The 57,671-nt window shown below is 41.8% G+C and carries 57 protein-coding genes (2 of these 57 running past the window's edge); 39 read left to right on the forward strand and 18 right to left on the reverse strand.

The window, feature by feature from the left end; translation table 11 throughout:
* From sufB to argJ, 12 genes are all read left to right on the forward strand, one after another.
* Positions 1-1,307 carry the 3' portion of a Fe-S cluster assembly protein SufB gene (sufB, locus tag P8629_RS02250; RefSeq protein WP_278164064.1) on the forward strand. It extends 184 nt beyond the left edge of the window, so only the last 1,307 of its 1,491 coding nucleotides appear in the window; its start codon lies off the left edge, out of view; it ends in the stop codon at positions 1,305-1,307.
* Positions 1,308-1,379: 72 nt separating this feature from the next.
* Positions 1,380-2,162 carry a Fe-S cluster assembly ATPase SufC gene (gene sufC, locus P8629_RS02255; RefSeq protein WP_278164066.1) on the forward strand — a complete coding sequence of 261 codons (783 nt, stop codon included), beginning with the start codon at positions 1,380-1,382 and terminating at the stop codon, positions 2,160-2,162.
* Between the two features lie 8 nt (positions 2,163-2,170).
* Positions 2,171-3,475 (forward strand): Fe-S cluster assembly protein SufD, encoded by a 1,305-nt coding sequence (gene sufD / locus P8629_RS02260; RefSeq protein WP_278164068.1) that lies wholly within the window; start codon positions 2,171-2,173, stop codon positions 3,473-3,475.
* Positions 3,476-3,513: 38 nt separating this feature from the next.
* On the forward strand, positions 3,514-4,728 hold the full coding sequence (locus P8629_RS02265; protein WP_278164069.1) for a cysteine desulfurase: 1,215 nt from the start codon (positions 3,514-3,516) through the stop codon (positions 4,726-4,728).
* A gap of 28 nt (positions 4,729-4,756) precedes the next feature.
* Positions 4,757-5,092 (forward strand): hypothetical protein, encoded by a 336-nt coding sequence (locus P8629_RS02270; RefSeq protein ID WP_278164070.1) that lies wholly within the window; start codon positions 4,757-4,759, stop codon positions 5,090-5,092.
* Positions 5,093-5,284: 192 nt separating this feature from the next.
* On the forward strand, positions 5,285-6,670 hold the full coding sequence (gene murC / locus P8629_RS02275) for a UDP-N-acetylmuramate--L-alanine ligase (RefSeq protein ID WP_278164071.1): 1,386 nt from the start codon (positions 5,285-5,287) through the stop codon (positions 6,668-6,670).
* A gap of 29 nt (positions 6,671-6,699) precedes the next feature.
* Positions 6,700-7,641 (forward strand): D-alanine--D-alanine ligase, encoded by a 942-nt coding sequence (locus P8629_RS02280; RefSeq protein WP_278164072.1) that lies wholly within the window; start codon positions 6,700-6,702, stop codon positions 7,639-7,641.
* Between the two features lie 21 nt (positions 7,642-7,662).
* On the forward strand, positions 7,663-8,349 hold the full coding sequence (locus P8629_RS02285; protein ID WP_278164073.1) for a cell division protein FtsQ/DivIB: 687 nt from the start codon (positions 7,663-7,665) through the stop codon (positions 8,347-8,349).
* A 75-nt stretch (positions 8,350-8,424) separates the two neighbouring features.
* A complete protein-coding gene (gene ftsA / locus P8629_RS02290; protein WP_278164074.1) occupies positions 8,425-9,678 on the forward strand; it encodes a cell division protein FtsA in 1,254 nt (417 codons plus the stop codon).
* A gap of 71 nt (positions 9,679-9,749) precedes the next feature.
* A complete protein-coding gene (gene lpxC, locus P8629_RS02295; protein ID WP_278164076.1) occupies positions 9,750-10,670 on the forward strand; it encodes a UDP-3-O-acyl-N-acetylglucosamine deacetylase in 921 nt (306 codons plus the stop codon).
* Between the two features lie 330 nt (positions 10,671-11,000).
* Positions 11,001-13,724 (forward strand): preprotein translocase subunit SecA, encoded by a 2,724-nt coding sequence (gene secA, locus P8629_RS02300; RefSeq protein WP_278164077.1) that lies wholly within the window; start codon positions 11,001-11,003, stop codon positions 13,722-13,724.
* A 109-nt stretch (positions 13,725-13,833) separates the two neighbouring features.
* On the forward strand, positions 13,834-15,042 hold the full coding sequence (gene argJ, locus P8629_RS02305; RefSeq protein WP_278164080.1) for a bifunctional glutamate N-acetyltransferase/amino-acid acetyltransferase ArgJ: 1,209 nt from the start codon (positions 13,834-13,836) through the stop codon (positions 15,040-15,042).
* Positions 15,043-15,118: 76 nt separating this feature from the next.
* Here argJ and hisC read toward each other — a convergent pair whose 3' ends face one another.
* Positions 15,119-16,189, reverse strand: coding sequence for a histidinol-phosphate transaminase (gene hisC / locus P8629_RS02310; RefSeq protein ID WP_278164082.1), 1,071 nt, complete (start codon positions 16,187-16,189; stop codon positions 15,119-15,121).
* A gap of 138 nt (positions 16,190-16,327) precedes the next feature.
* Between hisC and P8629_RS02315 the strand changes: the two genes are divergently transcribed.
* Complete coding sequence (locus tag P8629_RS02315) at positions 16,328-17,278, forward strand: Nudix family hydrolase (protein WP_278164083.1); 951 nt, start codon at positions 16,328-16,330, stop codon at positions 17,276-17,278.
* Here P8629_RS02315 and P8629_RS02320 read toward each other — a convergent pair.
* Positions 17,271-17,678, reverse strand: a complete 408-nt coding sequence (locus P8629_RS02320; RefSeq protein WP_278164085.1) for a hypothetical protein — start codon at positions 17,676-17,678, stop codon at positions 17,271-17,273. The genes P8629_RS02315 and P8629_RS02320 overlap by 8 nt on opposite strands.
* Before the next feature lie 98 nt (positions 17,679-17,776).
* Positions 17,777-18,358, reverse strand: coding sequence for a dephospho-CoA kinase (coaE, locus tag P8629_RS02325; protein WP_278164086.1), 582 nt, complete (start codon positions 18,356-18,358; stop codon positions 17,777-17,779).
* Between the two features lie 145 nt (positions 18,359-18,503).
* Here coaE and P8629_RS02330 point away from each other — a divergent pair, with 145 nt between their 5' ends.
* Positions 18,504-20,312, forward strand: a complete 1,809-nt coding sequence (locus tag P8629_RS02330) for an N-acetylglutaminylglutamine amidotransferase (protein ID WP_278164088.1) — start codon at positions 18,504-18,506, stop codon at positions 20,310-20,312.
* A gap of 126 nt (positions 20,313-20,438) precedes the next feature.
* Positions 20,439-20,786, forward strand: a complete 348-nt coding sequence (gene grxD, locus P8629_RS02335; RefSeq protein ID WP_278164090.1) for a Grx4 family monothiol glutaredoxin — start codon at positions 20,439-20,441, stop codon at positions 20,784-20,786.
* A gap of 41 nt (positions 20,787-20,827) precedes the next feature.
* On the opposite strand, the gene rnt is transcribed toward grxD, so the two are convergent.
* Positions 20,828-21,451, reverse strand: a complete 624-nt coding sequence (gene rnt / locus P8629_RS02340; protein WP_278164092.1) for a ribonuclease T — start codon at positions 21,449-21,451, stop codon at positions 20,828-20,830.
* Positions 21,452-22,738, reverse strand: coding sequence for an amino-acid N-acetyltransferase (argA, locus tag P8629_RS02345; protein WP_278164093.1), 1,287 nt, complete (start codon positions 22,736-22,738; stop codon positions 21,452-21,454).
* Between the two features lie 101 nt (positions 22,739-22,839).
* On the opposite strand from argA, the gene ilvD reads away from it, so the two are divergent.
* Positions 22,840-24,693, forward strand: a complete 1,854-nt coding sequence (gene ilvD / locus P8629_RS02350) for a dihydroxy-acid dehydratase (RefSeq protein WP_278164095.1) — start codon at positions 22,840-22,842, stop codon at positions 24,691-24,693.
* 26 nt (positions 24,694-24,719) lie between these two features.
* Positions 24,720-25,118 carry a TerB family tellurite resistance protein gene (locus P8629_RS02355; protein WP_278164097.1) on the forward strand — a complete coding sequence of 133 codons (399 nt, stop codon included), beginning with the start codon at positions 24,720-24,722 and terminating at the stop codon, positions 25,116-25,118.
* Positions 25,119-25,353: 235 nt separating this feature from the next.
* Here the strand turns inward: P8629_RS02355 and soxA are convergent, their stop codons facing one another.
* The 5 genes from soxA to P8629_RS02380 form a co-directional block, all read right to left on the reverse strand.
* Positions 25,354-26,184, reverse strand: coding sequence for a sulfur oxidation c-type cytochrome SoxA (gene soxA / locus P8629_RS02360; protein WP_278164098.1), 831 nt, complete (start codon positions 26,182-26,184; stop codon positions 25,354-25,356).
* Between the two features lie 106 nt (positions 26,185-26,290).
* Complete coding sequence (gene soxZ / locus P8629_RS02365) at positions 26,291-26,602, reverse strand: thiosulfate oxidation carrier complex protein SoxZ (protein WP_278164099.1); 312 nt, start codon at positions 26,600-26,602, stop codon at positions 26,291-26,293.
* 60 nt (positions 26,603-26,662) lie between these two features.
* On the reverse strand, positions 26,663-27,130 hold the full coding sequence (gene soxY / locus P8629_RS02370; RefSeq protein WP_278164100.1) for a thiosulfate oxidation carrier protein SoxY: 468 nt from the start codon (positions 27,128-27,130) through the stop codon (positions 26,663-26,665).
* 45 nt (positions 27,131-27,175) lie between these two features.
* A complete protein-coding gene (gene soxX, locus P8629_RS02375) occupies positions 27,176-27,550 on the reverse strand; it encodes a sulfur oxidation c-type cytochrome SoxX (RefSeq protein WP_278164102.1) in 375 nt (124 codons plus the stop codon).
* 180 nt (positions 27,551-27,730) lie between these two features.
* Complete coding sequence (locus P8629_RS02380) at positions 27,731-29,107, reverse strand: M48 family metalloprotease (RefSeq protein WP_278164104.1); 1,377 nt, start codon at positions 29,105-29,107, stop codon at positions 27,731-27,733.
* A 125-nt stretch (positions 29,108-29,232) separates the two neighbouring features.
* On the opposite strand from P8629_RS02380, the gene P8629_RS02385 reads away from it, so the two are divergent.
* The 8 genes from P8629_RS02385 to rimI all read left to right on the forward strand — a co-directional run bounded on the left by P8629_RS02385 (position 29,233) and on the right by rimI (position 37,014).
* On the forward strand, positions 29,233-29,466 hold the full coding sequence (locus P8629_RS02385) for a sulfurtransferase TusA family protein (RefSeq protein ID WP_278164106.1): 234 nt from the start codon (positions 29,233-29,235) through the stop codon (positions 29,464-29,466).
* A gap of 107 nt (positions 29,467-29,573) precedes the next feature.
* A complete protein-coding gene (gene galU, locus P8629_RS02390) occupies positions 29,574-30,452 on the forward strand; it encodes a UTP--glucose-1-phosphate uridylyltransferase GalU (RefSeq protein ID WP_278164107.1) in 879 nt (292 codons plus the stop codon).
* Between the two features lie 54 nt (positions 30,453-30,506).
* Complete coding sequence (pgi, locus tag P8629_RS02395) at positions 30,507-32,138, forward strand: glucose-6-phosphate isomerase (protein WP_278164109.1); 1,632 nt, start codon at positions 30,507-30,509, stop codon at positions 32,136-32,138.
* Positions 32,135-33,445: a UDP-glucose dehydrogenase family protein gene (locus P8629_RS02400; RefSeq protein WP_278164111.1), complete on the forward strand. Its 1,311-nt coding sequence runs from the start codon at positions 32,135-32,137 to the stop codon at positions 33,443-33,445. The genes pgi and P8629_RS02400 overlap by 4 nt, the downstream gene beginning before the upstream one ends.
* A 129-nt stretch (positions 33,446-33,574) precedes the next feature.
* Entirely contained in the window at positions 33,575-34,378 is an 804-nt protein-coding gene (pssA, locus tag P8629_RS02405; RefSeq protein WP_278164114.1) for a CDP-diacylglycerol--serine O-phosphatidyltransferase, read from the forward strand.
* 5 nt (positions 34,379-34,383) lie between these two features.
* Positions 34,384-35,928: a 2-isopropylmalate synthase gene (locus tag P8629_RS02410; RefSeq protein WP_278164115.1), complete on the forward strand. Its 1,545-nt coding sequence runs from the start codon at positions 34,384-34,386 to the stop codon at positions 35,926-35,928.
* Between the two features lie 35 nt (positions 35,929-35,963).
* Positions 35,964-36,524: a hypothetical protein gene (locus P8629_RS02415; RefSeq protein ID WP_278164116.1), complete on the forward strand. Its 561-nt coding sequence runs from the start codon at positions 35,964-35,966 to the stop codon at positions 36,522-36,524.
* A 13-nt stretch (positions 36,525-36,537) separates the two neighbouring features.
* A complete protein-coding gene (rimI, locus tag P8629_RS02420) occupies positions 36,538-37,014 on the forward strand; it encodes a ribosomal protein S18-alanine N-acetyltransferase (protein WP_278164117.1) in 477 nt (158 codons plus the stop codon).
* A gap of 49 nt (positions 37,015-37,063) precedes the next feature.
* Here the strand turns inward: rimI and P8629_RS02425 are convergent, their stop codons facing one another.
* On the reverse strand, positions 37,064-37,864 hold the full coding sequence (locus P8629_RS02425; RefSeq protein ID WP_278164119.1) for an inositol monophosphatase family protein: 801 nt from the start codon (positions 37,862-37,864) through the stop codon (positions 37,064-37,066).
* Positions 37,865-37,928: 64 nt separating this feature from the next.
* On the opposite strand from P8629_RS02425, the gene P8629_RS02430 reads away from it, so the two are divergent.
* From P8629_RS02430 to der, 11 genes are all read left to right on the forward strand, one after another.
* Positions 37,929-38,735, forward strand: a complete 807-nt coding sequence (locus tag P8629_RS02430) for an RNA methyltransferase (RefSeq protein ID WP_278164121.1) — start codon at positions 37,929-37,931, stop codon at positions 38,733-38,735.
* Positions 38,736-38,773: 38 nt separating this feature from the next.
* Entirely contained in the window at positions 38,774-39,556 is a 783-nt protein-coding gene (gene cysE, locus P8629_RS02435) for a serine O-acetyltransferase (RefSeq protein ID WP_278164123.1), read from the forward strand.
* A 159-nt stretch (positions 39,557-39,715) separates the two neighbouring features.
* The gene (locus P8629_RS02440) at positions 39,716-40,144 is read left to right on the forward strand and encodes an Rrf2 family transcriptional regulator (RefSeq protein WP_278164125.1); all 429 of its coding nucleotides are present in this window, start codon (positions 39,716-39,718) and stop codon (positions 40,142-40,144) included.
* Positions 40,145-40,181: 37 nt separating this feature from the next.
* Positions 40,182-40,508, forward strand: a complete 327-nt coding sequence (locus P8629_RS02445; RefSeq protein ID WP_278164127.1) for a HesB/IscA family protein — start codon at positions 40,182-40,184, stop codon at positions 40,506-40,508.
* A gap of 154 nt (positions 40,509-40,662) precedes the next feature.
* Positions 40,663-41,094, forward strand: coding sequence for a nucleoside-diphosphate kinase (ndk, locus tag P8629_RS02450; protein WP_278164129.1), 432 nt, complete (start codon positions 40,663-40,665; stop codon positions 41,092-41,094).
* A gap of 36 nt (positions 41,095-41,130) precedes the next feature.
* A complete protein-coding gene (gene rlmN / locus P8629_RS02455) occupies positions 41,131-42,243 on the forward strand; it encodes a 23S rRNA (adenine(2503)-C(2))-methyltransferase RlmN (RefSeq protein WP_278164130.1) in 1,113 nt (370 codons plus the stop codon).
* Positions 42,236-42,649 carry a helix-turn-helix domain-containing protein gene (locus P8629_RS02460; RefSeq protein ID WP_278164132.1) on the forward strand — a complete coding sequence of 138 codons (414 nt, stop codon included), beginning with the start codon at positions 42,236-42,238 and terminating at the stop codon, positions 42,647-42,649. The genes rlmN and P8629_RS02460 overlap by 8 nt, the downstream gene beginning before the upstream one ends.
* Positions 42,650-42,683: 34 nt before the next feature.
* A complete protein-coding gene (gene hisS / locus P8629_RS02465) occupies positions 42,684-43,964 on the forward strand; it encodes a histidine--tRNA ligase (protein WP_278164134.1) in 1,281 nt (426 codons plus the stop codon).
* Positions 43,965-43,998: 34 nt separating this feature from the next.
* On the forward strand, positions 43,999-44,640 hold the full coding sequence (locus P8629_RS02470; RefSeq protein WP_278164136.1) for a YfgM family protein: 642 nt from the start codon (positions 43,999-44,001) through the stop codon (positions 44,638-44,640).
* 9 nt (positions 44,641-44,649) lie between these two features.
* Positions 44,650-45,903, forward strand: a complete 1,254-nt coding sequence (gene bamB / locus P8629_RS02475) for an outer membrane protein assembly factor BamB (protein ID WP_278164137.1) — start codon at positions 44,650-44,652, stop codon at positions 45,901-45,903.
* Positions 45,900-47,342 carry a ribosome biogenesis GTPase Der gene (der, locus tag P8629_RS02480; protein ID WP_278164138.1) on the forward strand — a complete coding sequence of 481 codons (1,443 nt, stop codon included), beginning with the start codon at positions 45,900-45,902 and terminating at the stop codon, positions 47,340-47,342. The genes bamB and der overlap by 4 nt, the downstream gene beginning before the upstream one ends.
* A 55-nt stretch (positions 47,343-47,397) precedes the next feature.
* Here the strand turns inward: der and P8629_RS02485 are convergent, their stop codons facing one another.
* The 4 genes from P8629_RS02485 to P8629_RS02500 all read right to left on the reverse strand — a co-directional run bounded on the left by P8629_RS02485 (position 47,398) and on the right by P8629_RS02500 (position 52,538).
* A complete protein-coding gene (locus P8629_RS02485) occupies positions 47,398-50,190 on the reverse strand; it encodes an FAD-linked oxidase C-terminal domain-containing protein (RefSeq protein WP_278164139.1) in 2,793 nt (930 codons plus the stop codon).
* Positions 50,191-50,367: 177 nt separating this feature from the next.
* The gene (gene serA, locus P8629_RS02490) at positions 50,368-51,597 is read right to left on the reverse strand and encodes a phosphoglycerate dehydrogenase (protein ID WP_278164140.1); all 1,230 of its coding nucleotides are present in this window, start codon (positions 51,595-51,597) and stop codon (positions 50,368-50,370) included.
* 178 nt (positions 51,598-51,775) lie between these two features.
* The gene (locus tag P8629_RS02495; protein ID WP_278164142.1) at positions 51,776-52,075 is read right to left on the reverse strand and encodes a c-type cytochrome; all 300 of its coding nucleotides are present in this window, start codon (positions 52,073-52,075) and stop codon (positions 51,776-51,778) included.
* A gap of 154 nt (positions 52,076-52,229) precedes the next feature.
* A complete protein-coding gene (locus tag P8629_RS02500; protein WP_278164144.1) occupies positions 52,230-52,538 on the reverse strand; it encodes a c-type cytochrome in 309 nt (102 codons plus the stop codon).
* Between the two features lie 328 nt (positions 52,539-52,866).
* Here P8629_RS02500 and P8629_RS02505 point away from each other — a divergent pair, with 328 nt between their 5' ends.
* Complete coding sequence (locus P8629_RS02505; RefSeq protein ID WP_278164146.1) at positions 52,867-53,043, forward strand: hypothetical protein; 177 nt, start codon at positions 52,867-52,869, stop codon at positions 53,041-53,043.
* 54 nt (positions 53,044-53,097) lie between these two features.
* Here P8629_RS02505 and rsgA read toward each other — a convergent pair whose 3' ends face one another.
* The 3 genes from rsgA to P8629_RS02520 all read right to left on the reverse strand — a co-directional run bounded on the left by rsgA (position 53,098) and on the right by P8629_RS02520 (position 55,808).
* Entirely contained in the window at positions 53,098-54,120 is a 1,023-nt protein-coding gene (gene rsgA, locus P8629_RS02510; RefSeq protein WP_278164148.1) for a ribosome small subunit-dependent GTPase A, read from the reverse strand.
* A 28-nt stretch (positions 54,121-54,148) separates the two neighbouring features.
* Positions 54,149-54,490 (reverse strand): 4a-hydroxytetrahydrobiopterin dehydratase, encoded by a 342-nt coding sequence (locus P8629_RS02515; protein WP_278164149.1) that lies wholly within the window; start codon positions 54,488-54,490, stop codon positions 54,149-54,151.
* 70 nt (positions 54,491-54,560) lie between these two features.
* Positions 54,561-55,808, reverse strand: a complete 1,248-nt coding sequence (locus P8629_RS02520; RefSeq protein WP_278164151.1) for a M48 family metallopeptidase — start codon at positions 55,806-55,808, stop codon at positions 54,561-54,563.
* Between the two features lie 211 nt (positions 55,809-56,019).
* On the opposite strand from P8629_RS02520, the gene orn reads away from it, so the two are divergent.
* Both orn and P8629_RS02530 read left to right on the forward strand, forming a co-directional pair.
* Positions 56,020-56,571 carry an oligoribonuclease gene (gene orn, locus P8629_RS02525; RefSeq protein ID WP_278164153.1) on the forward strand — a complete coding sequence of 184 codons (552 nt, stop codon included), beginning with the start codon at positions 56,020-56,022 and terminating at the stop codon, positions 56,569-56,571.
* Between the two features lie 219 nt (positions 56,572-56,790).
* Positions 56,791-57,671, forward strand: partial view of an acetolactate synthase 3 large subunit gene (locus tag P8629_RS02530; RefSeq protein ID WP_278164155.1) — the 5' portion only. 823 nt of this gene lie beyond the right edge of the window; only the first 881 of its 1,704 coding nucleotides appear in the window; the start codon lies at positions 56,791-56,793; its stop codon lies off the right edge, out of view.

The following is a 57,671-nucleotide window of genomic DNA, read 5'->3' on the forward strand; positions in this document are numbered from 1 at the left end:
CCTTTGAACATTGGAAAACCATGAAAGAGCCGCACTGGGCGAAAGCTGAATACGAGCCTTTAGATTATCAGGACTACAGTTATTATTCTGCACCTGATTGTTCTGCTTGTGGTGATCATTGTCAAACGGATGGGGCAGATGCAGCAGAACCTGAAATGGACCCTGAAGTAGCAAAAGCGTTTGCTGCGCTAGGGGTGCCTGTTTATGGCGATGAGACGTCAGAAAAAACCAATATTGCGGTTGATGCGATTTTTGATTCGGTCTCAGTCTCGACAACCAAGCGAGAAGACCTTGCTAAACTAGGCATTATCTTTTGCTCGTTTTCAGAAGCGGTCCAAGATTATCCTGAATTGGTTCAAAAGTATTTAGGGTCGGTTGTTCCTTATCATGATAACTATTTTGCTGCCTTGAATTCCGCAGTCGCCTCCGATGGTACCTTTGTTTATATTCCAGAAGGGGTTCGGTCTCCAATCGATCTTTCAACTTATTTCCGTATCAATGAAGCCAAAACGGGACAGTTTGAAAGAACGATTCTGATTGCTGAAAAAGACAGTTATGTCAGTTATTTAGAAGGCTGTTCAGCGCCGGTTCGTGATACCTATCAATTACATGCTGCGGTGGTAGAGGTAATTGTGCATGAAAATGCAGAAGTGAAATACTCAACCGTTCAGAACTGGTATCCAGGGGATGAAGATTGTGAAGGGGGGATTTTGAATTTCGTGACCAAGCGAGGTGTTTGTGAAGGTGCAAATTCAAAACTATCCTGGACGCAAGCAGAAACAGGGTCAGCCATTACGTGGAAGTATCCAAGTTGTGTCTTAAAAGGCGATAACTCAATTGGCGAGTTTTATTCTGTGGCATTGACAAACCGACGTCAGCAAGCTGATACCGGAACAAAGATGATTCATATTGGTAAAAACACGCGTAGCACGATTATTTCAAAAGGCCTGTCTGCGGGTAAATCTGATAATACCTACCGTGGGTTGGTTAAAATCTTACCAACCGCGGAAGGGGCAAGAAATTTTACCCAGTGTGATTCCATGTTGATTGGTAATCAGTGTGGGGCGCATACCTTTCCGTATATCGAAGTTGAAAATCCAACTGCGAAGATGGAGCATGAGGCGACCACTTCTCGAATTGGTGAAGATCAGCTTTTTTATTGTCAGCAACGTGGTATCAGTGAGCAAGATGCGATTTCCATGATTGTAAACGGCTTCTGTAAAGAAGTCTTCAGTGAATTGCCATTGGAATTTGCGCAAGAAGCAGAAGAATTATTAGCCGTTAGTCTAGAAGGGTCAGTTGGATAAGACATTTATCCAAAAGGCCTATTTCCCCTTATTTTAGAAACGCAAACCTCTTAACGTTTAGAGAGAGAAAAAATGTTATTAAAAGTTGAAAATTTACACGCACAAGTTGCTGAAGATGAAAGTAAGCAGATTCTGAAAGGGCTAAATCTTGAAGTTAAGCCTGGTGAAGTGCATGCCATTATGGGACCCAATGGTGCGGGTAAAAGTACGTTATCCAGTGTTTTGGCAGGTCGAGAAGACTATGAAGTGACTGAAGGCCATGCAACTTTTGACGGTGAAGATTTGTTAGAGCTTGATCCGGAAGATCGTGCTCGTAAAGGGGTTTTCTTGGCGTTTCAGTATCCTGTTGAAATCCCGGGTGTAAGTAATAAATTATTTATGCAAACTGCAGTAAATGCGATTCGTGAAGAAAAAGGTCTGCCTGCACTTGATATGTTTGATTTTGATGAATATGCGCAATCAAAAATCGAGTTGCTGAACATGCGCAAAGATTTGTTGGACCGTTCTGTGAATGTTGGTTTTTCCGGTGGTGAAAAGAAGCGTAATGATATTTTTCAAATGGCATTATTAGAGCCGAAGTTATGTATTTTGGATGAAACTGACTCCGGGCTGGATATTGATGCTATGAAAGTTGTCGCCAATGGGGTGAACTCTCTGAGATCTGAGGATAGAAGCTTTATTGTAGTGACACATTACCAACGCCTTTTAAATTATATCAAGCCAGATCATGTCCATGTTTTATATGATGGAAAAATTATAAAGTCAGGCGGTTTTGAACTGGTTCATGAGCTTGAAGAGAAAGGATATGACGATATTATTCAAGCGCATAACGCAATCCAAACAAATTCTAAATAGGGTGGAACATGACTTTAGCTGCGACGCCTAAAATGAGCCCTGCGGCTCGCCAGTTGCTAGATCAGCTGGTAGCCGAATCTCAAAAGTTGAATGAACAAACCGAAGCGGAAGCGCTGATAGAGAAAAGACAAGCTGCTCAAGAAAAAATTTTGAGCCAAGGGTTGCCAACTCGAAAAGATGAAGATTGGCAGTACACTGCTTTAATGCCACTTTTTAAGCATACTTTTGAGGTTAAATCAGCCAAATCCGTTACGTTGACTGAAATTCAACCCTTTTTGCCAGAACTCGATGCGATTCGTTTGACGTTTATTGACGGTGTTTTTTCAGAAGAGCTTTCTGCTGGTTTTGATTTTATTCCGGAAGCATTGTCGATTGAAATGGCTGATGCCGATGCGATTCAATCCATTAACTTAGCAGAACAAGCAGATGCTTTTCAGTTAATGAATGAAATGCTGTTAGATCAGGGGTTGACGCTTTCTCTAGAAAAAGGACAAGCGTTACAAGTACCGCTCCATATCTTGCATGTGCAAACACAGTCAGAGCAATTGATTAATCTGCGAACACAGATTGATCTGGCGGAAAATTCTGAGATGATGTTGATTCAGCAGTTTGTTTCGTTAGACGATGGGCAAAGTGCTTTGGTTAATGATTTGGTAAAAGTAACCGTCGCAGACAATGCACGGTTTAAACAAATTGTGTTGCAAGATATGAACGCTGATAGTTTTTATTTTGCGAATCAGTTTTTTGAACAAGCCGCTTCTTCCGTGATTGAAACTAACTATGTCGGGTTAGGCTGTGAGATTTCGCGTCATCAAAACTACTTGATGATGTTAGGTGAACATGCTGAAAGTATGCAGAATTCGATTGGCTTAGGCACTGGAAAGCAGGTTATTGATTCTCGTACTTCAACAACGCATCAAGCAGCGCACTGTGACAGTCGTCAGTTGCATAAATTGGTTTTGGATGACCAGTCAAGAGGGGTGTTCAACGGCATGATTCATGTTGTGAAAGGGGCGCAGAAAACTGACGGTCAAATGGATAATAAAAACTTATTGTTATCAAAAACTGCAAAAGTCGACGCTAAGCCACAATTGGAAATTTATGCAGATGATGTGAAGTGTTCACATGGGTGTGCTTCAGGTCAGATTGATGAGCAGCAAGTATTTTATGCGCAAGCTCGAGGGATTCGTAAAGCGGATGCCTTGCAGTTGATTACGCGCGCGTTTTTGTTGGAACCGTTAGAAAGTGTTTCTAATTTAGCTTTACGTAATTGGTTAACAGAAATTATTAGTCGTAAATTGGCAAAGCAATAATACGATTATTTTATCCACCTACTTTAAGATATTAATACATGAAATTTTCTGATATTAGAGATGCTTTTCCCATTCTGAAATTACAGGAAAATGGCCAACCATTAGTCTATTTGGATAGCGGTGCGACCTCTCAGAAGCCTTTAAAAGTTATTGAAGCGCTTGATCATTATTACCGTGAAGAAAATGCCAATGTGCATCGCGGTGTCTATGGATTAAGTGAACGCGCCACAGAAGCTTATGAAGGCGCTCGTAAAAAAGTTCAGCACTTCTTAAATGCTCAGTCGACTAAAGAAATCGTCTTTGTTCGAGGCACGACAGAAGCGATTAACCTTGTGGCTCAGACTTGGGGGCGAGAAAATTTAGCTGCGGGTGATGAAGTTTTAATTACCGAAATGGAGCATCACTCCAATATTGTTCCGTGGCAGTTGTTAAGAGACCAAATTGGCATTAAGTTAGTGATCGTGCCAATCAATGACCAAGGGGAAATGAGTCTGACGGATTATAAAGCTTTGTTGTCAGAGAAGACAAAGCTGGTTTCTGTCGTTCATATGTCAAATGCGCTTGGTACGATTAACCCAGTTAAAGAAATGACAGCGCTAGCCCATGACGCTGGTGCTAAAGTGTTACTGGATGGTGCGCAAGCCGTTCCCCATATGGCAGTAGATGTTCAGTCGTTAGATTGTGATTTTTATGCCTTCTCCGCTCATAAAATGTATGGTCCGACCGGTATTGGTGTGCTCTATGGTAAAGAAGCGTTATTAGATGAAATGCCTCCTTATCAGGGAGGTGGCGACATGATTTACTCAGTGACCTTTGATAAAACTGAATACAATGAATTGCCATATAAATTCGAAGCCGGTACGCCTCATATTGCAGGTGGGATTGGTTTGGGTGCTGCTGTCGATTTTATGCTGGAGATCGGTTTGGAAAAAATTGCTGAGTATGAAAATCAGCTATTGATTGAAGCAACCGAAAAATTACAACAAATCGACGGCTTGAAAATTATTGGTCAGGCAGCCAACAAGGGAGGGGTTATCTCTTTTGTGATTGATGGGGTTCACCCACATGATATGGCGACGTTGATGGATCAGGATGGTATCGCTGTTCGAGCCAGTCACCATTGCGCCATGCCTGTTATGCAGCACTTTGACGTGCCGGCTACCATTCGAGCTTCTTTTGGTGTCTATAACAACTCTGAAGATATTGATCGTTTGATTGGCTCTATTAAAGAAGCGGTTGATATGCTAGTATAACTACGTAGTAAATGGCGGGAGTTGAGACGTGCAATCAGAACCCTATCACTGGATACGATTAGAACTTGTACCTCTACCAGGTTTGGACGATCAAACTATAAAAGTAGTCTACTGGAATCCGGATGCAGCTGAGCTGGTTGGTGAAGGTTCTGAAGAAGTTATTGGTATGGTGCAAGCTGCTCAAGAAACAGGGTTTGTTAATGGTTCATCTCTCTCTCACTTTGAAATTACCGCCCCTTTGAACAAGCCTTCTGAATTAGCTGCAATTTTAGCGCAATCTTATTGGGTTGTTCCTGAGCCTGTCATTGAACCTGTTGTTGAGTCTAATCTTCAACCAGGCCTGGCTAAAATATCCCTTCATTGATGCAAATTCATCCTATCTCTAGAAACTCAAAATAGTATTTTAACGGCTAGAAAATGAAACTAGATGAAGTTTGTTTTTATTTTGTCACACGCCTTGTTAAGTACAATAGGGGGTAAAAAATATACGTATTTTTTAACCTGAAATCTTATAAATCGGTATGATATGACTTATTAGAAAGGTGTCCTTTATAGAATGAAAGATCAAGTTAAACAAATTCATTTCGTCGGAATTGGTGGCGTGGGTATGGCAGGTATTGCTGAAGTCTGCCTGAGTTTAGGCTTTACTGTTTCCGGTTCTGATTTAAAAGAAAACCCGACCATTCGTCATTTAATCTCTTTAGGCGCGCTGATTCAGTTCAATCATGATGCTTTGCATGTCAAAAACAGCGATGTTGTTGTCGTTTCAACCGCGATAGCCAAAGATAACCCAGAGGTCTGTTTTGCCAAAGAAAGTCGAATCCCTGTTATTCCAAGAGCAGCGATGTTGGCTGAACTCATGCGGATGCGATTTGGAATAGCCATCGCTGGAACACATGGTAAAACCACCACGACGTCTTTGGCGTCCGCTATTTTGACAGAAGGAGGGTTAGATCCCACTTTTGTGATTGGTGGTAAGTTAAATCAATTTGATTCAAATGCACGCTTAGGCAGTAGTCAATACTTGGTTGCGGAAGCGGATGAATCTGATGCTTCTTTTTTACATTTATCTCCTATGATGTCCGTGATCACTAATATTGATGAAGATCACATGGAAACGTATCAGGGCGATTATCTTAATCTCGAACAAACGTTTATTGAATTTATTCATCGCCTCCCTTTTTATGGCGTTGCGATTGTCTGTATTGATGATCAAAATATTCAGAATATGTTGCCTAAATTGTCTCGTAAAATTCGAACTTATGGGTTTTCGGAGTCCGCAGATATTCAAGCGGTCGAGGTTACTCATCAGGGCCTCAGTATGCACTTCAAGGTTAAAGTTAAAGACCTTCCTGAGTTTGATGTGGTGTTGAACCAGCCTGGAAAACATAATGTTTTAAATGCTCTTGCCGCTATTACGGTAGCGTTGGAATTGGATGTTACTGTTGAGTCGATTCAAAAAGCCTTGGCTAGTTTCGGAGGTGTTGGGCGTCGCTTTGAAGTATATCCGAATCGTATTATAGGTCATAAAAATGTCACGTTGGTTGATGATTATGGTCATCATCCAACTGAGCTGGAAGCGACCTTGTCGACTGCTCGGATGGCTTTTCCCGAAAAAAGATTGGTGTTGGTTTTTCAACCACATCGTTATAGTCGCACGCGCGATTTATTTGATGAGTTTGTTCAAGCATTACAACATGCCGATTTATTAGTGTTGTTGGATGTTTACCCTGCTGGAGAAACGCCGATTGCAGCCTTTGACTCTAAAGCGTTGCTGCAGGCGATGCGTTTGCGTGGACATAAAGAAAACCTTCATGTAGAAGGGCAACAGCAATTGAATGAGTTAATGGAAACCCTCTTGTTAGAAGAGGATGTTGTTCTGGTCATGGGGGCCGGAGATGTTGGTCAGCTTGCACGTGATTGGAAGCAAGAAGCCCATTGATATAGTATTTTGGACGTTAAAGTGAATTTATGAAGCAATCAAGCGATCAAGAAAAAGATCTTATAAAGCGCCTAGGAAAAGTTGCGGTTTTAATGGGGGGCGTTGCCGCAGAAAGAGAGGTTTCTCTTCGAAGCGGGGCCGAGGTCGTCAGAGCATTGAAAGATGAAGGTGTGGACGCGACTGGCTGTGATGTGACCTCTGTGGCGCAGCTAATTGAGATTGCGCAACAATATGACCGAGCTTTTATCGCTTTGCACGGACGCTGGGGAGAAGATGGTGGCGTTCAAGCTGTGTTAGATGCATTGAAATTACCTTACACCGGAAGTGGTATGACAGCTTCTGCGCTTGCCATGGACAAACTTAGGACTAAGTGGCTGTGGAAAGGTGTTGGATTGCCTACGCCAGCCTTTAAGGTCGTCTCTCCCTCGCAGCCTTTGGAGATTGAAGGGTTTGATTTAACTTTTCCGGTCATTGTTAAACCAAGTCATGAGGGGTCAAGTATTGGAATGCGCAAGGTGGATACGCTTGATGCTTTACAAGAAGCGGTCGATTTTGCGCAGCAATATGATTCAGAAATTTTAATTGAGCAATGGGTTACTGGCAGAGAATTTACTTGTGCGGTGCTGGATGGGGAGGCTCTGCCGATGATCCAATTAAAAACCGACCATGATTTCTATGATTTTGATGCGAAATATCAATCGACCAGTACGGAATACTTATGTCCTTGTGGCCTTGATACTAACCAAGAAATAGCGATTCAAAAGCAAGTATTACAGGCCTTTGATGCGACTGGTGCGCGTCATTGGGGTCGAGTAGATTTAATGTTAGACAATCAAGATCAACCTTGGTTGATTGAAATTAATACTGTTCCTGGTATGACTGATCACAGTTTGGTGCCAATGGCGGCGAAGGCAGTTGATTTAAGTTTTTCAAAACTGGTGTTAAAGTTGATTTCGTTAACACTGCCTTAAACGAACGAGGCTTATTTTACGGTGAAAAAGAAAATATCTTTAGCGTTGATTTTAAGTTTATTTATCTTGGTTGCGGTTTGGATTTTCTTTTCACCTGCACGAGTGTTGACTGAAGCACAATTGAATGGTGAGTTAGAAAGAGTTTCCCCTGAAACCGTACAGGCGATTGTTCAGCCTTATATTGGAGAATCGTTTTGGCGTGTTGATTTAGAAAAGCTACATGCTGATTTACTACATTTAGAATGGGTTTATAAGGCGACAGTGAAACGACGCTGGCCGAATAAAGTTATTATTACGTTAGAAGAGCAAAAGCCCGTTGCCCGTTGGAGCGAGGATGGTTTATTAAACCAATCCGGTGACATCTTTTATCCGCATGACATTGCACCATTCAAGGATTGGGTTGCATTAGAGGGGAACCCTTTGCAATCTAGACAGATATTGCACGATTTGGTAACGTTTCAAGATGCGTTTAAACCGCTTGATTGGACGATTGATGCGTTAAAGCAACAACCTGATGGGAGTTGGAATATCCATTTTATATCAGGGGTAACGGTGTTGTTAGACAACGAAGATTGGCAAGCCAAGTTAAGTCGGTTTACGCGGGCACTTCCAAAGACCAAGCAAGCATTAAGAAAATTCGCACAAGTATTTGATTTACGATATAGTAATGGCTTTGTTATCAAGCAGAAAACAAGGCCAGAAGAGTAGACTAGAGGATACTCAGAAGTAAGAAAATGGTAAATCGCTTGTATTAGCATTATCCAATTTAAAGGTGAAAAACGAATGGCAAGAAAGCAACAAAACCCCAGCGCCAATGTTGTGATCGGTTTAGATATTGGTACTTCAAAAATTGCGGCAATCATCGGCAAAGTGAAAGAAGATGGTGGTATTGAAGTGGTTGGCATGGGAACTCATCCATCCAAAGGGTTAAAAAAGGGAGTTGTTGTTAATATTGACTCAACCGTCGAATCGATTCAGCGAGCGATCGATGAAGCGGAAAGAATGTCTGGCATAAAAGCAGAATCGGTTTCAGTCGGTATTGCGGGAAGTCATATCGGTAGTTTTAACTCAAACGGAATGGTTGCAATCAGTAATCAAGAAGTTCAAGAGGAAGATGTTCAACGAGTCATTGATGCGGCGCAAACCATTGCGATCCCAGGTGACCAAGAAGTTCTTCATATTCTGCCACAGGAGTTTATGATTGATAACCAAGGCGGCATTCGTGAACCTATTGGGATGTCTGGAGTTCGTCTAGAAGCAAAAGTCCATATGGTGACGGAGTCGGTGAGTGCTGCACAGAATATTACCAAATGTGTTGAGCGGTGTTCTCTGAAGGTAGATAACCTGATTTTAGAACAATTGGCTTCATCAGAAGCGGTGTTGTCTGAAGACGAAAAAGAATTGGGTGTTTGTCTTGTCGACATTGGCGGGGGAACCACGGATATCGCGATTTTTCAAAATGGTGCGATTCGACATTCAGCAGTTATTCCGGTTGCTGGAGACCAAGTCACGAATGATATCGCAATGGCGCTGAGAACCCCAAAGCAGGCTGCAGAAGACATCAAGAAAAAATATGCTTGTGCTTTACCGCAACTGATTTCCCAAGATGAAGAAATTGAAGTGCCTAGTGTAGGAGATCGTCCAGCGAGATGCTTGTCGCGCCACACCTTGGTGGAAGTGATAGAGCCGCGCTATGAAGAGCTTTTTCAGTTAATTCAAGCAGAACTGCGTCGTACAGACTTTGAAAATAAAATTGCTGCCGGTATCGTGTTGACAGGGGGGAGTTCTTTGGTGGAAGGTGCTGTAGAACTTGCTGAAGAGGTGTTTCATATGCCTGTTCGTTTGGGCATGCCTCATGATGTCTCAGGGCTTAAAGAAGAGGTGTGTAATCCTTCCTTTGCGACGACGGTCGGTTTGTTAATGTATGCAAAAGAACATCAGGGAACGCGTTTTTCCATAGAAAAATCAAGTGAATTATCCTTAGATAAAGAATCTATTCTTGAAAAAATGAAAAGCTGGTTTAGTAAGAATTTTTAGAATGAGCAGTTTGTTATCTGTGTTAAAATTCACCGATTATAGTTTGCTTAAATAAAGTAGAAGACAATCGCGTGAAACAAAGAACTCTTGCCAATCCGATCAAAGCTAAAGGTGTTGGGCTTCATACCGGTCATAAATCAATTATGACGTTGAGTCCAGCTCCGGTGAATACGGGAATCGTGTTCCGTCGAATTGATCATACCCCTATTATTGAATTTCCAGTCTCCCCTGAGTTGGTCAAAGAAACGACTCTTTGTACAACAATTGTGCAAATGCATGATGGGCAAAAAGTCAAAATCGCCACCATTGAGCATCTGATGTCAGCATTGGCTGGCGTCGGCATTGATAATTTGTATATTGATATTACGGCTGATGAAGTTCCGATTATGGATGGAAGTGCTTCGCATTTTATCTTTTTACTGCAATCGGCTGGTATTCAATTACAAGAAGCGCCGAAAAAATTTATACGCATCAAAAAACAAGTCAAGGTTCAGAACGATAAAGGTGGTGTGGCAGAGTTTAATCCCTATGAAGGCTTTCGGCTGAATTTTTCAATCGAGTTTGATCATCCTGCTTTTGATCAAACCGCTGAAAAAATGACGCTTAGCTTTTCTTCAACGTCTTACTTTAAGGAAGTGAGTCGTGCCCGAACGTTTGGTTTTATGAAAGACATGGAAAAGCTTAGAGCTCAAAACCTTGGTTTGGGGGCCGGATTACATAACGCGATTGGGTTGGATGAGAATGGGGTTGTGAATCAGGAAGGCCTGAGAGATAAAGATGAGTTTGTGCGTCATAAGATTCTGGATGCCGTAGGAGATTTATATATGGCGGGTCATCCTATTATCGGTGAATTCACAGCGCATAAGTCTGGTCATGCTTTAAATAACCAACTATTGAGAGCTTTAATTGCAGATCCAGCTGCGTATGAATTGGTTACTTATGATGATGAAGAGCCACCTGTTCAGTATGGAAGCAGTAAAATTCTTGTCTAACACGCACTTTAGAGGGTGCGTTTTATAAAGCCTAAAGAGTCATCATTCTTTTTTAAAGGAGTGATCCGTTCGTTGTCTATTTATTGAACCTTCTATATTACATCGCTGATTCAAATTCTCCGTGATTCTCCTTACTTTTTCATCCTCTTAAATGTGTTAGAATAATCAGCATTTACTAAAATAGCAGTAGTGCTTTACAAGTGATCGATAACTCGTAAAATGATGTTTTATTATATCGGTTCGGCATTGTTCAGCCTTTTCTATCAATCCCTGTGTAACCCTGTGAAATAAGGTTTATGCAACTAAACTCTTTATTGGATTCAAGCGCTAATGGCACTTAATATTTTCAAAAAATTATTTGGTAGTCGTAATGAACGACTGCTTAAACAATACCGCAAAAAAGTTCAACAGATTAATGATTTTGAAGAAGCTTTTTCTAAGCTCTCAGATGATGAACTTAAAGCGAAGACCGATTATTTTAAAAGCCAGCTTGCCGAAGGCATGTCGTTAGATCAGATTCTACCTGAAGCATTTGCCGTTGTGAGAGAGGCTGGTAAAAGAGTCATGGGAATGCGCCATTATGACACTCAGTTAATTGGGGGAATGGTTCTGCATGATGGTAATATTTCTGAAATGCGTACAGGGGAAGGGAAAACACTTGTTGCTACCCTTGCTGCTTATTTAAATGCTTTATCTGGTGACGGCGTTCACGTCATTACCGTTAATGATTATTTAGCCTCTCGTGATGCTGACTGGATGGGGCAAATATATGGTTTTCTTGGACTCACAACAGGGGTTGTTTTGTCAGGCCAAACCAGTGCAGAAAAGCAAGAAGCCTATAATGCAGATATTACCTACGGAACCAATAATGAATTTGGGTTTGACTACTTGCGTGACAACATGGCAATCTTCGCGGAAGAGCGTGTTATGCGTGGGCAAAACTTCGCAATTGTCGATGAAGTCGATTCCATTTTAATCGATGAGGCGAGAACACCTCTTATAATTTCTGGGCCAGCTGAAGATAAGTCGGATTTGTATCAAAAAATGAATCCTTTAGTCACTGGATTGGAAAGAGGGGAAGAAGACCTTGAAACTAAAACATCAAGCGGTGACTACACCATTGATGAAAAGTCGAAACAAATTCACTTAACCGATGAAGGTCACTCAAAAGTTGAAGCAATGTTGGTAGAAGTGGGGTTACTCGAGGAAGGTGATTCTCTCTATGATGCCGAGCATATCAGTTTAATGAAATATGTGAATGCCTCTTTAAGAGCGCATTTGCTGTTTGAAAAGAATACAGATTACATCGTTCAAGATAACGAAGTGGTTATCATCGATGAATTTACAGGGCGTAAAATGTCTGGCCGCCGTTGGGGCGATGGATTACATCAAGCGGTTGAAGCAAAAGAAGGTGTCCCAATTCAGGCTGAAAGCCAAACCTATGCTTCGATTACATTCCAGAATTACTTTAGACAATACGCTAAATTGTCAGGGATGACGGGGACTGCAGATACGGAAGCGGGTGAGTTCCTTTCAACCTATCAGTTGGAAGTCGTCGTGGTTCCGACTAATAAAGAGCCCCAGAGAAAAGACTTGCCAGACTTAGTGTTTTTAGATATCGAAGGCAAATTGGCAGCTATTGTTCGAGAAGTGAAAGAGGTGGTCAAGACAGGGCAGCCAATTCTAGTGGGGACGGCTTCCATTGAAATGTCTGAAGTATTGGCTTCTTTATTTGAAAAAGAAAAGATTCCGCATAGTGTCTTGAATGCGAAGCAACATGAAAAAGAAGCTACCATTATTGCACAAGCAGGTCGTCCAGGAGCGGTGACGATTGCAACGAACATGGCGGGGCGAGGAACCGATATCGTGTTAGGGGGTAACCTAGACATGGAAATCGAGTCTTTGGATAATCCAACGCAAGAGCAAATCGCAGAAGTTAAGGCGGCATGGCAAGTTAGACATGACGAAGTGCTGAAAAATGGTGGCTTGATGGTGATCGGTTCTGAAAGGCACGAATCACGTCGCATTGATAACCAATTACGTGGTCGTTCTGGGCGTCAAGGTGATCCAGGGGTAACGCGCTTTTATCTGTCTTTAGATGATGAATTGATGCGTCGATTCGCTTCTGAAAAAGTGAAGGGTATGATGCGTCGCCTAGGGATGAAATCAGACGAAGCCATTGAGCACAATATGGTAACGAAATCGATTGAGCGCGCACAGAAACAAGTCGAAAGAATGCATCAGGATGAGCGTGCTAACTTATTGAAATTTGACAATATTTCAAATGAACAGCGTAAGGTGGTTTATGCTCAACGTAATGAGCTGATGGAAGAAGAAAATGTGTCTGACATTATTGATTCTTTACGTGAAAACGTCATTGAAACGCTGATGGCAAGCTTTATTCAGCCAGGCAGTATTGAAGAACAATGGGATATCCCTGGACTGGAAAAACAACTGCAAGAAGACTTAGGGTTAACTTTTCCAATTTCTGATTGGTTGAAAGAAGATAAAGGATTATTCGAAGAAAAATTGCGTGAAAAAATCATTGCGGAAGCCAAAGCTCTTTACCAAAGTAAAATGGCCGTGATTGATGAAAAAACACGCCATCATTTTGAAAAAGAAGTCTTATTGAGAACGATAGATAAACAATGGCGTGAACATTTAAATGAAATGGATTATTTACGTCGCTGGATTCATTTGAAAGGCTTTGCCCAAAAAGATCCTTTCCAAGAATACCGTGCATCGTCAGCCGAAATGTTTGAAGCCTTTTTGGATGAGGTTATGTTTGAAACCGTTCAAACACTTTCAATGGTTCAAATTCAAGGCTCAGATGATGTAGATGCTTATGAACAACAGCAAATTGACGAGCGTCCTCAAGAGTTGGAAGCTAATCATCCTGAAGCACAAGGTATTGCAAGTACGATGACAGATGTTTCAGAAGAAGATCAGTCCGATTCAACTTATCGTCGTGAAGCACCGAAAGTAGGACGAAATGATCCTTGCCCTTGTGGTTCAGGTAAAAAATATAAACAATGTTGTGGTAAATTAAATTAAAATTTAAACAAGCGTTATCGAAGTCCACCCTGGTGCATATGAAGTGAATCATATGCAAATGAGTTTTTAATTCATGACCAGTGTGGACTTTTTTATTTTGGAGAATTGTATGGCGCAAGTATCGAGTATTCATCCTGTTTCTGGCGTTTATTTAGGAACGACACAAGCGAAAATCAAAAAATCAGGTCTGGAAGACTTCCTTGTTATGTCTTTTGTAGAAGGTAGTCGTACAGCTGCAACATTTACCACCAACGCATTTTGTGCCGCGCCGGTTACTTTGGCAAAACAGAATTTAAAAGCTATACCGACTCGTGCTTTGGTGATTAATAGTGGCAATGCCAATGCAGGAACTGGGCAACAAGGCATGTTGGATGCACAACAAACTTGTCGTTGGGTTGCACAAGAACTCGGTATTTCTGAGCAAGCTGTTTTACCGTTTTCCACTGGGGTGATTGGGCAGAACTTACCGATGCCAAAAATTGAATCCGCTGTGCCTGCAGCGATTGCAAATCAATCTATTGATGGCTGGGAAATGGCCGCCAAAAGTATTATGACGACGGACACACATGAAAAAATAGTCAGTCGTCAATTTGATATTGATGGACATACGATTACCTTGACGGGCTTTTCTAAAGGCTCCGGTATGATTCACCCAAATATGGCGACCATGCTTGGGTTTGCGGCAACAGATGCCAAAATCTCCCAGGCCTGCCTGGATAAAGCCTTGCGTGACTCGGTTTCAGTCTCTTTTAACCGCATCACGGTTGATGGCGATACCTCAACGAATGACGCTTGCACCTTGACGGCTACTCAGCAGGCTGATATGCCTGAAATCACGGAGCCTGATTCATCTACTTATAAGGCATTTGTAAGCGTTTTGAATGAAGTCATGACTGAGCTGGCTCAAATGATTATTAGAGATGGTGAGGGTGCCACCAAGTTTGTAACGGTTAAAGTGGAAGCGGGAAATTCTATTGAGGAGTGTTTGAAAGTTGCTCATGCCGTCGCACTCTCACCATTGGTTAAAACCGCTTTATTTGCATCTGATCCTAACTGGGGTAGAATTCTGGCCGCGGTCGGGCGCGCCGGCTTGGTAGATTTGGATATTAATGCGTTGCAGATTTATCTGGGCGATGTTTTGTTGGTAGAAAACGGCGGACGTGCAGATTCTTATACCGAAGAAGCGGGTCAAGCAGTTATGAACGAAACGGATATTGAAATTCGAATTATATTGAATCGTGGAAGCGTTTCAGAAACGGTCTGGACGACAGATTTTTCATACGATTATGTCAAAATCAATGCAGAATATCGCACTTAGTCGATAGCCTGTTCACAGGTTGATTTAGTCAGACATAAAAAACGCCACAGAGTTGGCGTTTTTTTATGGAATTTATTTATGAATGGTTGGTTTTCAGGATGTCCGACAACGCCTGGCAGAGTTGAGTATTTTCTGCCTCTGTGCCAATCGTAATGCGTAAAAATTGATCAATGCGAGGTTTGTTAAAATAGCGCACAATTATCGCCTGCTCTCTCAGTTGCTGAGCAATGTCTTCTGCATGCATTTGTGTATGCCGAGCAAACACGAAGTTTGCGGCTGAAGGAATGACTTCAAAGTTATTCTCTTTTAAAAACCGTGTCAGCTTATCTCGAGTTGACATGATCTTTTCACAACTCTGCTGAAAGTAAGCTTCATCCTCAATCGCTGCAATTGCACCAACGGTGGCCAAACGATCAAGAGGATAAGAGTTAAAACTATTTTTAACACGTTCCAACCCTTCAATAAGCGCCGGATTTCCCAAAGCAAACCCGACTCTTAACCCTGCCAAAGCGCGAGATTTTGAAAATGTTTGAACAACCAATAGGTTTGGATAGCGGTGAACCAGTTTAGCGGCCGATTCGCCACCAAAATCAATATAAGCTTCATCCACAACGACGACCGAAGTGGTGTTGTGCTGTAAGATTTGTTCTATGGCTTGAAGTGGCAACAATCTGCCTGTCGGGGCATTCGGATTGGGAAAAATGATACCACCATTTTCAACTTGATAATCTGACTGATCGATTTCGAAATCGTCCGTTAGGGGAATGGTTTGGTGTTCAATGTCGTATAAGCCACAATAAACAGGATAAAAACTGTAACTGATATCTGGAAACAGAATAGGTTTATCTTGTTTTAGCAGCGCCATAAAGGTATGGGCTAAAACTTCATCCGACCCATTTCCCACAAAAACTTGGTTAGTTTTCACGCCATAATAAGTCGCTAAGCTTTGTTTCAGCTCTTCAGAGCTTGGGTCTGGATAGAGTCTCAATTTATCATTTAACTGGGTTGATAACGCTTTTAATACCAATGGTGAAGGAGGGTAAGGGCTTTCATTGGTATTTAGTTTAATCAAGTTGTCGACTTTAGGTTGTTCACCCGGAACATAAGGGGTAAGGTTGTGAACAAGTTGACTCCAGAACTGACTCATAATTTTTTCCAAATTCGGTTTACAATGCGCTTATTTTAACGTTAAACGAAAAAAATTGGCTTAATTTAAACTGAAAAACTGCCAGGCCTGGTGATTTTTTTGACAAAATATCTTTAAGAAGGTTAAAAGAGAAATTAAATGAGTCAAAGAATTGATATTGCAGTCGGTGTTTTAAGACAAGGTGATCGTATTTTGCTGGCACAAAGACAGGCGAAACAGAGCCATGCACTCAAGTGGGAGTTCCCTGGTGGTAAAGTGGAAGCAGTAGAGTCTATTGAAGCGGCCTTGGTACGAGAGTTTCAAGAGGAGGTTGGTGTTGAAACATCCGATTGGAAACCCTTGATTCAAATCCCTTGGGATTACGATACGGTTTCGGTTCATTTGCATGTGTATGAATCGGACCAGTTTCAAGGAGCGCCTCATGGAAAAGAGGGCCAGCCTGTTCAATGGACAGTGATTTCCGAACTGCATAATTATGAGTTTCCAGAAGCCAATAGAGGCATTCTTAGCGCATTGAAGCTGCCTGATGTGTTTATGATATCAGGAAATTTTCATGATGAATATGATGCATTGGGTCGATTAGAAGCCGCTTTGGATGAAGGCGTTCGCTTGGTGCAGTTACGTGCCAAGCAAATGGAGGAAACCGACTTTATAGCCTTGGCTAAAAAAGCCATTGCGCTGACACATCGCTATAATGAGGCTAAGATTTTAATTAATGGCAAGCCTGATTGGTTGGATGTTTTGCCAGAAGCAGATGGTCTGCAGTTGGCGTCAACCGCAATTATGGACTTGACGGATAGACCTATTTCAAAAGATAAAATTTTAAGTATCTCGACGCATACTAAAACGGAAATTGCCAAAGCATTAGAGCTGAAGGCTGACCTGTTATTGTTATCGCCGGTGAAGAAAACCAGTTCTCACCCAGATATGGATGGAATGGGTTGGGAAACCTTTTCAGAGATGGTTGCTGATATTCCCATTCCGGTGTTTGCATTAGGTGGGATGAAGCAATCAGATGTCGAACAGGCTACAAGCCAGGGTGCTCAAGGAATTGCAGCGATTTCAGGGCTTTGGCCTGATCCTATTTAGTTTGCGCAGCCTTTTGTTGTGCTCGGATATAAGCCGGTAAATCTGGGGTCTTGAGTGTGGTGACTTCTAAATCGTACTTTTGCAGTTCTTGGTTTAAAAGCTGCCAGTTGGTATTGCCCACCGTCCAGTTAGTGTGAAAGTACATTCGTTGATTGTTTTTGAGCTGGATACCTTCATAGATTAAACTCATCTCAGGATGTTGGTCGGCTAACACTCTAAAATCTTCTTCACTCAAAATATGGGCTGAATTTAACCCACTGGTTTTTACCAATTCTTTGAAGCTATCTAAGGTCAGACCCAGCTTCACTAGGTATTTGATAATGGTATAAGCTAACTCTCCACGAGGCACTACCGAGGTATAAGTATAGTTGTTCTGAATAGACGTTACTTGGTAGGGCATTATGACACTCTCAGTAAAGGGTTATTGAGTAATTTTCATTATCAATGACAGCATAACATTTTTGATAAATAGATAAAATATTCCAGTTATGAGCTATTTTAGCTATTGATAAGAGAGTGTACCTTTTTACGTAACTCATCAAGTGGTTGTTCGGTGTTTAAAATAATGTCAGCAATGGCCAATCTCTCTGCTCTGGAAGCCTGTTGTTGAATGATTTTTTGGATATCTTTTTCTGGAAGTTGGTCTCTTATCATCGCTCTTTCAAGTTGGGTTTCAGGTGCAAGATCCAACACGATGACGTCATCAATATAGTCCGGTTTTCCTGTCTCGGTTAGCAGCGGAATCTCAATGACAATTGCTGGCGGGTGTTGCTTTTTCAGTTCCTGGATAAGTTCTGCAGTGCGTTGACGAATGAGTGGGTGAAGAATCGCTTCCAATCTTTGTTTTGATGAAGCATCATTGAAAATCAATTCACGTAATTTAGCGCGATTTAGTTCATCGTTTACTAAGTATTCGGAGCCAAATGCGCGTTCAATTTCAGCCAGGCCTGGCTGATTTTTGCCAACCACTTCCCGTGCAATTTTGTCGGCATCTAGTGTGGGCACGTCTTCTTCTTCGAATAGCTGGCGAACCGTTGTCTTGCCACTGCCTATCCCGCCTGTGAGTCCATAAACTTTCATGCCCGTCCCTTTTGATTGTTGAAACAGAGTTGTTGTGGGCTTTTGACTTTAATGACTCCCGTATAAAGAGTCAATAAATTTGCATAATATTCGTTAAAATAGGCGCTATTCATATAGCGACAGCTTGAACGAAAGGTATCAAACGATGTGTGGAATTTGCGGAGAAATTTATTGGGATGGTCAGATGGCCTCGGAAACCAAACTGGTTCCAATGTTGGCGGAACTGGAGAAAAGAGGTCCAGATGATGGTGGCACTTGGGTACAAAACCATGTGGGTTTAGGGCATCGTCGATTATCCATTATTGATTTATCTGAGGCGGGGCATCAGCCGATGTTGGATGATGAGATCAGCTTGGTGTTTAATGGGTGTATTTATAATTATGAAGCGCTCCGTGCCGAGTTAATTGAGTTGGGCCATGAATTTCGTTCGCACTCGGATACTGAGGTCATTATAAAAGCTTATCGCCAGTGGGGAATGGAGTGTGTCACTCGTTTCGAAGGGATGTTTGCTTTTGCTATCTGGGACGACCACCAGCATCAGTTGTTACTGGCGCGAGATCGTTTTGGGATTAAACCGCTTTATTATGCGCCAGTGGAAGGCGGAGTACGGTTTGCATCAAATACCCAAGCCTTATTGGCTTCGGGGGGCATTGATACCAATATTGATCCTGTTGGGTTGCATCACCAATTTACCTTACATGCCGTTGTCCCCGCGCCACATACGATTTTAAAAGGTATTCGCAAGCTAGAACCGGGGCACTGGATGATCGTGAATCCAGACGGACAAATGTATAAAAAAGCCTATTGGCATTTAGAGGCTAAGCGTCCGACGGCTGATGAGGCACCTCAGACAGAACAAGAATGGATTGATACGATTCACGAGTCTTTAAAACAATCTGTGCATAAGCGTTTGACGGCAGCAGATGTACCTGTTGGAGTGTTGTTGTCTGGCGGTTTAGATTCCAGTTTAATTGTTGCTTTATTGGCCGAAGCAGGTGTTAAGGATATTCGTACCTTTTCAATTGGCTTTGAAGATGTGCCGGAAGAAAAAGGCAGTGAATTTGAATATTCTGATTTAGTGGTTGAGCAATATCAGACAAACCATCAAAAGTATTTGATTCCCAATGAAACGGTCCTTCCACGATTAACCGAAGCGGTCGATGCGATGGCCGAACCGATGTTCGGGCAGGATGCGATTGCATTTTATTTGCTATCTGAAAAAGTGTCTGAAGACGTCAAGGTCGTGATGTCTGGGCAGGGAGCTGATGAAGTATTTGCAGGTTATTTCTGGTATCCAATGATGGCAAAAGCCGCGGCCTCTTTAAATGATACTTCTCGACCAGTGGACGCTTTTGCTCCCTATTACTTTGATCGTTCCCATGCGGAATGGTTGGAAATGATTGAGGACGATTATCATGTCTATGACGTGACCAGTGAGTTGATTAACGATCGTCTGTCGGACGAAGGCGCTGATAGTTACTTGGACCAGGTATTACGGCTAGATACAACCACATTGATTGTGGATGATCCGGTTAAGCGGGTTGATAACATGACCATGGCTTGGGGGCTGGAAGCCCGGGTACCGTTTTTAGATCATCATTTAGTGGAGCTGGCGATGTCAGCGCCAACCGATCTAAAATTGAAAGATTTTAAATATATTCTGAAAAAGATTGCCCGAGGTATTGTGCCGGATGAGGTGATTGATCGTCCTAAGGGGTATTTCCCTATGCCGGCCTTAAAGTATGTCCGAGGCCCTTTTTACGAAATGATGAAGTCGATTTTAACCAGTCCTCAAGCAAAAGCCAGAGGGCTTTTCAAGCCCGCGTATATTCAAAAGCTGTTAGATCACCCAGAAGCGGATGAAAGCTTTACCGCTATCAAAGGCAGTAAACTGTGGCATGCGGCGTTATTAGAGCTCTGGTTGCAGCGTCATGTTGATCCATATGTTCAATAATTAAAGATTATCTTGAGCGTTACGTAAAAGTTCACCTAGGATTTTTGTTATGATTTGGTACAATAACCTTGTTTACAACTCAGGTATTTGAAAAAATGTGCCTTTACCTGATCATAGGAGAATAAAATGGATAATCAAGAAAAAGAAACTTTAGACAGAATTCATGAGCAGGTAACTAACAACCCGGTCGTGATTTATATGAAAGGAACGCCGCAAATGCCTTCTTGTGGGTTTTCAAGCCGCACAGCACAAGCAATGGTTGAAACCACTGAAAAGTTTGCGTTTGTGAATGTCTTAGCCGATCCTTTGATTTTTGAATATTTACCGAAGTATCAAGACTGGCCTACTTTTCCACAGGTCTATATTGGTGGAGAGTTGCAAGGTGGTTGTGACATCACGTTGGAATTAGCCGAATCAGGTGAGCTGAAAACCTTGATGGCAAAAGCAAATGAAGCTGTTTCTGAAGATGCTTAAAATTGGTTAAAAACCACCAGGCCTGGTGGTTTTTAATTTTATTAAAGCATTGTTTGTGCTTTTTCGAGCGGCCATTGGTTGACGATTTTACAGAATAAATCTGCCGTTTTAATGGTGTCGTACTCAGCCGAGTGTGCTTTGCTATTGTCCCATTCAATTTCAGCTAATTGAACTGCTTTGGCTAAGACAGTTTGACCATAGGCCAAGCCAGCAAGAGAGACAGTATCAAACGTACTGAACTCATGAAAAGGCGATTTGACTTTACACCGGTCTGCAGCGGCTTTTACAAAGCTTAAATCAAAAAATGCATTATGACCGACTAGGATGGCTCGACTACAGTCAGTCTCCTTGAGAAGTTGTCTAATTGGTGTGAAGCATTTTTCTAATGCTTCTTTTTCAGAAACCGCCATTCTAAAAGGGTGAGTAGGATCTTCTACGCCAATAAATTTTAATGCGCTCTTATCCAGTTGTGAGCCTTTAAAAGGTAGGACGTTGGCTTGAACGGTTTGATCTCGTTCTACGCTACCGTCGGCATTCATTTTTAACGTTACGATGGCAATTTCGATTAATGCATTGGTTTGAGGGTCAAATCCTGCTGTCTCGACATCGACAACAACAGGTAGAAAACCGCGGAATCTTTCTTTGATATGGGTGATTTTATTCATTTATAGCTTTTTAAGTAACACTTTTGATTGTCTTTGATTGTTGTAGAATGATTGTCTGCTTTCAGGTAATTGAGTAGGAGATGATTCAATAAAACCATGCTCGATAAACCAGTGATGAGTGTGAGTCGTCAGTAAGTAGAGGGTCGAAATATTTTGGTTTTGTGCTTTTTTCTGGATTTCACAGAGCAACTCTTCACCCAATGCCTGTCCTTGATATGTTTTATCAACAGCAAGACAAGCCAATTCAGCATTTTTGTTGTCGATCGGGTAGAGCGCAGCACAACCAATGATTTTTTGATCAATTTCGATGACCAAGAAATTATGAACTTCCAGCTCTAGGGTTTCTCTGGAACGCTTGGTTAAAATACCTTCTTGTTCCAAAGGCGTAATGAGGTTAATAATGCCAGCGACATCATCGCTTTGTGCTGGTCGCAGTTCATGGTAACGGTCATTATAGATTAAGGTGCCATGGCCATCGCGACTGAAGAGCTCCAGCAACATAGCGCTCGGGTTTTCTTGCGGCATTAAGTGAATTCGACGAATATGCTCGTTTGCTTCGGTCGCCAGTTTGAGTAATCTTTTTTGGCTATCGTTTTGAGTGGACTCCAGATGATTTTTGACATCTTTACGAGACAAGGCTTGAGGCAGTTCTTTTAAGGTTGTTTGATCTGTAAAAACCAATAGCTTATCGGCATCCAGATTTGTTGCAATCGCAAAAGCCTGGTCTAGGGTGTTTAAGTTAAATACTTCACCCGTTAGAGAATAGGCTAATGGTGTTAATAAAGCGACTTGCCCGACGTTAAGGGTACTTTCAATTGCTTGGTTATTAATTTTTCTTAATACGCCAGTGTGTTGAAAATCGATACCGTTGATAATGCCTTTGGGTTGTGCGATGACCCAGTTACCTGACACAATGGTCAAGTGCACATTTTGTTCAGCGGATGCTTTACTAAAGGCCGCTTCAACTTGTGCTCGAACGATGCCGATGGTTTTTTGGAAAACTTCTAAATGCTCTAAGGTCGTAATACGAGTGTCATTTTGGGTTTGCCAGGTCATGCCTAAGGCATCAAAAGCTTGGTTTATTTGCAGGGATGCACCTAGTGTCAAAACGACTTTTAAACCAAGATTATTGAGTAAAACAATATCTTTTGCCAGTTGTTGCAGCGCATCTGAATTAAAAATAAGGTCACCCGGCAAGTAGATCACAATCGTTTTATTGCGATGTTTTGCGATGTAAGGAGACGCTTGCCTTAAGTTATTCGTAAAATCTAATTCAGATTGATGCATAGATATGAGAAAATGTTTATAAATATAATTATATAAGTATAACAGGCTAGCGACAAAAACAAAAAAAAGCGACATGCCAAGGCTGTTTAAGGAGAAAGAATATGCCAGATTATCGTTCAAAAACCAGTACCCATGGAAGAAATATGGCCGGTGCACGTGCTCTATGGCGTGCGACAGGCATGAAAACGGAAGACTTTGGTAAGCCGATTATTGCGGTGGCGAACTCTTTCACTCAGTTTGTGCCCGGTCATGTTCATTTGAAAGATATGGGGCAGCTTGTTGCAGGCGTGATTGAAGAGGCAGGTGGGATTGCCAAAGAATTTAACACCATTGCAGTTGATGATGGGATTGCAATGGGGCATGACGGAATGCTGTATTCTCTGCCTTCACGTGATTTGATTGCTGATTCAGTGGAGTATATGTGTAATGCTCATTGCGCGGATGCCTTAGTCTGTATCTCCAATTGTGACAAAATCACACCGGGTATGATGATGGCCGCAATGCGCCTGAATATCCCAACGATTTTTGTGACCGGCGGGCCAATGGAATCGGGTAAAACGGTTTTAGGCGGTATGGAAATCAAACTAGATTTGGTTGATGCCATGGTAAAGGCTGCAGATGACCATTGTTCAGATTCTGATGTTAATGATATTGAAGTCTCTGCTTGTCCGACATGCGGGTCATGCTCTGGTATGTTTACAGCGAACTCAATGAATTGCTTAGCAGAAGCATTAGGGATTGCTTTACCTGGAAATGGAACAACACTGGCAACTCATGCTGATAGAAAGCACCTGTTTGAAGAAGCGGGGCGTCGTATTGTTGAGCTGGCTAAGCTTTATTATGAAAAAGATGATGACAGCGTGCTGCCACGATCGATTGCGACGACTGAGGCATTTGAAAATGCGATGGTATTGGATGTTGCGATGGGAGGATCGACCAATACGGTTTTACATTTGTTGGCGATTGCACATGAAGCCAAAGTCAATTTCACGATGTCGGATATGGATCATATTTCACGAAAGGTTCCTTGTTTAGTCAAGGTTGCACCAAACTCAAAAGATTATTATATGGAAGATGTTCACCGCGCAGGGGGGATTATGAGAATCCTCGGTGAACTGGATCGAGGTGGTCTGATTAATAGAGATGTTAAGACGGTTCATGCTTCTACCATGGCAGCGGCCATTGATTTATGGGATATTTCACGCACTGATGATGAAGCGGTTAAAACGTTTTATAGAGCCGCGCCTGGAAATGTCAGAACGACAGAAGCATTTAGTCAGAACAAACGTTGGAAGACACTGGATGATGACGATGAAAATGGTTGTATTAGAAGTGTAGAGCACGCCTACACGAAAGAAGGTGGTCTTGCGGTCTTGTACGGTAATATCGCGCTGGATGGTTGTATCGTAAAGACAGCTGGTGTGGATGAAGAAATCTTTAAATTTTCAGGGCCTGCCAGAATTTACGAAAGCCAAGATGCAGCGGTTGCAGCAATTTTAGATGATGACGTAAAATCCGGTGATGTGGTTTTAATTCGTTACGAAGGTCCAAAAGGTGGTCCTGGAATGCAAGAGATGCTTTATCCAACGAGTTATCTTAAATCAAAAGGACTGGGGAAAGAATGTGCCTTGCTAACAGACGGACGTTTCTCTGGTGGGACATCAGGCCTTTCTATTGGCCATTGCTCGCCTGAAGCTGCTGAAGGCGGTAATATTGGATTGGTCGAAGAGGGGGATATTATTAATATTGATATTCCGAACAGAACTATCAGTGTTAGCTTAACAGATGAAGAACTAGCAGAAAGAAGACAGACGATGGTTGCTAAGGGCAAAGCTGCTTGGAAGCCTGTATCGCCTAGAAAAAGAAAAATTAGTGTTGCATTAAGAGCTTATGCGGCTATGACAACGAGTGCTGCATTTGGGGCTGTCCGAAATGTAGAACAGATTGAGCATTAAATAAAATATATGAAAGGATAAAACACATGTTTGCAGACCGATTAACTTCTGAACAGCGTCAAGCCGTATTTGATTTGGCTGTATTGTTAGCGCATGCTGACCATGATGTGTCTGAAGAAGAGCAGCAGTATTTGAAGAACTTTAGTGACGCATTTGGTATTGATTATGATTTGGATAAATCTGAAATTAATATTGATGATGCGTTGACAGTGTTTCGTTCGAAGCAATCAAAAATGATTCTGTTACAGGAGCTCGTTAAGTTGTCTTATAAAGATGGTCATTTTGGTCAGGAAGAGCAAGAAAATGTCTTTATGATTGCCCAGAAAGTTGGTTTAAATGATCCTGAATTATTAATTCGCGTTGAAAAATGGGTTCGTGAAGGTTTTAACTGGGTGTATGAAGGTGAGCAAATGCTTGAATTGTGAGATGTTTATCCGGTTTGAAGTCATAAAGTTTAATTAAAACCGCTGTAATTAGCGGTTTTTTTATGTCTGTAATTTAGTCGTGTTGATTGGGCAGTGTCTTTAGAAGAGATTTAATAAAGATATGTATGGGAGAATCAAAAAGGAAGGGTAGAAATATCTATCTTGATGTTATAAGTAGGTAATAAAAAACCCGCATAAAGCGGGTTTTTTAGGTCTTTAGAAAAGTTTTAAAAACTTACTCTCTATAACCAGGTCCATCAATTTCAATGCCATTTGACATATAAGCTTCGAAGAACTCTAGGTTACGATATTCTTCACTTTGAGCTTTAAATGGCTTAGCACGCATGTTTTTATTACAACCACCGAAACGACGGTGTAATGTACCTAGCTCTTGCCATTTAGCACGAAAAACCGGGAAGTGGCTTGTGTGCCCAAGGTTAGGAGATAATAAGTTTGCACGTGCTTTGCGACCATCGTTATATGTGTGGCATTTAGCACAAGATAGGTTTAATTGACCACGTGGTTTGATATAGAATTCTTGACCAGCAAAGAATGCTTTTTTAGCACCTTCAGATTCAATTTTCACATCGATTTTTTGTCCACGTGCATTGTAAGCAAAATATGCTGAAAGTTGAGCGATTGCGCCTTTCTTCCATTTAAATGTTTTTAAACCTGCATCTGTACGACATTTGTTGATTTGTTGTTCTAACGTTTCAACTTGTTGTGTATCTTCGTTAAAACGAGGATACATGACGCGTACTTTTGTGACATCTTTACCAAAGCATTTTTGATAGGTTGCTTTGTCTTTATTGTAAAGTGCTTCACCAGCATCGATTGCGTCTAAATATGGAGGAAATTCTTCAGCGGCTTCCCACTGAGCTTTTTTGTCCTCTGAGAAATTATAGGCACCGAGTCTATAATCTTCGAATTTGATATTTGGATGCTTAGCTTTAAAGTAGTCTACTAATTGTTGACGACTTTGTTCAGGATCCATATTCGCAGCCATTGTCATATTGGCCGTCGCTGTTGCACCTAATGTTAAGGCGACTAGCAGTGTTTTCTTCATCCTATTCCTCCGTCCGAGAACTCTTTATTTATAAAGTATTATTATATATAGAAAGGTTTGCTCTTCCCTTTATAAAAGGGAAGAGGCGAAGTCTGCAGCAATTAGCTTATCTTAGCTTAATTGTTTCAGTCCCTTTTTTACCAGTGTTATCAGCTAGAGAAAGAGTAACTTCGTCACCTTTATTAGCTTTAACTTTAACACCCACGTAAGGGTTAGCAGAAACAGCACCAGACCATTGAGCATCAACTGCTTTAGTTCCGTTTACAGTAACTTCAACCATGTTGATGAACTCAGCAGGATATGGCTTGCCTGTTTTTTTGTTCATACGAGCACCAGATTCCATTTTGTGCTTGATTAGTGCTTTTACTTCAGCAACGCCGCCTTTAGATTTTCCACGCATTCTGATTTTAATTGACATGTTATTTCCTTTCAATTTCTTACAGTTATAAAATTAAGTATCATTCAATGAAATGATGGATTAACCACCACAACCACCGATTGTTACTTTAACTTCTTGTTCTGCTTTGTATAATTTACCACCAGCTTTAACAACTGCCATTACATTTTGTGTTTCACCCATTTTGATACGTGTAGAAACATAACCAATTGCTGGGCCAGAGAAGCTGTATTCACAAACTAAAGGCATAGGGTTTTTGCTAGCTAGGATTGCGATAGACTCAACACCAGACATTTTAGATGCATCAATCTTAATTGGGGTTACAGCACCATTTTCAGCGATAGCTGGAGCACTAAGTTCGATATCACCTGATTTAGCAGCTGAAGCAGTTCCAAAAGCTGCATTTAACGCATCATCAGTTGTTTTTGATTCAAATGCTTTTTTGTTCCAAGCTGCTAATACAGTTGAAGGTGTTAGAAGACCAGCGTTAACTGCAATAGCAGCTGCACCAGTTGCAAGGGTACCTTTAAGGAAAGATCTACGTTTCATAAGGTTTAAAACTCCCGGTTAAGGTTTAAATAAAAAAAACTAAATTTATAGCGTATAGATGAAATCAACAATTTTTTGAATTTCATCGTCTGATAAGATTCCGTTTTGTCCGAACGGAGGCATCATGCTGTTTGGAACTAGTGTGTCTGGTTTACCCCAAACCTTGTCATATAATTTCTGTTTATCAGGATAGCGTAATTTCATTGCAATTAACGCTGGCCCAATATTACCAGGTAGGTTTCCACCAGGAACCATGTGACAAGCAAGACAGTTTCCTTTTGAGCGACTGAAAGCTAATTTTTTACCTGCTTCAATGTTATTGGCACCTTTATCGGCTGCTTGAGTCGCTAAAGGCGCTGAAACCATTGCTGTTGAGATGGCCAGAGCAGTTAGTAATTGCTTCATTTTCGTTTTCAACATTATTATCCTCCTAAAAAAAGCCTAATCGCTTTTCTAATATATTCTTCCCTTTTAATTTAAGGGTAGTTATTTTTGAGCACTTTGAGCTCTTAGAAGCATAGGTTACTCATATAAATAATATTCGCAAGTATTTTGTTGTTATTCGTTTATAGTAATATTTAATACTGTTTAAATATTTTTTTATGACGGTTGATTACGTTGTTCTTTTTGTGAGTTTTTTTCCAATTCAATTTTCAACTGGTTTATTTTTTGATAAAGCTTTGAGTTTTTGTTTTTCGTAATTTTTTGTGCTTGGTTCACTAAAAAAGTGCTTTTTGGCAAGTTACCAATATTATAGTTTGCTAATGCATCATAGTAATAGCTGTAGTTCTTTTGATTTTTTTCAGCATAAAGTTTCGATAATGCAGAATAAAGTAAATATTGATAATGAAATGTAGGGGTACTTTTTGTGAGTAGTTCTATTGCTTCTTGTTTATGATTAAGTTTGATGAGGCTTTGTGCATATAAATAAACAATACTGAAGTCTGTTGGGTAGAAAGAAGTTAGATATTCATAGTCTTTTAGCGCTGATCGGTCACCAGTTTCGGTTTTAATTTGAGCTAAAAGTAGCTTATAGAGCCTTTCTTTTGGCATCTTTTTTGACGCAGCCTCTAGGCATTTCATATCATATTGTGGGGTGCTTGATCCTTGGTCATGTAGCTGTTTGAGGTTTTTCAAATAACAGGATTCATGGGTGTTAAGTTTTTTGGTGTTGTATGTTTGGGTTTGCGTCTTAGTCGTAAAGTTTAACCGGAGTTGAATTAACGTTAAGGTGTCGCTCTTATAGGAAGAAGGTTCTTCTGTTTTTAATTGAGCTGCCCGGTCATTAGCTTTTGCAAGACGGTTTTCTGTTACAGGATGCGTTAATAATATTTCTGGAGGAGTACCTTCATAGATTTGCATTTCCTTTGACAGTCTTCCAAAAAACTCGCCCATCGCATACGGGCTATAGCCTGCTTGGTTAAGGTATTTGATGCCAAAGTAGTCGGCTTCCCCTTCATAGATTCGAGAATTCTTTAGTTGCTGTTGAATGTTAAGCCCCATGCCTCCCATGTAAGTTGCTATACCCGCGCTAGGGTCTTGTGTTCCTATGAGGATGGCAGCAATCAATGAAGCGATACTGGCGGCATTGACATTATCTTGATATTCGAATGTGCGAGACAGGTGTCTTTGAGTGACGTGCGCAACTTCATGGGCAATAACAGATGCCAATTCATCTTCGGATTGAGCGGATGCGATTAAGCCTGTATGAATGCCGATAACACCATTGGGGCCTGCAAAAGCGTTAATCTCGGGATTATCAATAATAAAGAAACTGAAGTTTCTGTTTTTGCCAGTCTCACTGGTTATTTTGTCGCCTATTCTTCGAATATAGCTGAGCATGACAGGGTCGTAAACTAGGTCGTAATGGGTGTGAAGTGCCGTAGAGAATGCTTGGCCGAGTTGCGTCTCTGTATGGCTGTCATAGTCTTTTAAGTCAGGCGCCCCCAAGTCAGGTAGATTGTTGGAGGCAAACACTATTGGCAAGCAAAAAAAATTTAAAAGCAAAAACCTTAAAAGCATTTTAATAGGCAACTCTTTTTAATAATAATCAAGCTATTGTAAGATAACTCTGTAGGTATTGCATTGAAGGAATGTGAATCGTGAAAGAACCTTTTATTTTAGATGTTAAAAATCTGCCTTGTCCGCTTCCTTTAGTTAAGCTTAAAAAAGCATTGGCTGAAGTGGATATTAATCAACAAAGTATTCAGCTAACGGTGACTGATCAGTCGGCCCTGAAAGATATTCCAGCTTTTTGTATGAATAAAGGGTTAATTTCTTTTTTGTCAGAACAGCGTGATGAAGAAATTGTGTTTTTAATTTCAGCCAAAGGGTGAATTTATTCTTTTTTTGGGTATTATTGTGTATAAGAGTCATTTTGGGTAAAGTCAAAGGCGACTTTAGGTTAGATAGAGAGCCAAATTAAAAGTGTATTGAGGGGATTATGTCATATAAAAAATTAACTAAAGCCGTTATTCCAGTTGCAGGATTGGGGACGCGCTTTTTGCCAGCAACGAAGGCAATCCCAAAAGAAATGCTAACAGTCGTTGATAAGCCTTTGATTCAATATATCATTCATGAAGCTGCTGAAGCCGGAATTACTGATATTATTCTGGTGACCCATTCAAGCAAAGGTGCGATAGAAAATCATTTTGACAAACATTATGAATTGGAAGCTGAATTGGCGATTAGAGATAAAAAAGATCGTCTGGAATCCTTGAAAGATATTACACCGGCAGGTGTCCGAATCGTGAGTGTGCGTCAACCTGAGGCATTAGGGTTGGGACACGCTATATTATGCGCATCACCAATTATCGCGGACAATGAACCTTTTGCAGTATTGTTACCAGATGTATTGATGCATCATTCGGTTAAAGGGTGTTTGGCTCAAATGACAGAGCAATATCGAAAAATGCATACCAGCGTTGTGGCGTTAGAGGCTGTGCCGGAAGACCAGGTGGAAAAGTATGGTATCGCGGCAGTAAAGGGGCCAGATCTGAGAATTGTGGAGTTGGTAGAAAAGCCAAAGCCAGCGGACGCGCCTTCAAATCTTTCTGTTGTCGGACGTTATATTTTCACGCCTAGGTTGATGGAGATTTTAAAAACAACCAAGCCTGGTGCGGGTGGAGAGATTCAGCTTACCGATGCAATGGATGAATTGTTGAACGAAGAAGTCATGTTTGGCTTTGAGTTTAAAAACGGTCAAACATACGATTGTGGTGATAAGTTGGGTTATCTTCGAGCGAATGTTGAATACGCCTTAAGAGATAAAGCACTGGGTAAAGAGTTTAAGGCGTATTTAAAGACTTTAAAATTAAGTTGATTTAATTTTCTGTGAAAAAAGGTTGTTCTTCAATTATTAAATTAAGGGGATTCGATGGGCGTTGAGACATCATCCGCATGGCAAGCCTTGCAGCTTCATAGTGACTCAGGAATGGGATCCGTTCATTTATCGAAATTGTTTCAAGATGCGAGTCGGCAAGAAAATTATTCCTTAGAGCTATCAGATGTTTATGTTGATTTTTCTAAGAATCGTATTACGCAAGAAACATTGCAGTTATTAATTGACTTAGCGGAGCAGCAAAAGTTACCCAAAGAGATTCATCGTCTTATGACGGGGGAACACGTCAATGATACAGAAGACAGAGCTGCCTTACATACAGCATTGAGAGCTTTAGGGAAAGATGTTTCTGGCTATGCTGAAGTTGTTCAACCGGAAGTTGAGCAGGTCTTGCAAGAAATGGCGGTTTTGACAGAAAAAATTCGTTCAGGGCATTGGCGTGGCTACAGTGGTAAGCCGATTACTGATGTGGTTAATATCGGCGTGGGTGGGTCTGACTTGGGGCCACTTATGATTACGCATAGTTTGCAAACAATCAGTTCGCCAATCAATCTGCATTTTATTTCTTCCATTGATGGGACTCAAACATCCAACCTGCTTCGCGGTCTTAAACAAGAAACCACCTTGTTTATTTTGGCTTCTAAATCCTTTACGACAATTGATACGCTTTCGAATGCCGAAACCGCGATGGATTGGTTGAAGGAGTGCATCAAGGATGAGCATATTATGTTTTCTCAGCACTTTATCGGGGTTTCGACGAAACCGGATAAAATGACTGAGTGGGGAATTCCTCCAGATAACCAATTACTGTTTTGGGACTGGGTAGGGGGGCGTTATTCACTCTGGTCATCAATAGGGTTTCCAATTGCGCTGAAAATTGGAATGGATGGGTTTCGTGAATTATTGCAAGGTGCACATGAAATGGATCAGCACTTTGCGACAGCTGATTTGCAAAAAAATATTCCTGTCATTTTGGCTTTAATTGATATTTGGAATATTAACTTTTTAAATATTCATGATAAGGCTATTTTGCCTTATGATGCGCGTTTGCGCTATCTGCCAGCCTATCTTGAGCAGTTGGTCATGGAAAGTAATGGGAAGTCGGTCGCGCGTTCTGGTGAGGCCGTCCCTTATAAAACCTGTCCTGTATTATGGGGAGAGGTGGGGCCCAATGCGCAGCATGCTTTTTATCAGTTACTCCATCAGGGAACACAGGCAGTCATGTGTGATTTTATTGCCCCTGTAGAACGTGATGACTTTGATGCAGACTCTCATACAGAAAGAGATGAAAGCTTAAGGCATCAGCATGAACTGGCTTTGGCCAATTGTTTTGCTCAGTCTCGGGTGTTGATGCTGGGTGACGATGCTATTCCCCAAGCTTTGAAAGCCAGCTTTGATTCCCCATTTAAACACTATTCAGGCAATCAACCTTCTAATACGATTTTAATCAGAACGATCTCTGCTAAAACACTGGGAATGTTGATTGCGATGTATGAGCATAAAACCTTTGTAGAAAGTGTTGTTTGGGAGATAAACCCTTTTGATCAATGGGGTGTTGAGCTCGGAAAATTAATTGCAAAAGAAACCTACAGTGCTATAAAAGATAAACCGTTAGCAGACAGCTTTGATAGTTCAACTAAAGGTTTAATTGACAGGGTAGCAAAATGAGAATTACAGTTTTTGGATGTGAGTTAAGTGGCCTTGTCACAGCCGGTTCTTTGGCGCATACGGGGAATGAAGTTATCGCTATTCCAGTCGGAATGGCTAAAGCGGAAGACTTGAGGCAGGGCATTCTGCCGCGTGATGAACCTGGTTTAAACCAATTGATTATCAGTCAAGTGAAAGAAGGACGATTGACCTTCTCTCACGATTGGTCTGAAGGGATTCAGCATGGAGAGATTTATATTCTAAGTATGCCTTCCTGGCGAGCGGATAAAGCAGAGTTGGTGGTTGAGTCAATCGGGCAGTCGGCTTCAAGAGATGTTTTGATTGTGAATCAAAGTACCTTTCCTATTGGAACCGCTGATCGGTTTGAAGCGGCGGTTAAATTGGCGTTTTCTCAGCGAGGACTGGTAGCAAAAGTCGCCGTCGCATCTATGCCGGAGTTTATCAGTGAAGGGTCGGCAATCAGTGACTTTTCAAAGCCTTCACGGGTTGTTTTAGGGTGTGAAAGTGAAGAGGCGATTGCTATGATTAGAGATTTGATGCGGCCCTTTAATCATGTTACCGATCAAGTAAAAATTATGTCGACTCGGGCGGCGGAGTACACCAAGTATGCCGTGAATGCACTTCTAGCAACTCGGATCAGTCTCGTGAATGAATTGGCTAACAATGCCGAGCATTTCAATATTGATATTGAAGAGGTTCGCCAAGGCTTGGGGTCGGACTCAAGGATCGGGTTTAGTTACCTGTTTCCTGGGTGTGGGTTTGGTGGCCCGAGTTTTGCAGCAGATGTACAATCTTTAGTAGGGACTTTTCAATCAAAAGGCTATGATGCGGATCTGTTGAAAGCAGTCTTGCAAAACAACGAAACGCAAAAAGAAGTGATGTTTAGAAAGGCATGGCGATTCTTTAAAAATGATTTGAAGGGATTGAAGATTGCTATTTGGGGGTTATCTTTTAAACCTAATACCGCAACAGTTGATAATGCGCCCAGTGTCAAAACCATTGAAGCCCTTGTGGCACAAGGGGCTGAAGTGATTGCTTATGATCCAAAGGCAAATGATGCTTTTAAAGAGTATTGGGGGCATAAAGCGGGTGTCACTTTGGTTTCGGAAATGTATGAAGCATTGGAGCAGGCAGATGCTTTGATGATCTTAACCGAGTGGAGACGTTTTTGGAGCCCGGATTATGCTCGAATGTTTGAACTGATGAAGCGGCCAGTGATTTTCGACGGTAGAAATATTTATGAACATGACGTTTTAGTACATCATGGGTTCCGGCACTTTGGTGTAGGCCGAGGTGAAGTGGTTTAATTTCTCCAAAAGATCCTTCCATTAAAGCCCTGTTTGGGCTTTTTTGTTTTTAAAGTCTTTTAGCTATTGTTTGTCTGGCAGATTGTTTATAAAATGAATACCTACTTCTAATTAATAAAAACGAGTGATATGAAACCATTTGAAAAAGGCATTTACCTTCTCCCTAATTTAATGACAACGCTCGCTTTATTTGCAGGGTTTTACGCTGTAATAGCAGGAATGAATGGTCAGTTTGAATTAGGAGCCATTGCTATTTTTGTGGCGATGGTTTTTGATGGCTTGGATGGGCGCGTTGCTCGAATGACCAACTCTAGTAGTGCGTTTGGTGCAGAATACGATAGTTTAGCCGATATGGTTTCTTTCGGGCTGGCCCCAGCATTACTGGTTTATCAATGGGCATTGCAGGATTTTGGTAAGCTGGGTTGGTTGGTTGCGTTTATTTTTACTGTGGGGGCGGCATTACGTTTGGCTCGCTTTAATACCCAAGTTGGAATTGCTGATAAACGATACTTTCAAGGCCTTCCTAGTCCTGCGGCGGCAGCGTTATTGGCTGGATTTGTTTGGATGGTCGAAACCAATAATATTAATACCGGGCTAGAATCCTTAATGGTCTTGGTCTTAACGGTTATATCCGGTTTGATGATGGTGAGTAATATTCGATTCAGTTCTTTCAAGGAATTGAATTTGAAAGATAAGGTCCCCTTTGTCACGTTGTTCTTGGTGGTTTTAGTGTTTGTGGTGATTACCATCAAACCTGCCATGATTTTGTTCATCGTCTTTTTTGGGTATTTATTATCCGGGCCCGTTGTCACACTAAGAGTCATACAGCAAAAACGTGCCATGCGTCGTCAGGCTAAAAGAGAATCAAAAACAACTGATATAGCACCAGAGAAAGAGGCTGAATCCTCTAGTCATGAAGAAAATAAAGAGTAGAACTTATGAAAGATGAGCTGGTTATTTTTGATACGACGCTAAGGGACGGTGAACAAAGCCCTGGCGCTTCAATGACTAAGGAAGAAAAAGTCCGAATCGCTAAACAGCTGGAAAAACTGCGTGTCAACGTTATAGAAGCGGGTTTTCCTGCTGCCAGTCAAGGTGATTTTGAATCGGTTCAAGCCGTCGCATCTGCAGTTAAAGAGTCGACGGTTTGTGGGCTGGCGCGAGCAGTTGAAAATGATATTGTCAGAGCGGGTGAAGCGATTAAATTAGCTAACTCCGGTCGAATTCATACTTTCATCGCGACATCGCAAATTCACATGGAAAAGAAATTGAAGATGTCTCAGGATGAGGTAGTGGAACGTGCTGTTTGGGCGGTGAAGCGTGCACGCGATTTTACCGACAATGTTGAGTTTTCACCAGAAGATGCAGGACGTTCAGAATTAGATTTTCTATGCCGTGTGATTGAAGCAGTGATTGATGCCGGCGCGACCACTATTAATATTCCAGATACCGTTGGCTACAATATTCCTGAACAGTTTGGGGAGTTGTTTCATCAATTGTTGAACCGTATTCCAAATGCAGATAAAGCCATTTTTTCAGCGCACTGTCATAACGACTTAGGGTTGGCGGTTGCGAACTCATTAGCAGCGGTAAAATCCGGTGCCAGACAAGTAGAATGCACCATTAACGGCTTGGGTGAACGAGCAGGTAATACGGCATTAGAAGAAGTTGTTATGGCCATTAGAACTCGGCAGGATGTGTTTGATGTGGATACACGTATTCATACCCCTGAAATTTTAGCCGCATCCCGTTTAGTTGCCGGGATTACTGGGTTTGCAGTTCAACCGAATAAGGCCATTGTTGGAACCAATGCCTTCTCACATGAATCCGGCATTCACCAGGATGGTGTGTTAAAACATCGTGAAACTTATGAAATCATGCGTGCAGAAGATGTCGGCTGGAGCACCAATAAAATGGTGCTGGGCAAACATTCAGGTCGTAGCGCATTCCGTTCTCGGTTAAAAGAGCTTGGAATTGAGTTTGAGACGGAGCAAGAGTTAAGTGATGCGTTTATCAGCTTTAAAGAATTGGCTGATCGTAAACATGAAATTTATGATGAAGATATTCAAGCACTGGTCACGGATAATAATACCCGTCGAGTGGAAAATGAAACTTTCCGCCTAGTGGCGTTGAAAGTGGAAACGCAAACAGGTGATGCGCCAGCCGCCGAAATTACACTCTGGATCAATGGCGAAGAGAAAACCGCCTTTTCAGAAGGCGGTGGGGTTGTCGATGCAACCTTTAAAGCGATTGAAAAATTAGTGGATTCAGGCGCTTCTTTAGAATTGTATTCAGTGAGTAATGTTACAAACGGAACGGATTCGTTAGGGGAGACCACTGTTCGAATGGAAAAGGCGGGCCGAATCGTCAATGGTCAAGGTGCGGATACGGATATTGTGACCGCTTCCGCCAAGGCTTATATCAATGCATTGAATAAGCTGCTTGATGTTGATAGTAAAGAACACCCTCAGGCAGCGGTGTAGAATGTTGATTTCGTACGGTGTTAGGTTCTTGGTTGATGGATAGTCCTTTTATTTCTGCAAGCTTGTTGAATACCTTAGGGCTGCCGATATGGCAGAGCAGGCCTGGTCATTTTTTACAGTCTCAAACATCTCAAGAGTCGGTTACGCCAAGTTATGAAACTTCGAATGAAGGGGTAGGTGAAATCGTTCAAGTAGAGGAGGTTTCTAATCCTCTCGATTATGTCGCAGCGTCAGACTCAGAACATCAAAGAACTTTTGTGTTTTTAGGGGCAGGTTTGAATGCCGTTTGGCAAAATGAAGAGCGTTCAGAATGGCAATTGTTCTTAAATATTTTATCTGCGTTTAAATTATCAGAAGATCAAGTTCGTTTTTTTGATACGAGCCAACTCGTGACAGAAGAGACGATTTTTGCAACGTTGGATGAGATTATTGAACTTGGTGTTGAACAAGTGTTTGCCTATGACGAAGCAGGCCCTTTGTTACAGGAGTTGAACGAAGGTGCTCAAATTATTGTGATTCCCTCATTGGATGAAATGTTAAGCTCTGGGCGGGCAAAACGAGATTTTTATCATCTTATGATGGCTCAGCTCGCTTGAATTTTATCTAATTATGTTTAGTTATTTTCGCACCATGACTTCTGCTGATTTAAGTTGGGTGTTGAGTGTTGAGCAAAAAGCTTATGATTTTCCTTGGAGTGAGCAAGGGTTTGAAAAGGCGTTGGATGATGGGCTGGCTTATGTGTTTTGTGATGTTGATCATCGTCCATTAGGATATGCCTGTTTTTTAACCGTATTGGATGAAGCGCACTTGTTGAATTTCTGTATTGCCCCTAAGTATGCCCGTCAAGGCATTGGGTTTGCAGCGATGCAGGCTTTGATCGACTATTTTAAGCCGGCCGATTATGAAATTATGTTGCTGGAAGTTCGAGAGTCAAATTCAGCCGTCTATCTGTACCAGAAACTTGGGTTTATAGAAAATGGGATTCGTCCCAATTATTATAAAGCGATGGTGTTCGAGGATGGCGAGTTGAAGCAAGGTAAAGAAGATGCGATATTGATGTCTTTGGGGTTATCTTCCAAGGCATAAAAAAACCACCAGGCCTGGTGGTTTTTTCGTTTAGATCCGCTTTAAGGTTTTATCGACGGTATTCTTCAGGAATGGTCTGGCCAATAATTTTAGCCATTTCTTTTAGCATTTTGCCATTCGCAGCAATGATGTTGCCTGACTCAATAAAGTTATTTCCACCTTTAAAATCGGTGACCAATCCACCCGCTTCCATGACAATCAATGCGCCAGCAGCGATATCCCAAGGCTTTAGCTTAAGCTCCCAGTAACCATCGACACGACCACAGGCAACATAAGCTAAGTCTAAAGCGGCAGACCCTGCGCGACGGATGCCGGCGGTGTTTAACATAAACTGTTTTAAGCTTTCTAAATAAGCATCAACATAATCGAAGTCGTAATAAGGGATGCCCGTCGCCATTAATGCGTTTTGCAGGGTTTTTTGTTCGCTGACACGAATACGGTAATTGTTTAGACGAGCCCCTCCACCACGTGAGGCTGAAAAGAGTTCATCTTTGAGAGGATCGTAAACCACGCCATGCATTAAGCGACCTTTTTCGGTAACTGCGATGGAGACTGCAAATTGCGGAAATTGATGTAAAAAGTTAGTGGTTCCGTCTAACGGGTCAATAATCCATTCAAAATCAGAATCGGTTTTGTGGTGGCCACTTTCTTCAGCTTTTATGCTGTGTTCAGGGTAATATTTACGGATGGTATCAATAATGATTTGTTCAGCATGCTTGTCAACTTCACTTACATAGTCGTTGCGCCCTTTTTCTTCAATACTGATACGATCAATGTTACTAAGCTGGTTTGCAATGAATTCACCGGCTTCTTTAGCTGCGATGGTGGCAATATTTAAAATAGGATGCATAAGTTTAGTTCCAGTTGTTAGAATAATCGGTTATTCGAATATAGCGAATTATAGCGGAAAATAGATGATAGAAGATTACAGAACGCACTCAAATTTAGCAAAGATTAAAATTGTCATGGTAGAAACCTCTCATCCAGGCAATATTGGCGCAGTTGCGCGAGCAATGAAAAATATGGGATTAAGTCAATTAGTACTGGTCAATCCTAAAGAGTTTCCAAGTCAAGTTGCCTCCGCTCGTGCATCGGGTGCGGCTGATGTCTTAAATGATGCCACAGTCGTTGAGTCTATAGAACAAGCGGTTGCTGATTGTAAACTGGTTGTTGGTGCCAGTGCAAGATTAAGAAAAGTTTCCTGGCCACAATTGGATGTGCGTCAGACGGCGGAACTGGCAATGGAAACCGTTGGTCAGGATGAAGAAAACAACCATGTTGCTATCTTATTTGGTCGAGAAGACTCAGGGTTAAGCAATGCGGAGCTGGATAAATGTCATTACTTAGCGCATATTCCAACCAACCCAGCGTATAGTTCACTTAACATTGCGGCAGCGGTTCAGGTGTTTGTTTACGAATTATTGATGGCGACGGATATTAAAAGTGTTCATGAGGCAGAGGGATATCGTCATAAATTAGCCAGCTCCGATCAGTTGGAAGGCTTTTATGACCATTTATATCAAGCTTTGCAGGACATTGATTTTTTAGATCCAACAAAAAATGCCCGTTTTATGCGAAGAATGCGACGTTTGTTTAATCGAAGTCAGTTGGATGTGAAAGAGATTGATATTTTACGCGGTGTTTTGACGGCTGCGCAACGACAAACGAAACAGTTAGATACCTATAAGCAGCAAACGGCATTATCAAAAGAAGAGTCTTAATCAATGTTGGCTGATGAAGTGTTTTTTAAGGGGAAAGCATGTTTAAAAGAATAAAAGAAGATATTCATTCTGTCTTTGATCGTGATCCAGCTGCGAGAAACAGTTTTGATGTGTTGACGACCTATCCGGGGGTGCATGCCATATTGTGGTACCGGCTCACGCACTGGTTGTGGAATAAAGGACTCAAGTGGTTAGCCCGTTTTATTTCTGGATTGGCTCGTTGGTTTACAGGGATTGAAATTCATCCGGCAGCAAAAATCGGCCATCGCTTTTTTATTGACCATGGCATGGGGGTCGTGATTGGTGAAACGGCTGAAATAGGCGATGATTGTACGCTGTATCATGGTGTGACGCTTGGTGGAACAAGCTGGAATGAAGGCAAACGCCATCCTACCTTGGGGAATCGCGTTGTGGTTGGAGCGGGTGCAAAAGTATTAGGTCCGATTGACATTGGAGATGATGCCCGAATAGGCTCAAATGCTGTAGTAATTAAATCAGTGCCAAGCAATAGAACCGTGGTTGGGATTCCAGGAAGAGTTGTTGAAACTAATCTGACGCAACAAGAGAAAAGACGTCAAAAATTAGCTCAGAAAATTGGGTTTGATGCTTACGGTGTTGGACAAGATGTGGAAGATCCCGTTGAGAAAGCGATTTATAGTTTGCTAGATCATGTGCAAAGTCAGGACGAGCAGCTTGAGAAATTGAATGAACAAATTAAAAAGCTGGGTGGTGCAGATACGCATATGGATTTACCTAGCTTGGAAGATGCAGTTTTGGAACCAGATGACCCTGAACAAAGAGCGCACTATAAATCGGAATAAGTTTCTAAATCATTAAGATATCTTATTTTTGGTATAGAAAAAGTAGCGTCGGAAATTCTTGAGTTAATTGGTGGGTTATTGTAGAATTGAAACACTTATTTAATTAATAGATGATTTACCGTCGTGTAGTCAGATATTTTCGAAAAGGGTTTAATTTCTATGAAGCTCACCTCAAAAGGACGTTACGCTGTTACAGCGATGCTGGATATTGCTTTAAATCAGTCGAAAGGACCGATTACGCTAGCCATGATTTCGGAAAGACAGGATATTTCATTGTCTTATCTGGAACAAATTTTTGCTAAGTTGAAAAAGTCTGGGTTGGTTTTAAGCGCTCGTGGGCCAGGCGGTGGTTATCGTTTAAGTCGAGAAGCCAATGAGATTTCAGTCAGTGAAGTGATTGGGGCGGTGAATGAAGACTTAGAACCAAGAAAATGCCGTGGTAAATCTAATTGTCAAAATGGCGTGCAATGTTTGTCGCATGAGCTTTGGGCAGACTTGAGCGGTATGATTAATGAATTTTTGGATGGCGTTACGCTTCAGCAAATTATTGATAGACGTTCTTCCATCCAGTCTGTGCAATTTGCATAAATGAATTAAAGATAGAAACAGAAGGTTTGAAGTCAGAATGGCAGTAACACTAACACAAGCAGCAGCAGACAGAGTTAACAGCATGTTAGAGAAAAGAGGGCAAGGTATCGGTTTAAGAGTTGGTACTAAGGTGAGCGGTTGTGCCGGATTTTCCTATGTTGTCGATTATGCTGATGAAATTACTGATAACGACAAGGTGTTTGAAAGCTTCGGTGTTAAAGTCGTTGTGAGTCAAAAAAGTTTGGACCAAATTGATGGTATGGAGCTGGACTATGTTAAAGAAAGCCTTTTAAATGAAGGGTTTGAGTTTAATAATCCGCGTGTGAAAGACAGTTGTGGCTGTGGAGAATCATTTACGGTTTAAAGACATCAGTTGATTATCATGTAAAAAGCCCCAGTTAAAAAGCTGGGGCTTTTTTGTTTGAAGGAATTTTTAGTAACATAAAAAGCCTTTTTTCTGCAATGTTTTTATGAGATTGTTAAAATAGCTCTCTTATAAGAATATTAGGATAACGGAAATGCTGGAAAGAACGTTTTCAATTATTAAACCAGATGCAGTAAAGCGTAATCTGATTGGTCAGATCGTCTCAAAGTTAGAGCAGAATGGATTAAAAGTCATCGCATCTAAAATGGTTTTTTTGACGGTTCAAGAGGCAAAAGGATTCTATGCCGAGCACGACGGGAAGCCTTTTTTTGAAACCTTAATCAAAAATATGACAGCGGGTCCAATTGTGGTTCAAGTGCTAGAAGGGACTGATGCGATTGCCAAAAATCGTGAGATCATGGGGCCAACAGATCCTGAGCAAGCACCAGAAGGCTCTATTCGCAAAGAACATGCTATTTCAATGCAGCAGAATTCGGTTCATGGTTCAGATTCTCCTGAAAGTGCAAATAGAGAGATTGGTTACTTTTTTAGCGAGACTGAAATTTTTCCAGCGTCCTCAAATTAAAATATGCTCGACTAGTTAAGAGCAAGTAGGTATCAAGTGACGGATAAGATAGAAGAAAAAGTCGATTTACTCGGAATGGATCGCGCCGAATTAACGGAGTTTTTTGCCAGTATTGGTGAAAAACCGTTTCGTGCAGGTCAGGTAATGAAGTGGATTCACCAATTCGGCGTCAGTGACTTTGAAGAAATGACTAATCTCAGTAAAGCTTTGAGAGAGAAACTTTCGAAAACGGCGCTTATCCGCACGCCTAAAATTGTTTCAGAACAACGCTCAGAAGATGGAACGATTAAGTGGTTGTTAGAAGTAGATAACCACAATTGTATTGAGGCGGTCTTTATTCCTGAAAAGTCTCGAGGAACCTTGTGCATTTCTTCACAGGTTGGATGTGCGCTGGAATGTAGTTTTTGCTCGACAGGGCAGCAAGGCTTTAATCGTAATTTAGAAAATTGGGAGATCGTGGCTCAAATGTGGGTTGCGAACAAGGCCTTGGGCTGCAAACCGAAAGAAGAGCGTGTTATTTCCAATGTGGTCTTTATGGGAATGGGGGAGCCGTTGTTGAATGTGACGCACACTTTTCCAACAGCTCGTATCTTGATGGATGATAATGCTTATGGTTTGTCCAAGCGCCGTGTGACCATTAGTACAGCAGGGGTCGTCCCCGCGATTGATAAGATAAAAGAGTCACTGGATGTTAGTTTGGCAATTTCACTACATGCGCCCAATAATGCATTGCGCGATGAGCTGGTGCCTATTAATAAAAAATATCCGCTGGAAAAGTTGATGCCGTCATTGCATCGTTATGTAGAAGGTGGGCATAGCAAAAAACATGTGACGGTTGAGTATGTGATGTTAGATCATGTTAATGATCGACCAGAGCATGCTCAACAATTAATCGAACTGCTCGGGGATTTACCTTGTAAAGTGAATTTAATCCCCTTTAACCCTTTTCCAAATACGCACTATAAGCGCTCATCGAATAATGCCGTGCATCGTTTTCAGGATGCTCTGATGCAGGCGGGTGTGAATTGTACCGTTCGCCGTACACGAGGGGATGATATTGATGCCGCCTGTGGGCAGCTCGCAGGAAAAGTCAAAGACAGAACCAAACGAACTCTTCAAACTGTTAAATTGGATAAATTACATGGCTAATGAATCACTGCAGGAATCCACCATTGATGAAAAGCAAGCCTTTACCGGTTTGAGTCAATCATTGAGATCGGCCAGAGAGCAGAAAAGTATGTCTGTTGAAGATTTGGCCGAGCAATTGAAAATATCGGTATCTCATATTCAATACTTTGAAGGAAATCATTTGGATTTAACAGAACTAGATCCTTTTCAAAGAGGGTATCTTAGAAACTATGCAAAATTGTTGAATGTCGATATCACACCGTATAAATCCGACTTTCCCGAAGTGGTTGAAGTTGGTTCCAGTTTGCAGTCAGTTGATTTGGAAGAACATGCGACCAAACCGATTATCTCGATTGCCATGATGAGAATTCTCAGTACGCTAGCCGTGATTGGGATCATCATTTTGCTCATAGCCATTAACGTATAAACAATAAAAAATCGTAAAAGAGAAAAAACGCCCTATGTCGAAGCAAATCAATGCCATTCGCGGCATGAATGATTTATATGGTGATCAATCGCAGGCATTTGATTACCTTGTTCAAACATCTGAATCGGTATTAAAGCAATATGGCTTTCAATCTATTCGCCTACCTATCGTTGAAAAAACAGAATTGTTTGCTCGCTCTATTGGTGAAGTCACCGATATAGTTGAAAAAGAAATGTATACCTTTGAAGATCGTAACGGCGATAGTTTGACTTTGCGTCCTGAAGGCACGGCCGGATGCGTACGAGCGGTTATTCAAAACGGTCTGGCACATAACCAAATTCAGAAGCTGTATTATACAGGGCCGATGTTTCGCCATGAACGTCCTCAAAAAGGGCGTTATCGTCAGTTCAATCAATTTGGGGTTGAAGTATTTGGTATTGAAAGCGTCGATATTGACGCTGAATTGATTGCGTTGTCCGCTCGATTGTGGGAAAAGCTTGGTTTACAGAATTTAGAATTACAAATTAATTCTTTGGGAAGCCAAGCCGCGCGTCAATCTTATCGCGAAATATTGGTTGCCTACTTGGAAGACAATAAGTCTCAATTAGATGAAGACAGTCTTCGACGGTTAGAATCTAATCCGCTTCGTATTTTGGATACGAAAAACCCGGATATGAAAGCATTAGTGGAAGCAGCCCCCAAGTTGATCGACCATTTGGATGAGGAATCTAAACAGCATTATGAAGACCTAAAAGCGCACTTAGACGATTTAGGAGTGGCTTATGTTGAAAACCCGAACTTAGTACGTGGATTAGATTATTATAATCGCACTGTTTTTGAGTGGATTACCACCGAACTGGGAGCACAAGGAACGGTTTGCGCCGGTGGGCGTTATGACGGCTTGGTTGAGCAAATTGGTGGCAAATCAACGCCTGCCGTTGGGTTTGCAATGGGAATTGAACGTTTAATGGCCTTGTTGATGGATAATCAACTTATCCATGAAGATGGCGGGCCAGATGTTTATATGGTGTTGGCCGGCGACAGTACAAAACGCCCAGGCCTGATCATTTCTGAACAGATTCGAGAGAATTTACCTGACATCAATGTTCAAATGAACTGTGGAGGCGGTAGCTTTAAAAGTCAGTTTAAAAAAGCAGATAAGTCTGGTGCACGCATCGCTCTAGTATTAGGAGAGGATGAGGTAAGCCAGCAACAAATTGCGGTTAAATATTTAAGAGAAGATCGTGAGCAGGAAATGGTTTCCTGGGATCAGTTGTTTTCGCTTTTAAAAACGGTATTAACCCAATCAAAATAAATTTTTTATTTCTACATTTTAATAGGATAGTTACATGAGTCGTTACGAAACCGATGAAGATCAAGTTGAAGCCATTAAGAGTTGGTGGAAAAAAAATGGAACGCAATTACTATCGGGTATTTTAGTGATTGTTCTGGCCTGGACAGGCTGGACTTATTGGCAGAATTCTCAAATGACGAAAGCTTTGAATGCCTCCGCTGTTTTTGAAGTGATGCAAGTTAAGCAAAGTCAAAAGGCGCTTGGCGATGTGTTGAGAGATGGGTTAAAGTTAATGGAAGAACAACCTGAAAGCCCATATGCTTCAGGGGTAGCTTTAATGATTGCGAAACATTATTTTGAAGAAAATGCGTTTGATAAAGCCATTGAAAACTATCAGTGGGCTGTTGATCATGCGCCGGATCAATCGATTAAATTAATTGCCCAAATGAGACTTGTCACAGTCTATGTACAAGAAAAAATGTTTGAAAAGGCCAATCAAGTTTTGACAGCCATTGATCGCACCTCATTAAGTGCGGCTGAAAAAGGAAATTATGACTTTCAAGTGGCTGAATTGGCGTTAACGGAAGGGAAGGCTTCACAGGCAAAAGAGGCTTATAACCGTGTGGTTTCAAATGCAGAGGCACCTGAAAGTATTCAGAATTTAGCCAGACTGAAGTTAGCTGATTTGGCAGGGTAAGGGTTTATTTTGAACTATATAAACACATATCGTCTAAAAGGGGTTGGTGCGCTATTGATAATGGTGTTATTGGCTTCTTGTTCGTCGCCAAAAATTGTTAGAGAGCCAACGCCTCTTATTGAAATGTCTTCTCCTTATCAAGCGCAGAAAGATTGGCAAATTCAGCTGGATGCATTTAAGTATTCTGATGGTGAAGGATTGTACTTCGCTAGTGATGCTGATTTTGTTTATTTTGCAACGCCTGCTGGCGTCCTGACAAAAGCGATAAAAGCGACACAAGATCGTTGGACGGATCAAGTTGTTTGGCAGAAAAAGATTCACCAACCGATTGTGTCAGGTCCGACCTTATATCAGGATCATGTCATTATTGGTACCGCAAAAGCAACACTTCTCAGTTTAGCTCAAGAAGATGCTCGAATTGCTTGGCAGGCTGAATTATCCAGTGAGGTCTTGAGCCGCCCGGTGATCGCTAATGGACAAGTTTTCGTTCGTACGGTAGATGGTAAACTTTATTCCATTAATGCTGCTAGCGGGAAAGTAAACTGGACCATTGAACATCAGTTACCTAACCTCTCTTTACGTGGTGTTGCGCCAGTGACCTATGATGAAGGTGTGTTATATGTTGGCTGGGAAACGGGTCAAGTTGAAGCCTTAGATGCGGCAACCGGGACAAGAAAATGGCAGTCTCAAGTGATCATCCCGAAAGGTCGAACTGACTTGGAAAGAATGGTCGATATTCAAGCAGCACTTATTGTCAAAGCAGGGCGTCTGTTTGTACTGGGTTATCAAGGAAAATTAGCAGCCATCAACCCAGAAAACGGCAATCTTTATTGGTCAAAAGATGTTTCTGGTTTTAGAGACTTTTTAATCGACGATTCTGCTCTGTATGTGGTGGATGAAGATGGTATTTTGTACGCATTTGACTATGTCAATGGCACGCAATTATGGAAGCAAGATAACTTTAAATATCGTAAAGCAATTGATTTGGTTTTTTATCAGAATAATCAGATAGTATTAGCCGATGGGCAAGGATATATTCACTGGATTGATAAGCTGGATGGAACCCCTGTTGCCAGAATTAAACATGGTAGTCACTATGGTACCAGTGATGAAATCATCCGTGTTTGGGCGTCGGGTAATCGAATTTATGTAGAAGATACCGATGGATTTAATAATGCTTATACGATAAAACCATCAAACTGGTACCAATTTAATCATCCGGAAGATCCATTAGGGATTTTAAAGAAAAAGGATAGCGAGTGAGCAAAACTGTCATCGCGTTAGTCGGCCGACCCAATGTCGGAAAATCAACGCTTTTTAATCGATTAACCCGTTCAAGAGATGCGATTGTGGCGGATTACCCTGGACTGACACGGGATCGTCAATATGGTACTGGTCGTGTCGGGTCTTCACCGTATATTGTCGTGGATACGGGTGGGTTAAGCGGTGAGCAAGAAGGGGTTGATCCTTTAATGGCCGGACAAGTTCAGTCTGCCATTGGTGAGTCTGATGCGGTTCTGTTTCTAGTAGATGGTCGCGCGGGGTTGATCCCGGCTGATGAGAGCATTGCGGGTTATATCCGTCATTTCAATAAACCTGTTTATTTATTGGTCAACAAGGCAGAAGGTCATAAAAAAGATGTAATTGCCAACGAGTTTTATCAAATGGGATTGGGCAAGCCTTTTGTCATTTCTTCAGCGCATGGCGATAACGTTAATGAAATGATTGAAAGTGTCTTGTCTGATGTGGCGCACGATGTTGAAGATGAAGATGCGTTAGATTTGGATAAGCACCCAGGTATTCGTGTTGCGGTCATTGGGCGCCCAAATGTTGGGAAATCAACCTTGATTAACCGCATGATCGGAGAAGAGCGTGTTGTGGCATTTGATATGCCAGGGACCACGCGTGACAGTATTTATGTGCCGTTTGAGCGTGGTGGAGAGCTTTACACCTTAATTGATACCGCGGGCGTGCGTCGTCGCAAGAACATTAAAGAGAAAATTGAAAAATTCAGTATTGTCAAAGCCATTGAAGCGATGGAGTCTTCCAATGTGGTGGTGTTGGTGGTTGATGGATCAGAAGGGATTACGGATCAAGATCTTACCTTGTTGGGGCTGGCATTAGAGTCAGGACGTGGCTTGGTGATTGCCATTAATAAATGGGATAACTTAACCAAAGATCAGCGTGCAAAAATTAAACACGAGCTTGAGTATAAGCTGCATTTTGTCGATTATGCTAAGCGCCACTTGATTTCTGCTTTACATGGAACAGGCGTCGGCGATCTCTTCAAAACAATCAATGCCGTTTATCATGCTGCGATGAAACAGGTTTCCACTTCAGATTTAAATAGAGTTTTAGAGCAGGCGGTATTAGATCATCAGCCACCTTTGATTAGTGGACGTCGTGTAAAACTACGTTACGCGCATTTGGGTGGTTTGAATCCGCCTAGAGTGATTGTGCATGGCACACAGGTGGATAAATTACCGCAAGCGTACTCCAAGTATTTGATGAATGTATTTCGCAAGGCATTTAAATGGGTGGGGACGCCTGTCATGATTGAGTATAAAGTGACGTCGAATCCTTATGAAGGACGTAAGTCTAACTTTACGTATCGTAAAGGCAAGTCTGAATCTCAGGCAGAAAATGCCTATTTAAAACGTAAGAAGAAAAAGAAACCACAACAGAAACGCCGAAGCAGTTAAATGTGAGGTGCAAAAAAACGGCGTTAAAGCCGTTTTTTTATATTTGCAATAACGCTTATCGATTGCTTAGCGCCATAAAAAACAATTCAGCTGGGTGAAGCCCTTGTCTGTCGGCGAAATCTTCCAGCTGGTGACGACAGCTCGTTCCCGTGGCAATGACCAAGTCGTCTTGCTGTGCTTTTTCCAAGGTTGGTAATAAGGTTTGATTGGCAATCTTTAATGACACACCATAATTCTTATAACCAAATTCACCCGACATTCCACAACAGCCGGAATTAATGTACTGAAGATTTAGTTCTGGAATCAAATTCAACGCTTTAACCGACTCTTGCGCATGCGCTAAAGACTTTTGGTGACAGTGCACATGTAGCCAAGCATTTTTAGGTACCGCCCCTAAATCAAGTTTAGACTGGGTGTTGAGTTTTAACATTAGTTCTTCAAATAACAGCACCGACGTATACAGCCAGGCCTGGTTGTTTTTTGAAATTAAATCTTTTGCTTCGTCTCGCCAAACCAAAGTGTCAGAGGGCTCAATTCCTATAATGTGGTCATCTAAGGTTGCTTCACTTAGTTGTGACTGAATTTTTTCCAGTGCTTGTTTAGCCTCAGAAACCAATCCTTGGCTTAATAAGGCGCGAGGTGAGCTATCCAAGAAAATGGGTTTAACATTCATTCCAAGTAACTCTAATGATTGGATCGTTGCCTGTCCAATTTTGGGTTCCTGGTATTGAGCGTATAAATCAACCAGCACCCAAACGGTTGGCTTGTTTGCATCAAAAGCATTCTGTTTGGAGTGATTCTTCCACCAGGCTTTCAAGGATTGCTTGTCCAATTTGGGTAAAGTGCGACGCGTATCGACGCCCATGATCTTTTTAACCACAGACAGGTCTTGAACCCAGTTATAAACCCCAGGTATCAAAGCCCCTAACTTCATTAATTGTCCATAAAACTTAATCGACAACCGGCTGAGAGAAAAAGCATTGATTTGGTACAAGACTTCAGATTTTAGGCGTGCCATATCGACACTGGCCGGGCACTCTGATTTACAGGCCTTACATCCCAAGCATAAGGATAAAGCATCTTGAAGTTCCTCTTTTTTTAATGCGGCGAGCGGGTTGGGTTCAGTCAGCGCATGGCGCAATAAGTTACTTCGGCCACGGGTGGAATAGTTTTCTTCACGCGTGGCTTGATAGGATGGACACATGACCCCATTTCCCGCAGATTTACGGCAAGCACCAGCACCATTACATTTTTCAACAGCATCCATGAGAGACAAATCTCTTGCCCAGTCATAACCTGGGCTAAGAATTTGTTTGGGTTGGCGATCTGCGCGGAGATTTTCCGTAATCGAAGCATCCCCAATAATCACACCTGGGTTGAGCAGGTTTTCGGGGTCGAAAGTGTTTTTGAGTTGTACCAGGCATGCATATACATTGTCGCCCACTTGTTCTTTGATAAAGGGCGCACGAATTCGACCATCACCATGTTCACCCGAAATGGCGCCGCGATATTTTTTAACCAGTTTTGAACTACGTTCTGCCACGGTTTGGAAATACTGCTTGCCTTCGGGAGTAGCCAAATCCATTTCTGGGCGCACATGAATCAAACCGACTGAAGCATGTCCATAATAGACACAGCCGATACCGAGTTCAGTCATTAGGTCTTGTGTGTCCTGGTAAAAATCCGGTAAGGATTTCACAGGAACTGCGGCATCTTCAATAACCGCAACCGCTTTATGGCGCGTGGGTTTCCCCATTAGAAGGCCAAGTCCAGCTTTACGTAGATTCCAAACTTTTGCACTGTCTTGTGGTTCAATAATCGGGCAAGCATAAGCCCCTTGTTCCAGCATCCAGGCCTGGTCGTTTTTTAAACGGCGTTGTAGGCTTTCTGCATCTTCATCAAATAATTCAACCACCAATACCGCTTCAGGATCTTTTTTTACCCATAAGCGGTTTTGAGTTTGCTCACTATTGTTTTTAGTGCCATCTAAGGTCGCTTTATCAATCAGCTCAATCGCCGCAGGCTTAAAGGGTAAATAATTGGGGACGACTTGCATCGCGGTGTAAATGGAATCGAAATGGGCGCAAAAAAGCTGACGTTGCTTAGGCAAGTCGACTAAGTTCAAAGTTGCTTTGGTGATGATGCCGAGCGTCCCTTCACTGCCGCAAATCAACGGAGTGAGGTTGAAGGGTTTTCCTTCAGGGTTGAAGGGCTGATAGTTCGAGTAAAGTACATCTAACGCATAGCCCGTCGTACGTCGCACAATAGACGGGTCTGGGAAGTTATCTACGATTTCCTGACCGTGTTCTTCCAACATATTGATGACAGTACGGTAAATCTCACCTTCTAAGGTCTGTAGTGAGAGTTTCTCGTGCAATTGTTCTGGTGTTAAATCATGAAAACTGACCAAAGAACCATCAGCAAGGATGACTTCCAACGATTTAACGTGGTCGCGGGTCGTACCATAGTAAACCGAATAGGAGCCACAAGAGTTGTTTCCAATCATACCGCCAATCATGGCGCGGTTAGACGTTGACGTGTCGGGTGCGAACCGTAGATTATCGGCTTTGACAAAGTCATTCAAGTCGTCCTGGATGACACCGGGCTGAACATCGACTTCTTTTTGCTCAGGGCGGTAATCCAGAATTTGGGTTAAATGCTTGGAAATATCGATTAATATGCCTGACCCGATGGCTTGTCCACCTAATGAGGTTCCACCTGCGCGCATCGTAATGGCTTGTTTTTTCTCCAATGCCAACTGGATGCGTTGCTGTAGCGCGTCGATATCTTTAGGATAAAGAAACTCTTGTGGAAAAATTTCAAATACGGAAGCATCAGTTGAAATCATCAGGTAGCCTTAGAATAATTGGAAAATGATTGAAAGAACCGTATATTTTAATGGATTCTCTATGATATTGCAGGGGTTTTTGTGGGATGTCAGTGTTTATGGTTACGTGTAAGGTCGTGCAGGTGAGGTAACGAAAACTGCTTCTCTTTGGTTTAAAGAGAAGCAATGTCGTTTCGTTTAGTGCAGAACGCGTGTGCGAATCGTGCCTTCAATCGCTTTAAGTTCTTTCAAGCCCGCTTCGCGGTCTTCAGAATTAATGTCAATGACGACATAGCCGATTTCTGTATTGGTTTGCAGGTATTGTGCCGCGACATTAATACTTTTGTGAGCAAAGGCTTCGTTGATTTTTGTCATGATGCCTGGCTGGTTTTTGTGGATATGCAGTAAACGACTTCTGTCTTTATGTTCTGGTAGAGACACTTCTGGGAAGTTTTTAGCCGATAACGTGGTTCCGGTATCAGAATATCGCACCAGTTTGGTGGCAACCTCTAGTCCAATGTTTTCTTGTGCTTCTTCGGTGCTCCCACCAATATGAGGTGTCAGAATGACATTGTCTAATCCTCTAAGCGACGACATAAATTCTTCGTTATTAGATTTCGGTTCAACAGGGAATACGTCGACAGCCGCCCCTGAAAGATGACCTGATTTAATCGCATCGGCCAGTGCTTCAATGTCGACCACGGTACCGCGAGCTGCGTTAATAAAAATAGAGCCTTTTTTCATCAGGGCAAACTGTTCTGCGCCCATCATATTTTGTGTTTCTTCAGTTTCAGGCACATGCAACGAGACAATGTCAGAGATTTTTAATAACTCTTCCAGAGACTTTACCTGTGATGCATTGCTTAATGGAAGTTTGGTTTCAATGTCATGGAATTTGACTTTCATACCAATGTTTTCTGCCATGATGCTCAGCTGAATCCCGATATGGCCATACCCGACGATACCCAGTGTTTTGCCTCGTGCTTCAACTGAACCGACGGCCGATTTATCCCACTCGCCGCGATGTACTTTAGCATTTTTCGCAGGAATATCTCTAAGCAGCAGTAGGATTTCACCTAACACCAATTCAGCCACAGAACGCGTATTGGAAAACGGTGCATTAAAAACGGGGATACCACGTTTTTGAGCAGCTTTTAAATCCACTTGGTTCGTCCCGATACAAAAACAACCGACACCCACAAGTTTTTTCGCTGCTTTAAAAACGTCTTCCGTTAAGTTTGTGCGTGAACGAATGCCAACAAAATGCACATCGGCAATTTTTTCTTTTAAGTCCTTGTCTGAAAGAGAGCCTTTGACATATTCAATGTTGTTATAACCGTTCTCATTAAATACGTCGACGGCAGTTTGGTGCAGTCCTTCAAGGAGTAAGATTTTAATTTTATCTTTAGCAAGTGATTTGTCGCTCATGGGTGTCCAACGTCTTAAATTTTAAGAAGCCGTTATTATAAAGGATTCCTTCCCAATTTTTTGAATGAACTCAAAAAATTGGAATCGGATCCAGATATTTCTAACGATTGTTTTGCTTTAGGGAAAGTGTTTTTTTATTGAGCGCTGATATTCGCACCCAATAAAGAGGCTTTAGTTATTATTTTGCTTCTTGTGAAGCATAATACTCAGCCAGTTCTTTGATTTCTTTGTCCGTCAGGTTTTTCGCAAAGGTCTGCATCGTCGCATCTTTACGGAAACCATCACGAAAATCTTTCAGTGCTTTTTCTAGGTATTTAGCGTGTTGACCTGCCAGCTTAGGAAAATTGGGAACCATGCTATTTCCGTCTACACCATGACAACCGACACAGGTTTTTGCTTTTGCCGGCATATCTGCTGAAAGTGCAGGGTTGCTGAATAAAAAACTAACAGAAAAGGCCATTAGAAATAATTGTTTCATAGCATACATCTCATTTTGGTTGATTTTAGATGCAGTTATTAGAAACCATTCAGGAAAGAAGGTCAAGAAGCAGTCTTGACTGAAACATTAAAAGAAGATTATAAAAATAAAAAAAGCCGCATAAGAGCGGCTTTTCTTTTAATAACAAAAGTTATTAAAGTGTTGCAACGTAAGCTGCGATGTTTTCGATGTCAGCATCAGATAGGCCAGCAGCCATCGGAGCCATCATTGAAGTCATCGGACCAACTTGCTCACCAGCTTTATACTTGTGAAGCTTTGCTTTAATAGCTGAAGCATCTTGACCAGCTAGTTTTGGACCAACACCACCTTCACCTGCTGCACCGTGACAACCAACACAAGTTGAGTAAGCAGATTGTCCAGCTGTCGCGTCACCACCAGCGTTTGCAGCAGCACCGAAAGTGATTAAAGAAGTTGCAGATAATGCAAGTAATAATTTTTTCATTTTTGTACTCTCCTAAGCACTTTAAAAAAAGTCGGGTTTCACCCTAGGCGCAATTACAAACCAAATCAGCGTATTAGTCAAGCATGAAACCTTAAGGAAGATTTAATATTGTAGCTAGTGTGTTCACTTCGTGACTTTAATTTTATGAGTATGAAGAAAAGGTTAAGAAAGAATGTTGCAATGTTTGATGAAAAAGGTATTTTATGTGTCATTAAGGATAATATAAGCGTTTTAAAACAAATAGCAACCCGCTAAACTTTCTGACATAGATTGGCTTCGATTAGCCAATCTATTTTGTAGAAAGCGAGTTTGCGAGAAAGGAATAATGATGATTATTAAAGTTTGGCTTTTTATTATGATTCTGACAGTGTTGAGTTGGTTGGGGTTGAAAGCGGTCAGAAAGCCCATGCATATCGGTTGGGTGTTTTTATTTTGGGTGGTCACAATTCTTGGCGGGACAGCGTTTTTCTATATGATTTCAGTGTGGTTTGTCTCTAACCAATAATTTCCGGTGAATAATTGTTATGAGGTTAAAAAAATAGCCAGGCCTGGCCATTTTTTAATTTGTTGGATTTTCTTTGAACTCACTCAGAAGTCTTTGGAAACTTTGAAAACGTGTATAGTGAAGCTCTCCGTTTTCAACAGCGTGTTTAATGGCACAATGCGGCTCAATGGTATGAGTGCAGTTGCTGAATTTGCATTGACCTAAAAAAGGTGCAAAGTCAGGATAGGCTTGCTCAAGTTCGTGGAGTTCACAGGGGGCGGGGCTAAACTGACGAACGCCGGGAGAATCAATGATATTGCCTGTTTGTCCTTCAAATTCTGGTAAATGATAGAGAATGCTGTTGGTGGTGGTGTGTTTTCCAAGCCCTGTCGATTCGGATAATTGGTTGGTTTTAATCTCAATATCTGGAATTAAAGCTTTGATGAGTGATGATTTTCCAGCGCCAGATGGCCCTACGAAAACGCTGTTTTTATTCATCAAGACCTCTCTAAGTTCATCCATGCCTTCATTGGTTTCCGCAGAAACGGGTAAGATTTCAATCTCCATTTCATCGTAAGGAATAAGCAGTTCTGCAATGGCTTCCCATTGTTCATCGGATTCGATTAAATCAATTTTATTAATCAAAATCAAAATGGGTAAATCAAGTTGGTGAGCCGCGACCAAATAACGATCAATCATATCAGGATGGATGCCTGGTTCGACTGGTGCCACAATGCCAAGCCAGTCGATGTTGGCAGCTACCATTCGTTTTTGACCCCGGAAGCCCGGTCGACTTAGTTCTTGAGTACGAGGTTCAGCGGAAACGACTACGCCAGTATTAGGTTCGATATCTGTTTGCCAAGTGACTTGGTCACCGGCGACTAATTTACCCAGGTGCTGACGCACTGCACAGTTGTATATATCACCTTTGTTATCTTCAATTAAAAGGCGTTTACCGAAGTTGGTCATGACCAACCCAGGTTGTTTCTCGCCTAAATGTTCTGAAGAGGCCGATGCGTTGGAAGAAGCATCGGATTCAGCATGTTGCTTTTGCTGAACACGACGGCGTTGTTGGTTGCTGAGCTTGCGTTTAGCCACAAATGGTTACCTAGTAATGGACGAACCGTTAATCTAACAAAGCGTCAATTTTAGCGGCCATGATAAAGTCGTTTTGACTGAGGCCTTTAATGCTGTGTGTGCTAAGAATGACTTTACATTCATTGTACCCAAAACAGATTTCCGGGTGGTGATCTTCTTTATGAGCGACCCAGGTAATCGCATTGACGAAGGCGACGGTCTGGTGGTAGTTTTTGAATGGAAAGGTTTTGGTCAATGTCTGGTAATTTAGCGGAACATCCCAGCCGGGCATCTGTGAAAGATAGCTTTCAATGCGAGGGATAATCATCGCTTTCGAGCCTTTGTCGATGGTTTCACAAGACTGATCTTTTAATGCAATTTCTGTGGTCATGATAGGGGTCCTTTTGCCTTACTGTAATTGATATCGATTGAAATATACTTTTTAGAGTAAGGCCGATGTTTTATTTTTCAAGTGACTTTAGGTGGTCAATGCGGATTTTTGCCGGTGGATGACTGTCATGATAGCCCGAGTAAGTCGGGTCAGGCGTTAAGCTGCTGGCGTTATCGCGGTACATTTTCAGTAAAGCCGAAATGAGCGGGGTGGAACCAACCGATTCTGAGGCAAATGCATCCGCTTCAAATTCATGTTTTCGGCTTTTAAAAGCACTGATCGGGCCCAGGAAAAAGAACATTACCGGAATCGCGGTCATAAATAACAATAGCGCTGCCGCAGGTGTTTGAGTGGTCATACCCAAACCGGTATAAAACTCAGTTTGCTGAGCCAGCCAGCCAAGAAAAGCCAGGCCTGCTAAGCTCAATGCGAAGGATTCGACTAAACGTTTTTTGATGTGTCCGTGTTTGAAATGCCCCAGTTCATGAGCCAGTACGGCTTCTACTTCTTCTGGTGTTAATGTTTCCAATAATGTATCGAAAAAGACGATACGTTTGTTTTTACCAAATCCAGTGAAGTAAGCATTGCCGTGGCCCGAACGAGAAGAACCGTCCATCACAAAAATGCCGTTGGATTCAAACCCGGTTCTTTTCAATAAAGCTTCGATACGTTGCTTCATTTCCCCATCTTCTAACGGTGTGAATTTGTTGAAAATAGGGGCGATCCATTTCGGGTAAGCCCAGATCAAAACCAGGTTAAATGCCATCCAAACCATCCAAGTGTAAAACCACCAGGCCTGTTCAAAATAAGTGTCCATAATGCTTAAGATTGCCCAAATAAGCGGCACCCCAATAATCAATACTAAAGCCCATTGCTTAAGTAAGTCGGTGATGAATTTGACTGGGGTCATTTTGTTGAAGCCAAATGCCTCTTCAATCTTGAAGGTTGAAATAATTGAAAAGGGTAAATGCAATAATGATAAAAACCAAAAAGTAGACAGTAAAAAAGCCGTATCTCGCCAAATAGGGGCCAGGTCGGTGACAAGCCAGTAATTATAAATTTCCTGGAATCCGCCGCCTAATGTCATAAAAAGTAAAACGGCCACATCAAAAAAGAGGATGAAGCGAGAAAGTTGTAGCTTAGCGCGGCTGTAATCTGCCGCTTTTTGGTGTGCTTCTAAAGACACGACTTCACTGAAGTCACTAGGGACTTCGGCGCGGTGACGACTGATATGAAACTGGTTTTTGATGTTTAACCAAAGCTCAATCGCAAGGTTTAAGGCAACGGCTGTGACAAATAGGGTAGTGATCCAAATCATAATGTTTTCTTTTATTAAATTTTGGTGAGTTAGTTTGTTTTCAATAAAATTGAGTAAGGGTGTTTTATTGAAATTCAAGTGAGTATGCACTTTTAACGCCACTCACTATCCCATGTTACTGTCTGAATTTCAATAAAACCCTACGTTGTGGCTTGTGATAATAACGTTTAAGATAAGCGCTATTTTAAATTAAAAGGGTTGCTCGCTCATCATGAAATCAGAAAATAACCTGATCTGGATTGATTTGGAAATGACAGGACTGGATCATAAATCGGATCAAATTATTGAAATCGCAACAGTTGTAACAGATGCGGAATTGAATGTACTTGCAGAAGGCCCAGTGATGGCGATCCAGACGGCACAGCATTTTTTGGATGGGATGGATGCCTGGTGTACGACACATCATGGTAATTCAGGGCTTACCAAACGCGTTCAGGAAAGTACGATCACAATGGCCCAGGCGGAACAAGATACTATTGAGTTTTTAAAGCCCTATTTGTCAAAAGGGAAATCCCCTATGTGCGGTAACAGTATTTGTCAGGACCGTCGTTTTTTGATTGAACAGATGCCTGAACTGGAGCAGTTTTTTCACTATCGTAATTTAGATGTATCAAGCTTAAAGGAGTTGGCAAGACGTTGGGCGCCAACCGTGTATAGTGGTTACAAGAAAAAAGGCGCACATTTGGCGCTGGATGATATTTATGAATCGATTGATGAGCTGAAATATTATCGACAAAATTTATTTTTACCAGAGTTTCACTAAACACGTGGAACGATTTGAAAGATAAAGGCTTCTAAATGAGAATAAATCCTGCTTTATGCCTTTATAAAAGCATTTAACTTCGTTATAATTCCTTTCTTGCCCTGCTAAATTGCAGGGCTTTGTTTTTTAAGTTATTTTTTTTATCAGATTAAGCGCCGGAACCAGATAAAACTGACTCTGGTCTGGCGCTTTTTTTGACCCAAACGGAGGACCGTTGTTGTGGAATTAACTGGTGCCCAGATTCTTGTACATTATTTAGAAGATGAGGGCGTAGAGCATATTTGGGGGTATCCGGGTGGTGCAGCTTTGCCAATCTATGATGCCCTGGATACGGACGCAAAAAAATTAAAGCATGTGCTAGTCCGTCATGAACAGGCTGCCGTTCACGCAGCTGATGGGTTCGCACGCTCTACAGGTTTACCAGGAGTCGCGCTTGTAACTTCCGGTCCCGGTGCTACCAATACCGTAACAGGTATTGCGACAGCCTATATGGATTCGATTCCATTGATTGTTGTCACCGGACAGGTTGCCACGAATATGATTGGTTTGGATGCATTCCAAGAAATCGATACGGTGGGGATTACAAGACCGATTGTTAAACACAACTTCTTGGTCAAGGATGTAAATGATCTAGCGATGACGCTCAAAAAAGCGTTCTATATCGCAACAACTGGTAGACCCGGTCCAGTTGTGGTCGACATCCCGAAAGATGTACAAAATGCCAAAAGCTCTTATGAATATCCACAAGAAGTGAGTTTACGCTCCTATGTACCTGTAACAAAAGGCCATAGCGGACAGATTAAAAAAGCCATTGACATGATGTTGGCGGCGAAAAAGCCCATTATTTATACCGGTGGTGGTGTCGTGCTTGGGGGTGCTTCTGAAGCGCTAACAGACTTGGCGCGTAATTTGGGTTACCCAGTCACCAATACGTTGATGGGACTCGGCGCTTATCCTGCTGAAGACAAACAATTTGTCGGTATGTTGGGGATGCATGGTACTTATGAAGCGAATTTGACCATGCATAATTCGGATTTGATTATCGCGATTGGCGCTCGATTCGATGACCGAGTCACCGGGAACTTAGAGAAGTTCTGCCC

Origin of the sequence: Hydrogenovibrio sp. 3SP14C1 (assembly GCF_029625905.1) — a bacterium.
Lineage (GTDB): Bacteria > Pseudomonadota > Gammaproteobacteria > Thiomicrospirales > Thiomicrospiraceae > Hydrogenovibrio.

Excerpts from the sequence above, each read along its gene's own strand:
- P8629_RS02485 (WP_278164139.1), bottom strand. The coding sequence starts at position 50,190 with ATGATTTCAACTGATGCTTCCGTATTTGAAATTTTTCCACAAGAGTTT.
- P8629_RS02315 (WP_278164083.1), top strand. The coding sequence starts at position 16,328 with ATGAGTCAAAGAATTGATATTGCAGTCGGTGTTTTAAGACAAGGTGAT.
- pgi (WP_278164109.1), top strand. The coding sequence starts at position 30,507 with ATGGGCGTTGAGACATCATCCGCATGGCAAGCCTTGCAGCTTCATAGT.
- ilvD (WP_278164095.1), top strand. The coding sequence starts at position 22,840 with ATGCCAGATTATCGTTCAAAAACCAGTACCCATGGAAGAAATATGGCC.
- rimI (WP_278164117.1), top strand. The coding sequence starts at position 36,538 with ATGTTTAGTTATTTTCGCACCATGACTTCTGCTGATTTAAGTTGGGTG.
- P8629_RS02460 (WP_278164132.1), top strand. The coding sequence starts at position 42,236 with ATGGCTAATGAATCACTGCAGGAATCCACCATTGATGAAAAGCAAGCC.
- secA (WP_278164077.1), top strand. The coding sequence starts at position 11,001 with ATGGCACTTAATATTTTCAAAAAATTATTTGGTAGTCGTAATGAACGA.
- P8629_RS02440 (WP_278164125.1), top strand. The coding sequence starts at position 39,716 with ATGAAGCTCACCTCAAAAGGACGTTACGCTGTTACAGCGATGCTGGAT.
- P8629_RS02280 (WP_278164072.1), top strand. The coding sequence starts at position 6,700 with ATGAAGCAATCAAGCGATCAAGAAAAAGATCTTATAAAGCGCCTAGGA.
- coaE (WP_278164086.1), bottom strand. The coding sequence starts at position 18,358 with ATGAAAGTTTATGGACTCACAGGCGGGATAGGCAGTGGCAAGACAACG.
- serA (WP_278164140.1), bottom strand. The coding sequence starts at position 51,597 with ATGAGCGACAAATCACTTGCTAAAGATAAAATTAAAATCTTACTCCTT.
- P8629_RS02430 (WP_278164121.1), top strand. The coding sequence starts at position 37,929 with ATGATAGAAGATTACAGAACGCACTCAAATTTAGCAAAGATTAAAATT.
- cysE (WP_278164123.1), top strand. The coding sequence starts at position 38,774 with ATGTTTAAAAGAATAAAAGAAGATATTCATTCTGTCTTTGATCGTGAT.
- P8629_RS02520 (WP_278164151.1), bottom strand. The coding sequence starts at position 55,808 with ATGATTTGGATCACTACCCTATTTGTCACAGCCGTTGCCTTAAACCTT.
- argJ (WP_278164080.1), top strand. The coding sequence starts at position 13,834 with ATGGCGCAAGTATCGAGTATTCATCCTGTTTCTGGCGTTTATTTAGGA.
- ftsA (WP_278164074.1), top strand. The coding sequence starts at position 8,425 with ATGGCAAGAAAGCAACAAAACCCCAGCGCCAATGTTGTGATCGGTTTA.
- sufD (WP_278164068.1), top strand. The coding sequence starts at position 2,171 with ATGACTTTAGCTGCGACGCCTAAAATGAGCCCTGCGGCTCGCCAGTTG.
- P8629_RS02505 (WP_278164146.1), top strand. The coding sequence starts at position 52,867 with ATGATTATTAAAGTTTGGCTTTTTATTATGATTCTGACAGTGTTGAGT.
- soxZ (WP_278164099.1), bottom strand. The coding sequence starts at position 26,602 with ATGTCAATTAAAATCAGAATGCGTGGAAAATCTAAAGGCGGCGTTGCT.
- pssA (WP_278164114.1), top strand. The coding sequence starts at position 33,575 with ATGAAACCATTTGAAAAAGGCATTTACCTTCTCCCTAATTTAATGACA.
- P8629_RS02410 (WP_278164115.1), top strand. The coding sequence starts at position 34,384 with ATGAAAGATGAGCTGGTTATTTTTGATACGACGCTAAGGGACGGTGAA.
- P8629_RS02445 (WP_278164127.1), top strand. The coding sequence starts at position 40,182 with ATGGCAGTAACACTAACACAAGCAGCAGCAGACAGAGTTAACAGCATG.
- P8629_RS02355 (WP_278164097.1), top strand. The coding sequence starts at position 24,720 with ATGTTTGCAGACCGATTAACTTCTGAACAGCGTCAAGCCGTATTTGAT.
- galU (WP_278164107.1), top strand. The coding sequence starts at position 29,574 with ATGTCATATAAAAAATTAACTAAAGCCGTTATTCCAGTTGCAGGATTG.
- P8629_RS02415 (WP_278164116.1), top strand. The coding sequence starts at position 35,964 with ATGGATAGTCCTTTTATTTCTGCAAGCTTGTTGAATACCTTAGGGCTG.
- murC (WP_278164071.1), top strand. The coding sequence starts at position 5,285 with ATGAAAGATCAAGTTAAACAAATTCATTTCGTCGGAATTGGTGGCGTG.
- soxY (WP_278164100.1), bottom strand. The coding sequence starts at position 27,130 with ATGAAACGTAGATCTTTCCTTAAAGGTACCCTTGCAACTGGTGCAGCT.
- P8629_RS02265 (WP_278164069.1), top strand. The coding sequence starts at position 3,514 with ATGAAATTTTCTGATATTAGAGATGCTTTTCCCATTCTGAAATTACAG.
- argA (WP_278164093.1), bottom strand. The coding sequence starts at position 22,738 with ATGCATCAATCTGAATTAGATTTTACGAATAACTTAAGGCAAGCGTCT.
- P8629_RS02495 (WP_278164142.1), bottom strand. The coding sequence starts at position 52,075 with ATGAAACAATTATTTCTAATGGCCTTTTCTGTTAGTTTTTTATTCAGC.
- P8629_RS02470 (WP_278164136.1), top strand. The coding sequence starts at position 43,999 with ATGAGTCGTTACGAAACCGATGAAGATCAAGTTGAAGCCATTAAGAGT.
- grxD (WP_278164090.1), top strand. The coding sequence starts at position 20,439 with ATGGATAATCAAGAAAAAGAAACTTTAGACAGAATTCATGAGCAGGTA.
- P8629_RS02515 (WP_278164149.1), bottom strand. The coding sequence starts at position 54,490 with ATGACCACAGAAATTGCATTAAAAGATCAGTCTTGTGAAACCATCGAC.
- ndk (WP_278164129.1), top strand. The coding sequence starts at position 40,663 with ATGCTGGAAAGAACGTTTTCAATTATTAAACCAGATGCAGTAAAGCGT.
- P8629_RS02425 (WP_278164119.1), bottom strand. The coding sequence starts at position 37,864 with ATGCATCCTATTTTAAATATTGCCACCATCGCAGCTAAAGAAGCCGGT.
- hisC (WP_278164082.1), bottom strand. The coding sequence starts at position 16,189 with ATGAGTCAGTTCTGGAGTCAACTTGTTCACAACCTTACCCCTTATGTT.
- P8629_RS02330 (WP_278164088.1), top strand. The coding sequence starts at position 18,504 with ATGTGTGGAATTTGCGGAGAAATTTATTGGGATGGTCAGATGGCCTCG.
- soxA (WP_278164098.1), bottom strand. The coding sequence starts at position 26,184 with ATGAAGAAAACACTGCTAGTCGCCTTAACATTAGGTGCAACAGCGACG.
- P8629_RS02500 (WP_278164144.1), bottom strand. The coding sequence starts at position 52,538 with ATGAAAAAATTATTACTTGCATTATCTGCAACTTCTTTAATCACTTTC.
- sufC (WP_278164066.1), top strand. The coding sequence starts at position 1,380 with ATGTTATTAAAAGTTGAAAATTTACACGCACAAGTTGCTGAAGATGAA.
- P8629_RS02320 (WP_278164085.1), bottom strand. The coding sequence starts at position 17,678 with ATGCCCTACCAAGTAACGTCTATTCAGAACAACTATACTTATACCTCG.
- rnt (WP_278164092.1), bottom strand. The coding sequence starts at position 21,451 with ATGAATAAAATCACCCATATCAAAGAAAGATTCCGCGGTTTTCTACCT.
- hisS (WP_278164134.1), top strand. The coding sequence starts at position 42,684 with ATGTCGAAGCAAATCAATGCCATTCGCGGCATGAATGATTTATATGGT.
- P8629_RS02400 (WP_278164111.1), top strand. The coding sequence starts at position 32,135 with ATGAGAATTACAGTTTTTGGATGTGAGTTAAGTGGCCTTGTCACAGCC.
- orn (WP_278164153.1), top strand. The coding sequence starts at position 56,020 with ATGAAATCAGAAAATAACCTGATCTGGATTGATTTGGAAATGACAGGA.
- soxX (WP_278164102.1), bottom strand. The coding sequence starts at position 27,550 with ATGTTGAAAACGAAAATGAAGCAATTACTAACTGCTCTGGCCATCTCA.